This window comes from Micromonospora sediminimaris, from assembly GCF_016863575.1.
Taxonomy (GTDB): Bacteria; Actinomycetota; Actinomycetes; order Mycobacteriales; family Micromonosporaceae; genus Micromonospora; species Micromonospora sediminimaris.
In genome coordinates, this window is sequence record NZ_BOPD01000018.1 from 1 (window position 1) to 57,671 (window position 57,671).

50 protein-coding genes (1 of these 50 running past the window's edge) are annotated in these 57,671 nt (G+C 71.4%); 30 read left to right on the plus strand and 20 right to left on the minus strand.

Annotated features, from left to right (window positions below; genetic code table 11):
• Positions 1-128 precede the first annotated feature (128 nt).
• From Vse01_RS15385 to Vse01_RS15395, 3 genes are read right to left on the minus strand one after another with little or no spacing between them, the layout of a single operon-like run.
• Positions 129-1,349 carry a hypothetical protein gene (locus Vse01_RS15385; protein ID WP_093409105.1) on the minus strand — a complete coding sequence of 407 codons (1,221 nt, stop codon included), beginning with the start codon at positions 1,347-1,349 and terminating at the stop codon, positions 129-131.
• 51 nt (positions 1,350-1,400) lie between these two features.
• Complete coding sequence (locus tag Vse01_RS15390) at positions 1,401-3,077, minus strand: GTPase (protein WP_093409420.1); 1,677 nt, start codon at positions 3,075-3,077, stop codon at positions 1,401-1,403.
• Positions 3,078-3,082: 5 nt separating this feature from the next.
• Complete coding sequence (locus tag Vse01_RS15395; RefSeq protein WP_093409103.1) at positions 3,083-4,948, minus strand: GTPase domain-containing protein; 1,866 nt, start codon at positions 4,946-4,948, stop codon at positions 3,083-3,085.
• Positions 4,949-5,168: 220 nt separating this feature from the next.
• Here Vse01_RS15395 and dnaK point away from each other — a divergent pair, with 220 nt between their 5' ends.
• From dnaK to Vse01_RS15420, 5 genes are all read left to right on the plus strand, one after another.
• Positions 5,169-7,046 (plus strand): molecular chaperone DnaK, encoded by a 1,878-nt coding sequence (dnaK, locus tag Vse01_RS15400; RefSeq protein ID WP_204019248.1) that lies wholly within the window; start codon positions 5,169-5,171, stop codon positions 7,044-7,046.
• 46 nt (positions 7,047-7,092) lie between these two features.
• Positions 7,093-7,854, plus strand: coding sequence for a nucleotide exchange factor GrpE (gene grpE, locus Vse01_RS15405; protein WP_093403746.1), 762 nt, complete (start codon positions 7,093-7,095; stop codon positions 7,852-7,854).
• A gap of 85 nt (positions 7,855-7,939) precedes the next feature.
• Positions 7,940-9,115, plus strand: a complete 1,176-nt coding sequence (gene dnaJ / locus Vse01_RS15410) for a molecular chaperone DnaJ (protein WP_093403748.1) — start codon at positions 7,940-7,942, stop codon at positions 9,113-9,115.
• A gap of 28 nt (positions 9,116-9,143) precedes the next feature.
• The gene (locus tag Vse01_RS15415; protein WP_093403750.1) at positions 9,144-9,581 is read left to right on the plus strand and encodes a heat shock protein transcriptional repressor HspR; all 438 of its coding nucleotides are present in this window, start codon (positions 9,144-9,146) and stop codon (positions 9,579-9,581) included.
• Between the two features lie 180 nt (positions 9,582-9,761).
• Positions 9,762-9,998: a hypothetical protein gene (locus Vse01_RS15420; RefSeq protein WP_093403752.1), complete on the plus strand. Its 237-nt coding sequence runs from the start codon at positions 9,762-9,764 to the stop codon at positions 9,996-9,998.
• A gap of 54 nt (positions 9,999-10,052) precedes the next feature.
• On the opposite strand, the gene Vse01_RS15425 is transcribed toward Vse01_RS15420, so the two are convergent.
• The 3 genes from Vse01_RS15425 to Vse01_RS15435 all read right to left on the minus strand — a co-directional run bounded on the left by Vse01_RS15425 (position 10,053) and on the right by Vse01_RS15435 (position 12,371).
• Positions 10,053-10,481, minus strand: a complete 429-nt coding sequence (locus tag Vse01_RS15425) for a hypothetical protein (protein ID WP_093403754.1) — start codon at positions 10,479-10,481, stop codon at positions 10,053-10,055.
• Between the two features lie 171 nt (positions 10,482-10,652).
• Entirely contained in the window at positions 10,653-11,864 is a 1,212-nt protein-coding gene (locus tag Vse01_RS15430) for a cation:proton antiporter (RefSeq protein WP_093403755.1), read from the minus strand.
• A 6-nt stretch (positions 11,865-11,870) separates the two neighbouring features.
• Positions 11,871-12,371 carry a cation:proton antiporter regulatory subunit gene (locus Vse01_RS15435; RefSeq protein WP_093403757.1) on the minus strand — a complete coding sequence of 167 codons (501 nt, stop codon included), beginning with the start codon at positions 12,369-12,371 and terminating at the stop codon, positions 11,871-11,873.
• Positions 12,372-12,402: 31 nt separating this feature from the next.
• Between Vse01_RS15435 and Vse01_RS15440 the strand changes: the two genes are divergently transcribed.
• The 10 genes from Vse01_RS15440 (at position 12,403) to Vse01_RS15485 (ending at position 22,290) form a co-directional block, all read left to right on the plus strand.
• Complete coding sequence (locus Vse01_RS15440) at positions 12,403-13,536, plus strand: beta propeller repeat protein (protein WP_093403759.1); 1,134 nt, start codon at positions 12,403-12,405, stop codon at positions 13,534-13,536.
• A gap of 90 nt (positions 13,537-13,626) precedes the next feature.
• Positions 13,627-16,218 (plus strand): ATP-dependent chaperone ClpB, encoded by a 2,592-nt coding sequence (gene clpB, locus Vse01_RS15445; RefSeq protein WP_093403761.1) that lies wholly within the window; start codon positions 13,627-13,629, stop codon positions 16,216-16,218.
• Positions 16,219-16,280: 62 nt separating this feature from the next.
• Complete coding sequence (locus tag Vse01_RS15450; RefSeq protein WP_093403763.1) at positions 16,281-16,661, plus strand: hypothetical protein; 381 nt, start codon at positions 16,281-16,283, stop codon at positions 16,659-16,661.
• 70 nt (positions 16,662-16,731) lie between these two features.
• On the plus strand, positions 16,732-17,862 hold the full coding sequence (locus tag Vse01_RS15455; RefSeq protein ID WP_093403764.1) for a hypothetical protein: 1,131 nt from the start codon (positions 16,732-16,734) through the stop codon (positions 17,860-17,862).
• 73 nt (positions 17,863-17,935) lie between these two features.
• On the plus strand, positions 17,936-18,538 hold the full coding sequence (locus tag Vse01_RS15460) for a DUF4178 domain-containing protein (RefSeq protein ID WP_093403766.1): 603 nt from the start codon (positions 17,936-17,938) through the stop codon (positions 18,536-18,538).
• Positions 18,539-18,669: 131 nt separating this feature from the next.
• Complete coding sequence (locus Vse01_RS15465; protein WP_232511208.1) at positions 18,670-19,494, plus strand: hypothetical protein; 825 nt, start codon at positions 18,670-18,672, stop codon at positions 19,492-19,494.
• 155 nt (positions 19,495-19,649) lie between these two features.
• On the plus strand, positions 19,650-20,342 hold the full coding sequence (locus Vse01_RS15470) for a hypothetical protein (RefSeq protein ID WP_093403768.1): 693 nt from the start codon (positions 19,650-19,652) through the stop codon (positions 20,340-20,342).
• The gene (locus Vse01_RS15475) at positions 20,342-21,157 is read left to right on the plus strand and encodes an SDR family NAD(P)-dependent oxidoreductase (protein WP_093403769.1); all 816 of its coding nucleotides are present in this window, start codon (positions 20,342-20,344) and stop codon (positions 21,155-21,157) included. The genes Vse01_RS15470 and Vse01_RS15475 overlap by 1 nt, the downstream gene beginning before the upstream one ends.
• A 167-nt stretch (positions 21,158-21,324) precedes the next feature.
• Positions 21,325-21,855, plus strand: coding sequence for an orotate phosphoribosyltransferase (locus Vse01_RS15480; RefSeq protein WP_093403771.1), 531 nt, complete (start codon positions 21,325-21,327; stop codon positions 21,853-21,855).
• Between the two features lie 57 nt (positions 21,856-21,912).
• Positions 21,913-22,290: an ArsR/SmtB family transcription factor gene (locus Vse01_RS15485; protein WP_007073957.1), complete on the plus strand. Its 378-nt coding sequence runs from the start codon at positions 21,913-21,915 to the stop codon at positions 22,288-22,290.
• A 51-nt stretch (positions 22,291-22,341) separates the two neighbouring features.
• Here the strand turns inward: Vse01_RS15485 and Vse01_RS15490 are convergent, their stop codons facing one another.
• The 3 genes from Vse01_RS15490 to Vse01_RS15505 all read right to left on the minus strand — a co-directional run bounded on the left by Vse01_RS15490 (position 22,342) and on the right by Vse01_RS15505 (position 25,419).
• Positions 22,342-23,277, minus strand: a complete 936-nt coding sequence (locus Vse01_RS15490) for a DUF368 domain-containing protein (protein WP_170863412.1) — start codon at positions 23,275-23,277, stop codon at positions 22,342-22,344.
• Positions 23,278-23,515: 238 nt separating this feature from the next.
• Positions 23,516-25,093, minus strand: coding sequence for an LPXTG cell wall anchor domain-containing protein (locus Vse01_RS15500; protein WP_093403773.1), 1,578 nt, complete (start codon positions 25,091-25,093; stop codon positions 23,516-23,518).
• A gap of 113 nt (positions 25,094-25,206) precedes the next feature.
• Positions 25,207-25,419 (minus strand): hypothetical protein, encoded by a 213-nt coding sequence (locus tag Vse01_RS15505; RefSeq protein WP_093403775.1) that lies wholly within the window; start codon positions 25,417-25,419, stop codon positions 25,207-25,209.
• A 185-nt stretch (positions 25,420-25,604) separates the two neighbouring features.
• On the opposite strand from Vse01_RS15505, the gene Vse01_RS15510 reads away from it, so the two are divergent.
• Positions 25,605-25,988, plus strand: a complete 384-nt coding sequence (locus tag Vse01_RS15510) for a phage holin family protein (protein WP_093403776.1) — start codon at positions 25,605-25,607, stop codon at positions 25,986-25,988.
• Between the two features lie 190 nt (positions 25,989-26,178).
• On the plus strand, positions 26,179-27,204 hold the full coding sequence (fbaA, locus tag Vse01_RS15515) for a class II fructose-bisphosphate aldolase (protein ID WP_093403777.1): 1,026 nt from the start codon (positions 26,179-26,181) through the stop codon (positions 27,202-27,204).
• Positions 27,205-27,288: 84 nt separating this feature from the next.
• Here the strand turns inward: fbaA and Vse01_RS15520 are convergent, their stop codons facing one another.
• Positions 27,289-28,536, minus strand: coding sequence for an LOG family protein (locus Vse01_RS15520; RefSeq protein ID WP_093403778.1), 1,248 nt, complete (start codon positions 28,534-28,536; stop codon positions 27,289-27,291).
• Positions 28,537-28,787: 251 nt separating this feature from the next.
• Between Vse01_RS15520 and Vse01_RS15525 the strand changes: the two genes are divergently transcribed.
• Positions 28,788-29,216, plus strand: a complete 429-nt coding sequence (locus tag Vse01_RS15525; RefSeq protein WP_093403779.1) for a DUF3151 domain-containing protein — start codon at positions 28,788-28,790, stop codon at positions 29,214-29,216.
• Between the two features lie 57 nt (positions 29,217-29,273).
• Here Vse01_RS15525 and Vse01_RS15530 read toward each other — a convergent pair whose 3' ends face one another.
• Together Vse01_RS15530 and Vse01_RS15535 are read right to left on the minus strand one after the other, a co-directional pair.
• Positions 29,274-31,427, minus strand: a complete 2,154-nt coding sequence (locus tag Vse01_RS15530; RefSeq protein WP_093403781.1) for a MinD/ParA family ATP-binding protein — start codon at positions 31,425-31,427, stop codon at positions 29,274-29,276.
• Positions 31,428-31,503: 76 nt separating this feature from the next.
• Positions 31,504-32,502, minus strand: coding sequence for a hypothetical protein (locus Vse01_RS15535; protein WP_093403782.1), 999 nt, complete (start codon positions 32,500-32,502; stop codon positions 31,504-31,506).
• 125 nt (positions 32,503-32,627) lie between these two features.
• On the opposite strand from Vse01_RS15535, the gene Vse01_RS15540 reads away from it, so the two are divergent.
• From Vse01_RS15540 to Vse01_RS15575, 8 genes are all read left to right on the plus strand, one after another.
• Positions 32,628-33,917: an adenylosuccinate synthase gene (locus Vse01_RS15540; RefSeq protein ID WP_093403783.1), complete on the plus strand. Its 1,290-nt coding sequence runs from the start codon at positions 32,628-32,630 to the stop codon at positions 33,915-33,917.
• A gap of 188 nt (positions 33,918-34,105) precedes the next feature.
• Positions 34,106-35,023, plus strand: a complete 918-nt coding sequence (locus Vse01_RS15545) for a type IV toxin-antitoxin system AbiEi family antitoxin domain-containing protein (RefSeq protein ID WP_093403785.1) — start codon at positions 34,106-34,108, stop codon at positions 35,021-35,023.
• Positions 35,024-35,155: 132 nt separating this feature from the next.
• Positions 35,156-36,406 (plus strand): phosphoribosylamine--glycine ligase, encoded by a 1,251-nt coding sequence (gene purD, locus Vse01_RS15550; protein ID WP_093403786.1) that lies wholly within the window; start codon positions 35,156-35,158, stop codon positions 36,404-36,406.
• A gap of 364 nt (positions 36,407-36,770) precedes the next feature.
• Positions 36,771-37,256: an RNA polymerase sigma factor gene (locus tag Vse01_RS15555; protein WP_093403787.1), complete on the plus strand. Its 486-nt coding sequence runs from the start codon at positions 36,771-36,773 to the stop codon at positions 37,254-37,256.
• Positions 37,253-37,849: a hypothetical protein gene (locus Vse01_RS15560; protein WP_093403789.1), complete on the plus strand. Its 597-nt coding sequence runs from the start codon at positions 37,253-37,255 to the stop codon at positions 37,847-37,849. The genes Vse01_RS15555 and Vse01_RS15560 overlap by 4 nt, the downstream gene beginning before the upstream one ends.
• 132 nt (positions 37,850-37,981) lie before the next feature.
• The gene (locus Vse01_RS15565; protein WP_093403790.1) at positions 37,982-38,614 is read left to right on the plus strand and encodes a hypothetical protein; all 633 of its coding nucleotides are present in this window, start codon (positions 37,982-37,984) and stop codon (positions 38,612-38,614) included.
• 139 nt (positions 38,615-38,753) lie between these two features.
• Positions 38,754-40,775, plus strand: a complete 2,022-nt coding sequence (locus Vse01_RS15570) for a flotillin family protein (protein ID WP_093403792.1) — start codon at positions 38,754-38,756, stop codon at positions 40,773-40,775.
• Positions 40,768-45,849 (plus strand): DNA repair ATPase, encoded by a 5,082-nt coding sequence (locus tag Vse01_RS15575; protein WP_232511211.1) that lies wholly within the window; start codon positions 40,768-40,770, stop codon positions 45,847-45,849. Before Vse01_RS15570 ends, Vse01_RS15575 begins: the two co-directional genes overlap by 8 nt.
• An 84-nt stretch (positions 45,850-45,933) precedes the next feature.
• On the opposite strand, the gene Vse01_RS15580 is transcribed toward Vse01_RS15575, so the two are convergent.
• Positions 45,934-47,079, minus strand: a complete 1,146-nt coding sequence (locus tag Vse01_RS15580) for a serine hydrolase domain-containing protein (RefSeq protein WP_093403793.1) — start codon at positions 47,077-47,079, stop codon at positions 45,934-45,936.
• 366 nt (positions 47,080-47,445) lie between these two features.
• Here Vse01_RS15580 and Vse01_RS15585 point away from each other — a divergent pair, with 366 nt between their 5' ends.
• A complete protein-coding gene (locus tag Vse01_RS15585; RefSeq protein ID WP_093403795.1) occupies positions 47,446-47,910 on the plus strand; it encodes a hypothetical protein in 465 nt (154 codons plus the stop codon).
• A 142-nt stretch (positions 47,911-48,052) separates the two neighbouring features.
• Here the strand turns inward: Vse01_RS15585 and Vse01_RS15590 are convergent, their stop codons facing one another.
• The 3 genes from Vse01_RS15590 to Vse01_RS15600 are packed head-to-tail and all read right to left on the minus strand — an operon-like array spanning position 48,053 to position 51,285.
• On the minus strand, positions 48,053-49,615 hold the full coding sequence (locus Vse01_RS15590; RefSeq protein ID WP_093403796.1) for an AMP-binding protein: 1,563 nt from the start codon (positions 49,613-49,615) through the stop codon (positions 48,053-48,055).
• Between the two features lies 1 nt (position 49,616).
• Positions 49,617-50,831: an acyl-CoA dehydrogenase family protein gene (locus Vse01_RS15595; RefSeq protein WP_093403797.1), complete on the minus strand. Its 1,215-nt coding sequence runs from the start codon at positions 50,829-50,831 to the stop codon at positions 49,617-49,619.
• Position 50,832: 1 nt separating this feature from the next.
• A complete protein-coding gene (locus Vse01_RS15600; RefSeq protein ID WP_093403799.1) occupies positions 50,833-51,285 on the minus strand; it encodes an SCP2 sterol-binding domain-containing protein in 453 nt (150 codons plus the stop codon).
• Positions 51,286-51,352: 67 nt separating this feature from the next.
• Between Vse01_RS15600 and Vse01_RS15605 the strand changes: the two genes are divergently transcribed.
• Positions 51,353-51,991, plus strand: a complete 639-nt coding sequence (locus Vse01_RS15605; protein ID WP_170863413.1) for a TetR/AcrR family transcriptional regulator — start codon at positions 51,353-51,355, stop codon at positions 51,989-51,991.
• Between the two features lie 32 nt (positions 51,992-52,023).
• On the opposite strand, the gene Vse01_RS15610 is transcribed toward Vse01_RS15605, so the two are convergent.
• Positions 52,024-52,674 (minus strand): DedA family protein, encoded by a 651-nt coding sequence (locus Vse01_RS15610; protein ID WP_093404164.1) that lies wholly within the window; start codon positions 52,672-52,674, stop codon positions 52,024-52,026.
• A gap of 193 nt (positions 52,675-52,867) precedes the next feature.
• Here Vse01_RS15610 and Vse01_RS15615 point away from each other — a divergent pair, with 193 nt between their 5' ends.
• Both Vse01_RS15615 and Vse01_RS15620 read left to right on the plus strand, forming a co-directional pair.
• Entirely contained in the window at positions 52,868-54,013 is a 1,146-nt protein-coding gene (locus Vse01_RS15615) for a sensor histidine kinase (RefSeq protein ID WP_093403802.1), read from the plus strand.
• On the plus strand, positions 54,010-54,651 hold the full coding sequence (locus Vse01_RS15620) for a response regulator (protein ID WP_093403803.1): 642 nt from the start codon (positions 54,010-54,012) through the stop codon (positions 54,649-54,651). The genes Vse01_RS15615 and Vse01_RS15620 overlap by 4 nt, the downstream gene beginning before the upstream one ends.
• A 71-nt stretch (positions 54,652-54,722) precedes the next feature.
• Here the strand turns inward: Vse01_RS15620 and Vse01_RS15625 are convergent, their stop codons facing one another.
• The 3 genes from Vse01_RS15625 to Vse01_RS15635 all read right to left on the minus strand — a co-directional run.
• A complete protein-coding gene (locus Vse01_RS15625; protein ID WP_093403805.1) occupies positions 54,723-55,337 on the minus strand; it encodes a DedA family protein in 615 nt (204 codons plus the stop codon).
• Positions 55,338-55,391: 54 nt separating this feature from the next.
• Positions 55,392-56,681 (minus strand): adenylosuccinate synthetase, encoded by a 1,290-nt coding sequence (locus tag Vse01_RS15630; RefSeq protein WP_093404166.1) that lies wholly within the window; start codon positions 56,679-56,681, stop codon positions 55,392-55,394.
• 119 nt (positions 56,682-56,800) lie between these two features.
• Positions 56,801-57,671, minus strand: the 3' portion of a protein-coding gene (locus tag Vse01_RS15635; RefSeq protein WP_093403806.1) for a hypothetical protein. Its footprint extends 89 nt past the window's final position; 871 of the gene's 960 nt are visible here — the last part of the coding sequence; the start codon falls outside the window, past its right edge; the stop codon is at positions 56,801-56,803.

Sequence of the window (57,671 nt, forward strand, 5' to 3'; positions counted from 1 at the left end):
TGCCAGCCTGACCGGCGGTGCCAGCCTGACCGGCGGTGCCAGCCTGACCGGCGGTGCCAGCCTGACCGGCGGTGCCAGCCTGACCGGCGGTGCCGGACGCGGACGGTTCGATGAGCGTTGGGTGCAGGTCAGCCGTCGTCGGCGAGGCGGTGTCGGTTGGCCTCGATCCAGGCGTCCAGGGCCGCCGGGTCATCCGGGTCGATGCCGTCGGCCATCAACTGGGCCACTGCGGCAGTGGCCGGGCTGCGACGCTCGCCGGTCGCGTAGAGCCGGACGAACTCCGGCACCATCTCCTCGATCGCGGCGTCCGTGGCGGCGGCTGCCGAATCGGGCAGCCCACGCCGGTGCGCCGCGTATCCGGCCCAGGCGCGCAGCACCCGGGGCAGCATCGCCGCGTCGTCCATGTCGAGCACGGCCCGACGGTGCACCCAGTCGAGCAGAAAGAGACCGGCGACGGTCGGGCTCCACCGCAGCGGGTCGGCGTCGGGGAAGGTGGCCGCGTGGTCGAGCAGCAGCCCCAGGCAGAAGTGCAGTGAGGCCAGTTCGGCGTCGTCGACCGCGTCCAGTCCGGCCCGGGCGGCGTCCGGCGAGCCCAGGAACCGGCGGATCTCCGCGGCCCGCTCGGCATCGGGCAACGGGTCGTCGGCCTGCCGGGGCGGTGGTGCGGTCGTGGCCGGCAGGACCGCCAGCCGAGCCCCGACCAGCGCCCGGTCGGTGGCGAGCGAGGCGGCACCGGGCAGCTGACCCAGATGGTCGGTGACGGCCAGATGCCGGCTCACCTCGTCACGCATCCGGGTCGGGCTTTCCTCCCGGAACCAGGTCAACTCGTCTTCGGCGCACAACTGTCGGACCTGCTCCAGGATCCGGCCCGCCGGGCCGCCGACGAACACGTCCTTGGTGATGCCGATGTTGTGGTCGATCAGGGCGACCAGGGCGTGTTCCGGCCCCCCGGTCGCGTCGTCGTAGGCGAACGTCGCCAGGTAGGAGGTCTGGTCGCCGTACACGTCGCCGTACGACCAGGTGCCGGTGACGTGTACCTTGCCGAGCTGCCCGGACCAGGCCGGTGCCGTCGCGCCGGGACGGACCCGGTCCGCGCCGGCCGCGTCCGGCACCAGGGCCGCGAAGACGGCCCGGACCGTCGTCGCCGCGACCGCCCGTCGTCTGGAGGTGGCGGCGAGGAAGTCGCCCACGAAGTCGCGTACCGCCGCCTCCCGGTCCGTTTCGGCGACCTCGTACACGCTGCCGAGCAGGGCCGCACCGAGCATCTCCGCGTCGAGGGCCGAGTCGAGCTTGGTCACGTCGCGTGCGGCGTGCAGCACCGCGTCGTAGGGGGTCTGTGGCGTGGCCATGACCCGACCCTACGCCGATCGCGCGGTGTCCAGGAACGTTCAGCGGCCGGGTCAGCGGTGTCGGGCAACCTCGAGGACGGTGCGTGCGTCGGCGTGCGCGGCGATGACGGCCCGCACCGGGGCCAGCACCTGCTGTTCGCCGACGCTGGCGACGGCCCGGGTCAGCTGCGCCTCCGCCCGGTGACGGGCCTGCCGGGCGGCCCACCTGACCAGCGGGCGGGTCAGGGCCGCGACGAGCGCCCCGGTCAGCAACCCGCCGAGCAGCAGCAGGGTCGGCACCGGTACCTCACCGACCATCGGGTGCCGCAACTCCGGCAACCCGAGTGCCCGCACCGCGTAGCCGAGGACCAGCCAGCCCAGCCCGGCCACCGCGGCGAACGTCACCAGCCACTGCACCCCACCCACAAGTCGCCACCACGCACGAGGACGGTCGACGCCGAGGTCGGTGCTGGCGAGCGCGCCGTCCAGAGCGTCCGGCAGGTCGCCGAGGCGGGACCGGGCAGCTGCGGCCATCGCATCAGGCCAGGCGTTCGGCAGCCCGTCCCCGGCCCGCTCGGCCACCGTCCGCAGGGCCAGTGCCAGTGCGGACTTGTCGGCCGCGTTGGGCTCGGGTACGGAGGTGGCGGCCACCAGGCTCTCCGCCGGGTCACCACCGGCCCGCCGGTCGGGCAGGTGCAGCCGGCGCAGCGGGTCGGCCCGCAGTCGCCGCCAGAGCCGCAGCAACGGCCAGCCGGTGGCTGCTGCGGCGCGATGCCGGTACGCCTGCTCGACCGCCGCCACGACGGTCGGCACTCCGGCTGCCCGGCACAGGGCACGGTCCAGCGCGGTGACCGCGGGATCGTCGGCGGCGAGTGCGGTGCGGGGCGCGCCGACCATGTCGTCCAGCGCGGCGACGACGGTGTCCACGTCACCGGAGAGACGACGCAGCGCGGCCTGGCGTTCGGCGACGGTGCGCTCCAGCGCCGCCCGCAGCCGCTCCGGGCCCTCCGGGTCGGCGACGGTGGTGGCCAGCAGTGGTACCCCGTCCAGCCCGTCCGCGTCGAGCAGGCGGCGCAGGTCGGCCAGGACCCGGGGCACCTCGGCGGGCGGCAGCCGGTCGGTCTGGTTGAGCACGACCACTGTCACGTCCCGGTGCCGGTGGAACTCGCGGAGGTAGCTTCGGTGCATCACCCGGTCGGCGTACTTCTGCGGGTCGACCACCCAGACCACCAGGTCCACCAGGCCGAGCAGCCGGTCCACCTCAAGCCGGTGCGAGTGGTCGACGGAGTCGAAGTCCGGCAGGTCGAGCAGGATCAGCCCGTGCAACGTGGACTCGTCTTCGCCGTCGAGCAGGCTCTCCCGGACGAAGCGGTGGCGGGGCAGCACGCCGAGCCAGTCGAGCAGCCGGGTGCCCCCGTCGAGCGGGCCCCACACGCAGGCGTGCGTGACACCGGTGGTGGGCCGGCGTACCCCGACGGGTGAGAGGTCCATCCGGGCCATCGCGTTGAACAGGCTCGACTTGCCGCTGCCCGTGGCTCCGGCCAGTGCCACCACGGTGTGGTCGCGGGAGAGCGCCAGCCGGGTCCCCGCGCGTTCGACAAGGGTGCGGGCCGGCACCAACGGAGTGTCCGGCAGGTGGCCGTCGACGATGCCGAGGAACCGCCGTACCGCCTCCAGTCGGGCGACAAGTTGGTCGGCGTCCACCCGCCCGTCGGCGATTCGCAACGCCTCGCGGAGGCGTCCGCCCATGCCGGTCACGGCCGCTCCCCATCGGTCAGCTGGGCGTCGACGCCCGTCGTCTGGGCGCTGAGCACGGGTGCGGCGTCGGCGAAGCCGCTGCCCAACCGGGCCGCCTCCACCCGTTCGGCCGCCTGACGCAGCGCCGTCGCGTTCCGGGCCGGCGGTCGGGCCTGCCTGGTCCGGGCGAGATAGCGGGTGGCCTCGTCGTCCAGCAGCACCGTCACCCGCTCCAGCAGGTCCTCCCGGGCCTTTCTGGCCAGCGTACGCACGGCCTGATCACCGAAGATCGCCTGAAGGACCGCCTGACCGGCGAGGGTGGTGCCGGCGCCTGTGGCGACCTCCAGCCCGGTCGGGATGAAGGCGGTGGAGGCGAAGACAGCGATCATCACGGCCAGCCCGGTGGCGTTCACCGCGTACGCCGCGGTCCGCGCCACGAAGCGCCGGTCGCCACCTTCGGCCCGGACCAGTTCCAGCACGCCGCGCTGCCAGTCGCGGACCAGGCGCTCGGCGCGCTGCGGCAGGTCGGCGGCATGGTGGGCGAGGTCGGGTTCGAGCAGGGCCGCGCCGGCCGGGTGCGCCTTCCATCCGGTGTACGCGTGCTCGGCCGCCTCGGCGGCCACCCCACGTAGCAGGGTGACAAGTTGCGACTCGATCGCGTCCCGCAGCTCGACGACGGGGACCGGGCGTCGGGAGAAGGCGGCCATGACGCGGTCCCGCAGCCGGCCGATCCGTGCCTCAAGGGTGCGGAAGAGGTCGCTGGTGCCGATGAACTCCTGCCAACGGGCGAGCACCTCGCCACGGAGCAGTCGACCGTCGCGCAGCCCCTGGTCGACGGTCCGGTTCGCGGCCCGGTACGCCGCACGTACCCGGTCGTCCAGCGCGTCGGCGGCGGCGACCTGCTCGTCGACGGCGAGCGCCAGGCTCTCGACGGTCGGTTGCAGCAGGGCCAGCGCGCCGCCCAGCGTCTGCCGTACCACTGCCGAGCGAGCCTCCGCGTCGGCGGCGAGCCGGGCGAACCAGTCGGCCAGCGGCGCGGTGCTGCGGCCCGGTAGCAGCCCCTGCCCGTCGACCCAGGTCTCCGGGAGCACGAACAGCGGCGCGGCGTCGAGACCCTGCTCGGCGAGCATCTCGGCGAGATGGGCGGCCACCTCGTCGGTCGCCTCCGCCGGCACCCGGTTGAGTACCAGGGCGAGTACCGCGCCCCTGGCCCGGGCGTTGTGCAGCAGCTCCCAGGGGACGGCGTCGGCGTACCGGGCGGCGGTGGTGACGAAGAGCCAGAGGTCGGCGGCGGCGAGCAGCTGGTTGGCCAGGGCCCGGTTGGCGTCGACCACCGAGTCGATGTCGGGGGCGTCCAGGAACGCCAGCCCCGGCGGGAGCGCCGGGGCGGTGACCAGATGCAGGGTGCGGGGATCGTCGCTGGGCTGGTTGGTGCGGGTCAGCCCGGGCAGCAGCTCCCCCCGGCGGAACCAGGCCGAGTCGGCCGGGTTGCAGACCAGTACCGGAGACCGGGTGGTCGGCCGCAACACCCCGGCGGCGCTGACCCGGGCCTGCACCAGGCTGTTGACCAGGGTCGACTTGCCGGCGCCGGTGGATCCGCCGACCACCACGAGCAGCGGAGCGTCGAGGCGGGTCAGGCGGGGCAGCAGGTAGTCGTCGAGCTGGTCGGCGAGGGCGGCGACGGTGCGCGCGGCCAGCTCGGCCGAGGGCAGGGCCAGCGGGAACCGGGCCGCCCCGATCGCGGCGCGCAGGCTGGTCAGGGCGTCTGGCAGGGTGTCGTCCCCGGTGGGCGCGGGCCGGTCCTCGCCGGCGCCGGTGGACCCGGTGCGGGCTGCGACGGCGGGCGCGCCGGACGGTGAGGCGGAATCGCCATGCGTCGTCACCGCTAAAGCGTGCCCGACCGACACAAGGTAAGACAACCGGTCGGTAGGACTGCCGAGTTGCGCCGATCCGACTCAACCCTGACTTGACGATTTCCGGGGGCGTGGCACTATTGAGTCAAGTTCACTCAACTTGAGGTGGGGTCGCTGCGGACGGCAGGTGCCGCGCAGCGGGACGGGAGGGCCCGTCACCTGCTCAACGTAACGAAGCGAGGAAGCGAAGATGGCACGTGCGGTCGGTATCGACCTCGGCACGACGAACTCCTGCGTCAGCGTTCTGGAGGGCGGTGAGCCCACCGTCATCGCCAACGCTGAGGGCTCGCGGACGACCCCGTCGATCGTCGCGTTCGCCCGTAACGGCGAGGTGCTCGTCGGTGAGGTCGCCAAGCGCCAGGCGGTGACGAACCCGGACCGGACGATCCGCTCGGTCAAGCGGGAGATCGGCACCAACTGGTCCGTCGACATCGACGGCAAGAAGTACACCCCGCAGGAGATCTCGGCCCGGACGCTGATGAAGCTCAAGCGGGACGCCGAGGCCTACCTGGGCGAGCAGATCACCGACGCGGTGATCACCGTTCCGGCCTACTTCAACGACGGCCAGCGGCAGGCCACCAAGGAGGCTGGCGAGATCGCCGGCTTCAACGTGCTGCGGATCGTGAACGAGCCGACCGCGGCCGCCCTGGCGTACGGGCTGGACAAGGGCTCCAAGGAGCAGACCGTCCTGGTCTTCGACCTCGGTGGCGGCACCTTCGACGTGTCGCTGCTGGAGTTGGCCGAGGGCGTCATCGAGGTCAAGTCGACAAGCGGTGACAACCTCCTCGGTGGTGACGACTGGGACCAGCGGATCATGGACCACCTGGTGAAGACCTTCCGGGGTGAGCACGGCATCGACCTGTCGCAGGACAAGATGGCGATGCAGCGGCTCAAGGAGGCCGCCGAGAAGGCCAAGATCGAGCTGTCCGCCGCCACCACCACCAACATCAACCTGCCGTACATCACCGCCGGTGCCGCCGGCCCGCTGCACCTGGACGTGACCCTCAGCCGGGCCGAGTTCCAGCGGATGACGCAGGATCTGCTGGACCGCTGCAAGGGCCCGTTCGAGCAGGCCGTGAAGGACGCCGGGATCAAGGTCTCCGACGTCGACCACGTGATCCTCGTCGGTGGCTCGACCCGGATGCCGGCCGTGACCGACCTGGTCAAGCAGCTCACCGGCAAGGAGCCCAACAAGGGCGTCAACCCGGACGAGGTCGTCGCCGTGGGCGCCGCACTTCAGGCCGGCGTGCTCAAGGGCGAGGTCAAGGACGTCCTGCTGCTCGACGTGACGCCGCTGAGCCTGGGCATCGAGACCAAGGGTGGCATCTTCACCAAGCTCATCGAGCGCAACACCACCATCCCGACCAAGCGCTCCGAGGTGTTCACCACCGCCGACGACAACCAGCCGTCGGTGCTGATCCAGGTCTTCCAGGGTGAGCGTGAGATCGCCGCGTACAACAAGAAGCTCGGCACCTTCGAGCTGACCGGCCTTCCGCCGGCCCCGCGCGGCGTGCCGCAGATTGAGGTCACCTTCGACATCGACGCCAACGGCATCGTCAATGTCCACGCCAAGGACCTGGGCACCGGCAAGGAACAGAAGATGACGATCACCGGCGGCTCCTCGCTGCCGAAGGACGACATCGAGCGGATGCGCCGGGACGCCGAGGAGCACGCGGAGGAGGACAAGCGCCGCCGCGAGGAGGCCGAGACCCGCAACGTGGCCGAGGCCCTGCAGTGGCAGACCGAGAAGTTCCTCGCCGAGAACGGTGAGAAGCTCCCCGCCGAGAACCGCGAGAAGCTCAACGAGGCCCTCGGCGAGCTGCGTGGCGCTCTCGGTGGCAGCGACATCGAGAAGATCAAGTCGGCGCACGAGCGGCTCGCGCAGGTCTCCCAGGAGGCGGGCTCGCTGCTCTACGCCCAGCAGGCCGAGCAGTCCCAGGCGGGCGGCGAGGCCGGTCCCGGCGCGGCCGGTGGCGCCGACGCGACCGGTGGCGCGCAGGCCGGCGGCGCCCGGCCCGGTGCGGACGACGTGGTCGACGCGGAGATCGTGGACGAGGACAAGAAGTGACGGTCCTGGCCACCCGAACGCACGGGCAGAGGGATGAGGTAGTCGTATGACGGAGAAGCCACGAGCCGCCGACCCGGGTGACACCGGGTCGGCGCCGGGTGGCTCGGCGTCCGAGCCGGCCACCGGCGACGCGCCGCGGGTCGTCATCCGCAACAACCGCAAGATCAGTCAGATCCGCGAACCCGACGGTACGGCGGCGGACGCCGGACCGGACGTGCCAGCGGAGGGCCTGGTCGAGGAGGCCGAGGTCGTGGTCGACTCGATCGAGGTCGAGGCGAGCGCGCTCAGCGACGCCTCCACCGAGGGTCCGCCGGTCGTGGACGCGCCGGCACAGCCGGTCGGGGAGCCGACCGAGCCGACCGCCGGCGGGCTGGGCGCCGAGCTGGAGGCGCTCCGCGCCGAGCTGGACGAACGCACCCGCGACGTGCAGCGGGTGTCGGCCGAGTACGCCAACTACCGCAAGCGGGTCGAGCGCGACCGTGGCCTGGTCACCGAGCAGGCCACCGGGTCCGTGCTCGCCGCGCTGCTGCCGATCCTGGACGATCTCGACCGGGCCCGGGAGCATGGCGATCTGGTCGGCCCGTTCGGTTCGGTGGCCGAGCAGCTCATCACCGCGCTGGGCAAGTTCGGGCTGACCCCGTTCGGTGAGCAGGGCGATCCGTTCGACCCGACGCGGCACGAGGCGGTGGCCCACCAGACCTCGTCCGACGTCACCGAGCCGACCTGTGTGCAGGTGATGCGCCGGGGCTACCAGGTCGGCGAGCGACTGCTGCGGCCCGCGCTGGTCGCGGTCGCCGACCCGGAATAGTGCGCGACGGTGATCCGGCCGCCCCGCTCGCCGAAACCCGGTGGGCGGGGCGGACCGGGCCCGGAGGTGGGGAGGAGGTGAACGGGTGAGTTCGAAGGACTGGATCGAGAAGGACTACTACGCGGTCCTGGGCGTGGCGAAAACCGCTCCCTCTGATGAGATCAAGAAGGCGTACCGCAAGCTGGCCCGCGAGTCGCACCCGGACCACAACCCCGGCGACGCCAAGGCCGAGGAACGCTTCAAAGCGGTGTCCGAGGCGTACGCGGTGCTCGGCGACGACGCCAAGCGCCGCGAGTACGACGAGATGCGCTCGCTCTTCGGCTCTGGCGCATTCCGGCGTGGTGCCCGGCAGGGCGGCCAACCGGGCGGTGCGCCGTTCGACGTCTCCGACCTGTTCGGTGGCGCGCAGCCGGGTGGTGGCCGGTTCGCCGGTGGCAACATCTCCGACCTGTTCAGCTCGATCTTCTCCGGTGGTGGCGGGGGTGCGGGCGCGCCGGGTCCGGCCCGAGGGCGGGACATCGAGACCGAGGTGGCGCTCGACTTCAATGACGCGGTACGCGGCGTGACCCTGCCGCTGACGCTGCGCGCACCCGGTGTCTGCGACACCTGCCACGGCAACGGTGCCAAGCCTGGCACCGCGCCGCGCACCTGCCCGGTCTGCCACGGTGCCGGGGTCACCAACCGGAACCAGGGTGCGTTCAGTTTTTCCGAGCCCTGCCGCAACTGCCAGGGCGTGGGCACGGTGGTGGACGAGAAGTGCCCGGAGTGCCAGGGCACCGGCGGGGTCACCAAGACCCGTACGCTCAACGTCCGCTTTCCCACCGGGGTGGCCGACGGCCAGCGGATCCGGCTGGCCGGCCGAGGCGAGCCGGGTGAGCGCGGCGGTCCGGCGGGTGACCTGTTCGTGCACGTGAAGGTTCGCCCGGACGAGGTCTTCGGGCGTACCGGCGACGACCTCACCCTGACCGTGCCGATCACGTTCGCGGAGGCCGTCCTCGGCACCGACCTGCGGGTGCCGACGCTCGACGGTCCGGTGACCCTGCGGGTGCCGCCGGGCACGCCGAGCGGTCGCATCCTGCGGGCCAGGGGCAAGGGGGTCAGTCGCCGGGACGGCCAGCAGGGCGATCTGCTGGTCACCCTGGACGTCGTGGTGCCGGCGCGGATCTCGGACGAGGCGCGGGCCGCGTTGGAGACGTTCGCCGAGCAGACTCCGCCGGCGGCGCGGGAACATCTCGACGCGCGGGTGCGTCGGTTCGGTTGATCGGTGAAGCGGTGCGGAGGTGAGCGGGATGGACGGGTTCGTCGGCTCGGATGACCCGGCATACGAGGCCAAGGTGCTGATGATCTCGGTTGCGGCACGGATGGCGGGCATGCATCCGCAGACGCTGCGCCAGTACGACCGGCTCGGCCTGGTGCAGGCCGGCCGGGCGGCCGGTGGTGGGCGGCGGTACAGCGTCCGGGACGTGGTGCTGCTGCGCGAGGTGCAGCGGCTCAGCCAGGACGACGGCGTCAACCTCGCCGGGATCAAGCGGATCATCGGGCTGGAGCGACTGCTGGAGCAGGCCCAGCAGCGGGTCGCCCAGCTGGAGGCGGAACTCGACGCCGCGTACCGCCGGATGGCCGAGCTGGAGTCGCTGGCCCGCTTTCCCGGTCGGGATCTCGTTCCCACCAACCAGACCTCGACCGCCCTGGTGGTCTGGCGTCCCCGACGCAGCTCCGGGCGCTGACGCCCGCCACGGCGAAAGGGGGGTGTGGCTCCGAGTGGGCCACACCCCCTTTCGCTTGTCCGCGGGCGCTGCGCCGCTCGTGTTTCCGCGAACCCGAGCGAGAGACAGGTTGTCTCGACTAGTCTTCAGAAATCAGGTCCAAACCATCTCAATCCGGACTCCGATCTGGCGGGGGGAGCCATGACGGAATCGGCGAGGAAGGTGGCCGAGGAGACGGAGCAACGCCTCGACGACCTGGCTGAGAACGTCCAGCACCGGTTCGACCGGATCACCAAGGGACGCTTCTCCGACCAGATCCAGGCCGGCAGGTTCAGCGGCCGGGGCGATCGGGTCGCCGCGGACAGCGGCCGGGTCGGCCATGGCGCCGGCCAGGCACGCAGCGATCAGCACCGTCGCGAGCGGGGCGGGTCGCGCTGACGATCCGCCGACGTGCGGGCCGGGAGCCACGGGGGGTCCCGGCCCGTTCGGCGTTCAGAGTCGGCGGTTCTCCCGCACCAGCCCGCCCTCGCACCACTCCCGGTACACGAAAAGCTCCGGTCGGGTCAGCAGTACCCGACTGTTGTGCGCCCAGGTACGCATCATCTCGTCGCCGTTGCGCTCGGCCTGGTCGACCAGCTTCCGAAAGCGACGCTTCGGATGTGCCCGGAAGTTCGTCCGGATCCCGTCGGCGGCGTAGATGTAGAGACAGTGCAGCGCGAACCGACGCGCCGGACAGCGGGTGTCCATGGCGAGGTCGAACAGCGTCGTCACCAACCGGTCACCGGAGACCAGCAGGTCCCAGTCCGGCGGCATCGACGTCAACGGGACGGAATCGGGGTGGTAAGCCCACGCTCGCAACTCCGCCGGGGTTGGATCGACGGGGTTGGCGAAGCCGTGGAACGCTGACTCCTGCACGCTCACCGGCCAACCTTCCGCTCTCGCCCGCGGGGGCGTCCGCCCACCGCGAACCCTGGCTGCTGGGGCGACACGTTAACGCGGTACCGGTGAGTACCGGTAGCCCCTACGGGAAGCAATTCGGCATCTCTTGGTCGACACGGGCCCTCCGGACGGTGAAATCGGCTGGTCCGACGCTCACGCCCGGTTCGACGCGGTCGCAGCCCGGGCCGGCTGCGCCGCAGCCCGGGCCCGTAGCCAACCCTTGAACCAGGCGAGGTCGGGCAGCCGGGCCAGCACCGGCCCGGTGACGACCGTGATCAGCACGTACGTCGCCGCCAGTGCCGCCAGCTTCGGTGAGACGGTGCCGGAGGCCACCGCGATTCCGGCGATGACGATGGAGAACTCGCCCCGGGGTACCAGCGCCAGGCCGGCACGCCAGCGGCCCGGTTCGGCGATGCCCGCCCGCCGGGCGGCCAGGTAGCCGGTAAGCGTCTTGGTTCCCATGGTGGCCAGCGCGAGCAGCAGCGCCGGTAGCAGCACCGGTGGGATGTGCCGTGGATCGGTGGCGAGGCCGAAGAAGACGAAGAACACGGCGGCGAAGAGGTCCCGCAGCGGAGTCAGCAGCTCGGTGGCATGGTGGGCGACCGGCCCGGAGAGCGCGATGCCGACCAGGAACGCGCCCACCGCCGCCGACACCTGCAACTTCGCGGCTACTCCGGCCACCAGCAGGGTCAGTCCGAGTACCCCGAGCAGCAATGCCTCGGCGCTGCCGGCCGACAACGCCCGGGAGAGGACGTTGCCATAACGAAGGGCCACCACCAGCACCGCGATCACGGTCAGCACCGCGACGGCGAGGGAGACACCCCCCTTGACGAACCCGACTCCGGCCAGCAGAGCGGTCAGCAGCGGCAGGTAGAAGGCCATCGCGAGGTCCTCGACCACCAGCACGGACAGGATCACGGGGGTCTCCCGGTTACCGAGTCGGCCCAGGTCGGCCAGCACCCTGGCGATCACCCCCGAGGACGAGACCCAGGTGATCCCGCCGAGCACCACCGCAGCCACCCAACCCCAACCGAGCAGCAGCGCGAATGCCGCACCGGGCAGCGCGTTCAACAGCGCGTCGAGCAGTCCTGCCGGCGCGGCCGACCGCAGGCTGCCGACGAGTTCGTCGGCGGAGTACTCCAGGCCGAGCATCACCAGCAGCAGGATCACACCGATCTCGGCGCCGATCGCGAAGAACTCCTCGCTGGCGCTCAACTCCAGCACGCCGCCGTGACCGAAGGCCAGCCCCGCCAGCAGATAGAGCGGAATCGGCGAGAGCCCGACCCGGCGGCCCAGCCGGCCGAGCAGCCCGAGCAGGAACAGCAGCCCGCCGACCTCGATGAGCAGGGTGCTGAAGTCGTGCATCGGGGCTCAGCCGGCGGGATCGTCGGCGGCGAAGATCGCGCTCGCCCCGTCCAGGCCCTGCCGGTTGCCGACGATGACGAGCACGTCGCCGGCGGCGAGGCGGAAGGTCGGACTCGGCGAAACGATCACCTCGCCGGCGCGCAGGATCGCCACGATCGAGGCTCCCGTGCGGGTGCGCACCTTCGCGTCACCGAGGGGCCGGTTGACATAGGTGGAGGAGGCCGGGACGGCGATCTGCTCGGTGAGCAGGCCAGCGGCCTGTTCGCGCAGCCCGGAGAGCTGCCCGAGGATCAGCGACGCACCCAGGATGTCGGCCAGCGCCCCCGCCTCGTCGTCGGTGAGTGGGATGTCCGCCGAGCAACCGTCCGGGTCGTCCGGGTCGTACAGGACGAGGTCGCGGCGACCGCTGCGGTGAGAGACGACCCCCAACCGTCGGCCGGATTCCGTCATCATGTCATGACGTACGCCGATCCCCGGTAAGGCAGTCTGTTCGACACGTACTCGCACGCGCCCAGGCTACTCTCGCGTCGGAGGCCGAATGACCTCGCGGCAGGCCCGCCTACTGCTCCTGTCCGTGCTGGTGACGACACTTGCCGGCTGTTCGATCGGTGACGTGCGTCGTACCGCTCCAGCACCCGAGCCGACGCTGTCGGACAGCGCCTCCGCGCCGCCGGCACCGAGGCCCGTCGCGGAGACCCGCACCACCCGCCTCGCGGTCTCCGAGCGGTACGACCAGCCGTACGTCGAATTTGTCGACGCCCAGCGCGGGTACGCCCTCTTCGCCGCCTGCGACGGCCGCCCGCCCGGTGGCCCGGAGTGCCCCGCCCTGCTCTGGTCGACCCGCGACGGCGGCCGGTCCTGGCAGTCGCTGCGCCACCCGAGACCGGTGGCAGGCAACCAACAGATGTACGCCACCGTCGAGGTGCTCGCCCTCTGGGCCGAGCCGCACGGTTGGTGGACCTCGACCGACGGCGGCGAGACCTTCCGACACAGCCCGGGAGAGGCGGCCCCGGCCAGTTGGCAGGGGACCCAGGGTCGTTTCCAGGTCATCGAGGAATCGGGCAAGGTGGGTCGGTGGGACGGTCGCCGGCTGCGCCCGCTGCCCGCCCAGCCGCCGCTGTCCGCGATACACACGGTCGCCGTCGCCGACACGCTGTTCAGGAAGTCGGACGGGACCGAGTTCCACGCGCCGCTGGTGGTGACCGGGCTGTCCGGTGACGGCAGGCCGCGCGTCGCGAAGTCCTGGGACGAGGGGCGGAGTTGGCGTTCGGGGGAACCGCTGCCGGCCCAAGGCGAGGTGAGCGTGCTCCGATTGCTGCTGGGCTCCGACGGGTGGTGGTTGGTCGGCGAGCGGCCCGACCGGACGGGCTTCCCGGCACTGTGGCGCAGCACCGGCGGCAACAACTGGTTCAGGGTGTACGCCGAGGGGCATCCGGAAGCCGGGCGGGTGGTGCCGCTGGGTGGCAGCACGGCGGCGGTGATCAGCCCACGCGGCGCGGGTGCCGTCGTCGGCGGTCGGTACCTGGACCTGCCCTGGCCGGTCACGGCCGAGCACTCCATCCGACTGCTGCCCGACGGCACGCTCTTCGCGGCGGGGCCGCAGGGTGTCCTGCTCGGCGCCGGCCAGTACGCCGAACGAAGCTGGGTCGCGATCAACCTGGTGAGCGACTGATGTGACTCAGGTCACGTCCCCTGGGTTGAGCGGAATAGACTCAACTCTGGTTCTGTCGGTACCAGTGGACACGCCGATCCAGGGGAGCCCATGAACACCGAACGCCTCACCACCAAGAGCCGCGAGACCATCACCGGTGCCGTCGCCCTGGCCAACCAGCGCGGGCACGCCACGGTGGAGCCGTGGCACCTGTTGTTGTCGCTGCTGGACACCGAGGGCTCGACCGCTGCCGGCCTGCTGCGCGCCGTCGGGGCCGACCCGACCGAGCTGCGCCGGGCCACCCAGCGGGCCGTCGACGCGCTGCCCGCCGCCCGCGGCTCCAGCATCGCCGAGCCGACCCTGGCCCGCGAGTTCGTCAACGCCATCGGCGCCGCCGAGCAGATCGCCCGCCCGCTGGGCGACGAGTACACCTCCACCGAGCACCTGCTCGCCGGGCTGTCCCGGGTCGGCGGGGCCGTGTCCGCCGCGCTGAAGGCCGCCGGTGCCACCGAGGAGAGCCTGGTGGCCGCCTTCCCGACGGTGCGCGGCGGGGACCGCCGGGTGACCACCGCCGATCCGGAGCAGACCTACCAGGCGCTTACCAAGTACGGCGTGGACCTGACCGCGAGCGCACGGGACGGCAAGATCGACCCGGTGATCGGCCGGGACTCCGAGATCCGCCGGGTGATCCAGGTGCTGTCCCGGCGTACCAAGAACAACCCGGTGCTGATCGGCGAGCCCGGTGTCGGCAAGACCGCGATCGTCGAGGGCCTGGCACAGCGGATTGTGGCCGGCGACGTGCCGGAGTCGCTGCGCGACAAGAAACTCGTCTCGCTCGACCTCGGCGCCATGGTGGCGGGCGCACAGTACCGGGGCCAGTTCGAGGAGCGGCTGAAGTCCGTCCTGGAGGAGATCAAGAACTCTGACGGGCAGGTGATCACCTTCCTCGACGAGCTGCACACCGTCGTGGGTGCCGGCAAGGGCGAGGGCTCGATGGACGCCGGCAACATGCTCAAGCCGATGCTGGCCCGTGGTGAGCTGCGTATGGTCGGCGCGACCACGCTCGACGAGTACCGCGAGCACATCGAGAAGGATCCGGCCCTGGAGCGCCGCTTCCAGCCGGTGCTGGTCGGTGAGCCCACAGTGGAGGACACCATCGGCATCCTGCGCGGGCTCAAGGAGCGCTACGAGGTGCACCACGGCGTACGCATCACCGACGCCGCCCTGGTCGCCGCCGCCGCCCTCTCCGACCGGTACATCACCGACCGGTTCCTGCCGGACAAGGCGATCGACCTGGTCGACGAGTCCGCGTCCCGGCTCCGGATGGAGATCGACTCGCGTCCGGTCGAGGTGGACGAGATCGAGCGAGCGGTGCGCCGGCTGGAAATCGAGGAGATGGCGCTGGCCAAGGAGCCGGACGCGGCGTCCGCCGAGCGGCTGGAGCGGCTACGCAAGGAGTTGGCCGACAAGCGCGAGCAGCTCACCGCCCTCTCCGAGCGGTGGCAACTGGAGAAGAGTCACATCACCAAGCTCTCCACCGCCAAGGAGGAGCTGGAGCGGCTCGGTGGCGAGGCCGAACGGGCCGAGCGCGACGGCGAGCTGGAACGCGCCGCCGAGCTGCGGTACGGCCGGATCCCCGCCCTTCAGGCCGAACTGGCCACCGCCGAGGAGGAGTTGGCGCGACTCCAGTCCGCCGGTGCGATGCTCAAGGAGGAGGTCGGCGCGGACGACATCGCCGCGGTCGTCGCCTCCTGGACCGGCATTCCCGCCGGCCGGCTGCTGGAGGGTGAGACCGCCAAGCTGCTGCGGATGGAGGAGTCGCTGCGCGGGCGCGTGGTCGGCCAGACCGAGGCGGTCGCCGCGGTCTCCGATGCCGTCCGACGCGCGCGGGCCGGAGTCGCCGACCCGGACCGCCCGACCGGCAGCTTCCTCTTCCTCGGCCCGACCGGTGTCGGAAAGACCGAGTTGGCCAAGGCGCTCGCCGAGTTCCTCTTCGACGACGAGCGGGCCATGGTCCGCATCGACATGAGCGAGTACGGCGAGAAGCACTCCGTGGCCCGCCTGGTCGGCGCGCCGCCCGGCTACGTCGGCTACGAGGAGGGCGGCCAGCTCACCGAGGCGGTGCGCCGCCGGCCGTACTCGGTGATCCTGCTGGACGAGGTGGAGAAGGCCCACCCGGACGTCTTCGACATCCTGCTCCAGGTGCTCGACGACGGTCGGCTCACCGACGGCCAGGGGCGTACGGTCGACTTCCGCAACGCCATCCTGATCCTCACCTCCAACCTCGGCTCGGCGGTGATCAGCGACCTGACGTTGGCCGAGGAGCAGCGCCGCGAGGGCGTCCTGGCGACGGTCCGGTCGCATTTCAAGCCGGAGTTCCTCAACCGACTCGACGACATCGTGGTCTTCGCCGCCCTGCACGGTGACGACCTCCGGGCCATCGTGGACATCCAACTGGCGCGACTGGGTCGGCGTCTCGCCGACCGCCGGTTGACGTTGGACGTCACCGACGACGCCCGCGGCTGGCTCGCCGAGCACGGGTACGACCCGATCTACGGTGCCCGGCCGCTGCGTCGGCTGGTCCAGTCGGCGATCGGCGACCAGCTCGCCAGAGCCCTGCTCGCCGGTGAGGTCCGCGACGGCGACGCGGTGCGGGTCGACCTCCGGGACAGCAAGGACGGCCTGTCGGTCACGTCCAGCTGAACCCGTCGCACCGGGCCCGCCTCCGACGGGCGGAGGCGGGCTCCCGGGGCGAGGATGGAGACATGTTCGGGATGCGGCGCAAAAAGGAATCGGAGTTGGCGAGGGCCGTCGCGGAACTCGGCCACGCCAGCACGTTGGCGTTCGGCGGGGTCGGCATCGCGGGCACGCTGCTGCCCGAGACCGAGGCGTACCAGCGCGTCGCGGTGGCGATGACCGACCACCCGGAGGAGGTACGCGACCTGCTCGACCGGCTGCTCACCGGGGGCACCTCCGCGGGCCGCGTGTACGCCGCCACCCTGCTGGAACGGCTCGACCCGGCGGCCGGGCGGGCGGCCTGGACGGCGCTGCGCGGAGACCCGGCGGAGCTGAACACCATGACCGGCTGCGTGATGGGAAGCACCACGGTCGGCGAGTACGCGGTCGAGCGACTCAACGGAGCATGATCCGTCGGCCGGGACGAGTCCGCCCGAACGGCGCTGCCGAGGCTTGCGATCGGGCCGTACCGTCCGCGACATGACCGCGACCGCCGAAGCTCCGGCAGGCGTACCCCCACCCCGTCCGCCGCGTCCCGGCACCGTCACGGTGGCCTTCTGGCTGCAACTCGCCACCGTGGTGATCCTGCTCGGCCTCGTCACGCTGCTGGTGTTGGCGGCGATCGACTGGAACCAGGCAGTTGACCAGGCGGTGCGGCAGGTGCCGAACGCGGACCCGGACCAGGTACGCGCGGAGCGCTGGAACAGCGTCATGATGGCGGCGGTGTTCGGCGTCCCCGCCCTGCTGCTGGCGCTCTGGCTGGGCCTGACCGCGCCCCGGGTACGCGCGGGCAGCAACACCGCCCGGGTCATGGTCTTTGTCGCCGGTGGCGTGCAACTGCTGCTCTGCGTCGCCCAGGGCTGTGCCGGCGCGTTCCTGATTCCGTTCGGTCTGGCGTTCGCGATGGCCGAGGGGCCTTATATCGATGAGTCGTACCCGGAGGACGTGCCGCCGCCGGACGACGAATTCTGGCAGGAGTCGGACTTCATCGAGGCGCTGTACGACCAGCCGAATCCGTTCGAGATGTTCTTCCCGCTGGCGGGCCTCGGGGTGCTGCTGGTCTTCCTGCTCACGGCGGCGGTAGTGCTGCTGCTGGCGCTGCCGCCGGCCCATCGCTGGTTCGTGCCCCGCGCCGAACCGGCCGCCGCCTGGCCATCCGCCGGGCGCGACATCCCGAACGCCCACCTGGTCGGCTATGCCTTGCCGACGGGCTATCCCGCCTTTCCCGCGCCGCCGGGCTATCCGCCCCCGCCCGGTTACCCACCGCAGCCCGGTTTCCCGCTGGGCTACCCACCGCAGCCGGGGTATCCGCCGGGCTATCCGCCGCCGCCCGGGTATCCGATGCCACCGGGGTATGGGGTGCCCGGTGCGGGGTATGCGGTGCCCGGATATCCCGGGTACGCCGTACCCGGTGCGGAGGGCGGCCCGGGTCCGGCCGGGCATCCCCCGCACCACGCGGCCTCGCCGACCGTCCCGGAGACACCTCCGGTGCCGGCCGCGCCACCCGCGTCGGGCGGACCGACCTTCCCGGGCGGTGCCACCGCCTCCTCCGGCGATGGTGGGCAGGGGGATGCCGCCGCCCCCGGCGGAACGGATCCCGCCGACCGGTAGCCGGTTGGCGGGAGGCAGCGGCTGCCCGGATCATGGTCGACGTCCCCGCCGAACTGTCTCGGGAGGTGACCGGATGGACGGGACGACGGCGTACCTGGCGGCCGGTTGCCTGGTCGGGGTGGTCGTTGCCGGGCTGACGCTGCGCTGGTGGCGCGACCGGTCGGCAGCGGCACGTCGGAAGCAGGAGCGGTACGGCGACGGGCACCGACGTGACCCGAGGCGAATCGAGGTCGGGGACATCGTCGAGATCGGTGACGCCACCTATTCGGTGCGGGGCTCGATTCGCCTGGTCGAGGGCGAGTGGAGGTGGGCCGAGCACCTCCTCGACGACCGCGATGAGCACGGCGGCCGGCGTCGGCTCTCGGTGGCGGAGAGTCCCGGGTTCGAACTGGTGCTGTGGGAGTCGGTGCCGCGCGACGCCACAGTCACGCCGGGCGCGCCCGAGGTGGAGTCCGGCGGCCGGCGCTACAGCTGGCACGAGTCCGGTCAGGCCCGGTACACCGCCTCCGGGGCCACCGACCTGACGCCGAGCGGCACCATGCGCTACCACGACTACCGTGCACCGGGCGGAGCGCGGCTCACCTTCGAGGCGTACGGGGAGGCGGGCTGGGCGATGGCCCGTGGCGAACGGTTGGGCAGCGACGGGGTGACCGTGCACCCGCAGAACGGGTCCTGAGCCGAGAAACCAGCCCGTCCGATCGATCCCGGTCGACCGGGTGGCCGGTTACGTGCCCACCGCTCGGCGTCGCACCGTGCCGGAATGGCCTGTTGCCGATACGGTGAAGCGCGTTCCAGGAAGGGAGAAAGATGGTCGATCCTCAGAACACGCCGGCCCGGACGCGGCCGGGCGTGGTGACGATATCCACCTACCTGCTGTTGCTGTTCGCGATCTGTCAGCTGATCAGCGTGATCATCTCGCTGGCCACCATCGGCACCGTCCGCGAGGTCATGGAGGAGGCGTACCGCGACTCCACCGTCGAGGGGGCGGAGAACGTCGCCGACATCACCGTCGTGATCGGCGTCGGCACCGCCATCTTCCTGCTGGTGGTGGCGTTCGCGCTGTTCGGCCTTGGGCTGATGAACCTGCGCGGCAAGAACGGCTCCCGGATCGCCACCTGGATCGTCGGTGGCATCCTTTTCTGCTGCACCGGCTTCAACCTGCTCAGCGGTTTCGTCGGTAACTTCAGCGCGCCCGGCGAGAGCAGCGGCGACATGCCCAGCGGCGAGGAGATCCAGCGTCGACTGGAGGAGGCGCTGCCGGGCTGGATCACCCCGGTCAACATCCTGCTCGGCGTGATCAGCCTGATCTCGCTGTTGACGGCGCTGATCCTGCTGGCGCTGCCGAAGGCGAACGAGTTCTTCCGTAAGCCGACCCAGCAGTGGGAGCCGCCCACGCCCGGCGGTGCCTACCCGAGCCAGCCCGGCTACCCGCAGGCCCCCGGTTACCCGGGCACCAGCCCGGCCGAGCCGGGTTACCCGGGCACCCCGCAGCAGCCGGGCGAGCCCGGCTACCCGGCCACCGGCGGCCAGCCACCGGCCGGCGACCAGGGTGGCCAGCCGAGCGGGCAGACCCCGCCGTCGGATGGCCCGGAGCAGCCCGGTACCCAGCCGCCCACCGATCGTCCCGGCTGACCTTCGGTGGGTTGGCGCGGGTGTCGACGTCTCTGCCCGGCCGGTGCCTGAACTCTGCCTCGGCCTGCCCCAGGTCTTCGACACACGCGTAACACACGACCGCGACGGTCCCTCCGAGTAGGTTGCTTTCCGAACGCCTACCGGAGGGACTCGTCGTGTCGTACCCCGAACAGGCACCGGCTCGCCGGCCGGCCACGGTCGTGCTGGCCGTGTCGACACTGATGGTGATGGCGCTCGGCGCGCTCGTGTACGCGGTGATCGGGCTCGCGTCGGTAAGCGGCACGGTGGACCGGTTCCGCGCTACGGCCGACGCCGACCCCGGTCAGGTCGACGCGGCGGTGGCTCTGTTGCGCGCCTCGGTCGTGGTGTCGGCGGTGCTGAGCGTTCTCGCCGCTCTGCTCCTCGTCGGCCTGGCCCTGGGGCTGGCCGCCCGCCGGCCGGCGGCCCGGGTGGCGACCTGGGTGGTCGCCGGGTTGGGCATGTGCTGCGGGTGTGGTGGGCTCGCCACCCTGATCGTGCAGCGCGCTGTGCCCCTGGACTTCGGTGACGACCGGGCGACCGCCGAGTTGCTCGCCCGGACGCCGGACGCCTATCCGTCCTGGTGGATTCCGCTCACCGCCACCCTTTCGATCGCTCAGGTGCTCGGTTACCTTGTGGTAGCCGTGCTGCTGGCACTGCCTGCGGCCAACGCCTGGTTCCGGCGTCGGCCCGCACCCCAGCGAACGGTCTCCCCTGACCAGCCACCCACACCACCATTCGGACAGCCACCGGCGGCACCGCCGTACCAGCCGCCGTACCAGCCCTACCCGCCGCCCGGGGCGCCGCCGCCCCCGAACCCACCGAGGTGATGACGCCCGTGACGCCCGACCGGACGACCGAACGATGGGCGTTGATCACCGGGGCGACGGCGGGCATCGGGGCGGCGTTCGCCGCCCGGCTCGCCTCCGACGGATGGCACTTGGTGCTGGTCGCCCGCGACGCGACCCGGCTGGCGGCCCAGGCCGCCGAGTTGACCGGTCGGCACGGCGTGGAGACCGAGACCCTCACCGCCGATCTGTCCACCGACGACGGTTGCGCCGCGGTCGAACGACGGTTGGCCGACGGGCCGCCCGTCGAGCTTCTGATCAACAACGCCGGCATCAGCCTGAACAAGCCCTTCCTCCGGTCGTCCGTCCAGGACGAGACCCGACTGCTGCGGCTGAACGTCCATGCGGTGCTTCGGCTGACCCTCGCCGCGCTGGCCACGATGACCGAGCGGCACAGCGGGGCAGTGATTAATGTCTCTTCGGTGGCAGGTTTCGGCGCGGTGATGCCCGGGTCCACCTACTCGGCCAGCAAGGCGTGGGTAACCAACTTCAGCGAGTCCGTCGGGCAGTCCGCCCGCCCCTTCGGCGTACGCGTTATGGCGCTCTGCCCGGGCTACACCCGCACGGAGTTTCACCAACGAGCCGGCATCGACATGTCGAAAACCCCCGAATGGATGTGGCTCGAAGCCGCCGATGTGGTCGACGAGGCCCTGCGTGACCTGCGCAAAGGCAAGTTGGTGAGCGTCCCGTCGTGGAAGTACAAAGTGGCCGTGGCGGGGCTGCGGCACGCCCCGCGTCGCCTGCTCGACGTGGTTTCCCGGGACACCCGTGGGCGCATCGGCCGCGACCGCGGCTGACCGGCGGCCGAGCGGCCGACCGCGTGGCGGGGAGGAAGGCATGTCTCGATCCGCCCATGATGATCGACGTAGCGTAACCGGACATCGCCAGTCATCGGTCCCCCGGTGGGTTGACCAGGGTGGCCCGCACACGCGGCACACAGACTCGCGCAGTACCCTCTATCGCCATGGGGGACCACGACGACCTGCGTAAATTCATCTCCGACCTGGCTGTGGTCCATGGCCGGGTGGTGCTCTCCTCCGGGCGGGAGGCCGACTGGTATGTAGACCTGCGTCGCGTCACGCTGCATAACCAGGCGGCACCGTTGGTGGGACGGGTGATGCGGGAGCTGACCGCCGACTGGTCGTACGACGCGGTAGGCGGTCTGACCTTGGGGGCCGACCCGATCGGCTTCGCGATGCTGCACGCTGCCGGGCGTCCGTTGGACGCGTTCGTGGTCCGCAAGGCGGGCAAGGCGCATGGGCTGCAACGTCGGATCGAGGGGCCCGATGTGGCGGGTCGCCGGGTGTTGGCGGTGGAGGACACCTCCACCACCGGGGGAAGTGTGTTGACCGCCGTCGAAGCGCTTCGCGAGGCCGGGGCCGAGGTCGTGGGGGTGGCGGTTATCGTTGATCGTGGTGCCGGCGACGCGGTGCGAGCCGCCGGATTGCCCTATCGGGCGGCCTATACGTTGGCTGACCTCGGCCTTGTGGCGTAAAAGTCTGCCGATTCGGATCTGCTGATATGCAGGCGGATCGATGCTGCTGGTGGAAGGATGGAATACGTGGGAACTGCGTTGGCCGAAATGACTATGCCTCAGATCTCGCCGCTTGCCGGCGAGCCGATCGAACGCGCCGACGCCGAGCGGCTGGCGGGGGTCCTCAAGGCCCTTGCCGACCCCGCTCGGCTGCGGCTGCTCAGCCTGATCCAGTCGGCACCCGAGGGAGAAGCGTGCGTGTGTGACCTCACCGCGCCGCTCGGTCTCTCCCAGCCGACGGTCAGCCACCACCTCCGAATCCTCACCGAGGCCGGCTTGCTGGAGCGGGAGAAGCGCGGTGTTTGGGCCTACTACCGGTTGGTCCCGACCGCGATCGCCACGATCGCCGACCTGCTGACCCCGCCGCGTAAGCGGGCCACCAAAAAGGCTCGCTGAACCGGAACCGCTTGGTGGCGGCCCGGCTGGGCCGCCACCAAGCGGTGGTCGTCAGTGGACGCGCGGCGTCTCGTACGTCTCCTCGGTGAGGTCCCGGGCGGCCCGGCGCAGCCGGCGACGCTCGGCGATGATCATTGCCGTGACCACGGCGACTCCGATCAGGAACAGCGCCACAATGGACGGAACGTGGTCGCCCGGGGCGTACAGGGCACGGTCCTCGGACTGCCACGGCCACAGTGCGCGCAGGCTGCCCAGGATGACGCCGGCCATCACCGCCAGGGTCATCCGGCGGTGCTGCTCAAGCAGCCACTGGAGCAGCTTGACGAAGAGCGCCAAGCCGATGACCATGCCGGTGGCGAAGATCGCCAGATAGCCGAAGTCGCGGTCGTTGACGGCGCTGATGGTCGGCTCGTACAGGCCGACGGTGAGCAGCAGGAACGACCCGGAGACCCCGGGTAGCACCAGGGCACAGACCGCGACCGCCGCCGCGACCAGTACGACCAACGGGTGCGGCTCGATGGTGGCCTGTGGCAGGCCGGTCAATACGAACGCCGCCACCGCAGCGACGATCAGGGCGAGCACCTCCAGCCCTCGCCACGGCTTGCCGACCATCGAGATCGGCACCAGCACCGAGGCGAGTACCAGCCCGAGGAAGAGTCCTCTGGTCTGCTCCGGATGGTCGACCAGCAGCGGTTCGAGCAGCTTCGCCGCGATCAGCAGGCCGGGCAGCATGCCGATCAGCAGCGGGATCACCACCTCCCAGTGCACCTGCCGTAGCTGGTGCCCCGCCCGCGTCCACCCGCGCCCGCGCGGCACGTCGGTCACCGCGTACCGCACCGTGTTCACCAGATGCCCGGCGGACGCGATGACCCGCTCGTACACGCCGGTCACCAGCGCGATCGTCCCGCCGCTGACCCCTGGCACGGCCTCGGCCACACCGATGGCCGCGCCGCGCAGGACATGGCCTACCCGTTCGCCCAATGCCATGAAGATTCCGTTCCGTGAATCGCTCGATCACTGGCCCCGTGTGGCGTCCGCCACGGTCAATCAGGCTACCGGGGCCCGCGTCACCTGCCCGGCCAGGTCAGAGCCGCGGGTCGACCGGCTCCGATTCGCAGGCCAGGATCGCGACGAACAACTCGTGGCCAGCGGGAGGTGGGGGAAAGGGCGGTGCCCCGCCGAGGGGTGGTCGGCGGGGCACCGGTGGTGCTGTCGTCCGGGCGGGCTACGCCGTGAAGTGGGTACGGCGGCGGCGGGCCAGCACGAAGCCGGCCACACCGGCGGCGAGCAGCACGCCACCGACGCCCGCGATCAGCGCGGTGTTGGCACCGGTGATCGGCAGCTCACCGCCGTCACCGCCGCCGTCGCCACCCTGGCCGCCGCTCGGGTTGACGACGAGCTTGGCGGCGTCGTTCGCCGGCTTCAAGTCGGCGTAGAAGCCACCGTCGCACTGGCAGGCGACGTTGACCTTGACCTCGCCGGTGGCGTTCGGCACGACCTTGTCGATCCGGAGCCCGAACTCCATGGTCTCCGCGTCACCGGCCTTGATGAACCAGCTGGTGTAGCAGCGGTACAGGCTGGCACCCGGCTCGCCCGGCTCGCCCCACTCGTTCTCGCCGCGCACCGGGGAGCAGTTGTCGGGCACCTTGACCGCGCTGGTGCCGGTCGGAATTTCGACCTGCATGTTGGTGACCGAGGATCCGGAACGGCCGTAGTCCAGGGTGGCCGGGCCGTTGTTGCGGAAGCCGACGGTGGCGACGACCTCGTCGCCCTTCGCACCGGAGACCTCGTCGCCGACCGCCTCAAGGTCGGTGCTGTTCTTGCCGGTGACCGTCACCCCGAGGCTCGACCAGTTGTTGTCCGGCTGGGTGTCCGCCTGGAAGCTACGCGCTGCGATGCTCGGACCGGCCTCGTCCAGCAGCAGTTCGCCGCCGGTGCCCGGCTTGCCGATGGTGGCGCCGCGGCTCTTCACGTACGCCTCGTAGTCCTCGAACTCGGCAGGAGTCAGCCACAGGATCTCGCCGTAGTCGAAGCCCGGCGCGAACGCGTCCTTGGCGATCCGGTACGGCAGGGTGGCGACGTAGCTGGTACGCGGCTCCAGCGCGCGGTCGAAGTGGCAGGTACGCAGCCAACTTCCCTCGTACGTGCAGTTGGCGTACTGCTTGTCGGCCTGGATCCCGTAGTCGTTGTAGAAGACGGCGACGGCGCCCTTGGCGACCGTCTCTCCCGGGTTGCCGACCCGCAGCGGCACGGTGAACGACGTGCCCGGCTTGCCGGAGTGTTCCGTCTCGGGACCGGCGGCCAGATCGACGCCCTCGCCGATCCGCACCCGCGCCTCGTGGGTCACGGCCGTGTAGCCGGTGGCACTGAGGCTCACCTTGACGGTGCCCTCGTCGCCGTCCTTGGCGTCCTTGGTGGGTGCGATGACCACCGAGTAGAGGCCACCGAAACCGCCCTCGTACAGCTCGACCTCGAACGGGTCCGTGCAGACGAGGACGTTCGGTTCGGGCGTCGAGCAGTAGTCGGCGTCGTACTCCGGCGTCACGGTCGCCTTGCCCGCGAGGCCGGTGAAGTCGTAGCGCACGGTGAGGTCGTGTACCACCACCGTGGAGGAAGCGAACAGGATCGGGCTGTCGATCTTGCCGGGGGAGCCGGCGGCGATGGTGGTGTCGCCGAAGTAGACGCCCAGCGAGATCTCGGACTCCTCGGCCGAGGCGGGAGTGGCAGGGGTGGCGACGGCCGCGATCAGCGCGCCGGCCACGCCCAACCCGGCCAGCCGGCGCCGGGTGGAGTGGGTGAGCATGAAGGGGGGTCCTCCCGTGAGGGGTGCAGGTGAAGCCCCCGGATGCTAAGGAATCTCTAAGGTTCCCGCTGTCCGTATCGACTGTCCTGAGCGAGGTCTGACCGAAAGGTTGATCAGCGGTAGTCGTCCTCGTCGGCACCGACCACGCGGGCCTGTTCCATGGCGTCCCAGTCGTCGACCTCCAGGCCGCGATGCGGCTCGACGTCGACCTGGCTCGGGTCGACCACGGCGGCCTGCTCGACAGCGTCGGCCGGCTCGGCCTCCAGGTCGCGCTCCTCCGGGCTCAGGTGGTCGCCGGGGGCGAAGTCCTCGTCGGGCTGGCCCATTCGATGCCTCCGGGATGTCGGCGGTCTGGTACCCACCCACCGTACGGGGTGTGCCGGCGGCACGCTGGGAACCACCGAGCCGCCGAGTCGTACGCCGGTGCCGAGCCGCCGAGCGTACGCCGTCGTCGCAGCCGAGTCGGCCGAATCGGCCCACCGGTGACTCCCGCCGGTGCCAGGATGGTGCCGTGGGCTTCCTCATCCGACTGGCGGCGACCGCCATCGCACTGTGGATCACCACGCTGATCGTGCCCGGTGTCGAAGTGACCGGGCGGACCGGTTACGACACGGCGTTCACCCTGCTCATCGTGGCGCTGATCTTCGGCCTGGTCAACGCGGTGCTCAAGCCGGTCATCAAGGTGGTGGGCTGCGTCTTCTACCTGCTGACCCTCGGCCTGTTCGCGCTTGTGGTCAACGCCCTGTTGTTCCTGCTGACCGACCGGATCGCCCGGGCGCTCGAACTGCCGTTTCAGGTGGACGGCTTCTGGGCGGCCTTCTGGGGGGCCATCGTGATGGCGGTGGTCACCTGGCTGATCAGCGTCGCCGTACCGGATCCAGCGGACCGGCGGTGAACCGGCCCGGTTGTGCCGGTCCGGTGCCGCTACGGGATACTGCCCGCGGAGGACAGCGCGGTCCGGCGCAGCACGGTAGGACTGGCGGCCGCACGGCCGGCCCCCAAGGTAGAAGAGGCGGCCGCACGGCCGGGCCGCTACGGAGAACAGCGGCCGTACGGCCGACAGCGGCAAGTAAGGAGCGTTCGACATGCCCATCGCTTCCCCCGAGGCTTACGCCGAGATGCTGGACCGCGCCAAGGCCGGCCGGTACGCGTACCCGGCGATCAACGTGACGTCCTCGCAGACGCTGAACGCGGCGCTCAAGGGCTTCGCCGACGCGGAGAGCGACGGCATCATCCAGGTCTCCACCGGTGGCGCGGAGTACCTTTCCGGCCCCTCGGTCAAGGACATGGTCACCGGTGCGGTGGCGTTCGCCGCGTACGCGCACGAGGTGGCCAAGAAGTACCCGGTCAACATCGCCCTGCACACCGACCACTGCCCGAAGGACAAGCTGGACAAGTTCGTCCGGCCGCTGATGGCCATCTCCCAGGAGCGGGTGAAGGCCGGCCAGGAGCCGCTGTACCAGTCGCACATGTGGGACGGTTCGGCCGTGCCGGTGGCGGAGAACCTGGAGATCGCGGCCCAGCTGCTCGACGAGGCGGCCAAGGGCAAGATCGTCCTGGAGATCGAGGTCGGCGTCGTCGGCGGCGAGGAGGATGGCGTCGAGAACGCCATCAACGACAAGCTCTACACCACCGTCGAGGACGGCCTGGCCATGGTCGAGGCGCTCGGCCTGGGCGAGAAGGGCCGCTACATGGCGGCGCTGACCTTCGGCAACGTGCATGGCGTCTACAAGCCGGGCAACGTCAAGCTCCGCCCGGAGATCCTCAACCAGATCCAGGAGGCGGTCGGCGCCAAGTACGGCAAGGACAAGCCGCTCAGCCTGGTCTTCCACGGCGGCTCCGGGTCGCTGCTCTCGGAGATCCGCGAAGCGCTCGACTACGGCGTGGTGAAGATGAACATCGACACCGACACCCAGTACGCCTTCACCCGTCCGGCGGCGGACCACATGCTCCGCAACTACGACGGCGTGCTCAAGGTCGACGGCGAGGTCGGCAACAAGAAGATGTACGACCCGCGGGTGTGGGGCAAGGCCGCCGAGGCGGGCATGGCCACCCGCGTGGCGGAGGCCTGCGAGCACCTGCGCTCCACCGGCACCACGATGACCAAGTGACGAACTGACGTCGCCCGGACGGCGGCCGGCTCCGACTCGGGGCCGGCCGCCGTGCCGTTGTTGCACCCGCACGAGCGTCCGTCCTCACCTTGTCAGCAGGCGGGCGGCCTCGTGGACGTCGTCGGTCAGGTGCACCGTGTTCGAGAGGTCACCGAAGGGGGAGGCGGCCAGCAGCGGTCGCAGCAAGGACTCGACCGGCAGTTCCGTCGTCCAGTACGCGCGATCCAGGAAGACGTACGCGCCACTGGCTCCGTCGGTGCCGTAGTAGGTTTTGGTGGCCGCCTGGAACACCTCCTGCACGGTGCCCGCCCGGCCGGGGGCGAAGACGATGCCACCCCGGGCCAGCCGCAGGATGGTGTCCTCCCGGATGGCGTTGGAGAAGTACTTGGCGATCCGGCCCGCGAACAGGTTCGCCGGCTCGTGCCCGTACAGCCAGGTCGGCACGGCGAGGCCGCCGCAGCCCGCCCAGTCCAGATCACCGGTGGTCAGCGCGGCCGAGTCCGCCTGATAGGCGGTCATCGGCTCGGTGCCGTTCACCGGCGGCGTGACCGACCGGCCGAAGAGTTCCCGTACCCGCAGCGCCGCCGCCGTGTAGCGGTCGTGGTCGGTGTAGTCCGGCGCGGTGGCGAGCAGGTCGATTGCCGCCCTGAGGTCCTCCGCCGGCCGGGTCGACAGGTACGCACCCAGGTTGGCCGCCTCCATCACGCCCGGCCCACCACCGGTGACCACCAACCGGTGTGCCCGTGCGAGCTCCCGGCCGAGCACCGCGGCCATCCGGTACGGCTCACTGCCGCGGCGGACCGCGTGCCCGCCCATCACCCCGACCACCGACTGCGGCCCGTGGGTGGTCAGCCAGGCACGGGTGGCGTCGGCGAGCGCGTTGTCCACCCCGTGGTCGTGCAGCCGCTGGCCGAGCGCCTCCCGGACATCGGGTAACGCGCCGCCGTGCGCGCGGAAGTGCGCGTACACCCGGGTGTCGTACATCGCCGCGAAGCCGCCCTCGGCGAAGCCGGCGGCGAGTTCCTCCGGGGTGTAGAGGTGGGACGGCTGGGTCGGGTACGGCAGCCCGGAGAACGGCGGCACCACGTTCGCGCCCCGCCGGACCAGGTCGGCTCCGACCTGCCGAGAGGCGAAGCGGCAGCCGACGAAGAGCGTGCCGGCCACCTCGACCCCGGCCAGGTCGGGGACCGGCTCCAGGTCCAGCCGGAGGCCCTGCACGGTGAGCCCGACCAGGCTGCCGGTGGCCAGGCGCCGGTCGAACTCCGCCCGGGTCTGGATCTCGTCCGTCCAGGTGTGCGGCTCGATGACGTCCGCGGGAGGTGGAGTCGGCATCGGGTCATCCTGCCGGGCCGGCGCAACGCCGTGAACGTGACCCCGGGACGACCCGCTGACGAGACGGGAGCCCGGCGGCCTGGCCGGGCTCCCGCACTTCCGGTTCCTGGGGAGGCTCCGGATCCATAGTTGTAGTGGATCCGACCCGACGGCGGCATGGGCCGCAGGCGTGACCGACCTCTCGGCCGTTCAGCCGACCGGCTGACCGGACCCCCTCGCGGGCCGCCGTGCGAAGCGGGTTGAATGGGGCGATGCAGAACCTCCTACCTGAGCCGCCCGCCACGCTCCTGCCCGCGCACGTCGAGGCCGACTCCGCGCTGGCCGCGGCCGAGCAGGCCGGCAGCGACGAGGCGTTCGCCGAGGTGGCGGCCCGGTACCCGACGCACAGCGCAGCGTGGGCGGCGCTCGCCGCCCGGGCGTTCGCGCAGGGCCAGGTCGTGCCGGCGTACGCGTACGCCCGTACCGGCTACCACCGGGGTCTGGACCAGCTGCGACGCAGCGGCTGGAAGGGGCACGGGCCGGTGCCGTGGTCGCACGAGCCGAACCGTGGCTTCCTGCGCTGCCTCTACGTGCTGTCCCGGGCGGCCGACGCGATCGCCGAGGCGGACGAGGCGGCCCGCTGCGCCCAGTTCCTTCGCGACTGCGATCCGGCCGCCGCCGACGCGCTGGCCAGCAACTGACCCGGTGCGGTGTCGCCGGCCCGGGTACGCCCGGGTCGGCAGCGCGTCGGCAGGGGCCTACAGGCCCTCGGCCACCGAGGCGGCGATCTTGAGCCAGGCGTCCCGAGTGGCCGTCGAGAGCTGCGCGTATCGCAGCGGTTCGCCGGTGTCGATGAGTCGCTCGTACGGGGCCAGCAGCACCGCCCGGGTACGGGCGGCGAAATGTTCCTGGATGGCGGGCAGGTCGATCTCCTTGCGGGACGGTGGCATGGAGACCACGGTGACCGCCTGCCGGACCAGCCGTTGCCGCCCGCTCTGTTCCAGGTGGTCGAGCATCCGGGCGGCTGTCTCGGCGGAGTCGTTCCGGGCGGACATGGTGACCACCAGCTGGTCGGTGGCATCCATGGCGGCCTGCCAGTTCTGCGCCCGGACATTGTTCCCGGTGTCCACGAAGATCAACTTGTAGAACCGGCTGACCACCTCGCGGATCTCGCCGAAGGCGGCGGCGGTGAGCATCTCACCGCCGGTGGCCGACTCGTCGGAGGCGAGCACGTCGAACATCCCCTCGCCCTGCGAGCGGACGTACTGGGACAGGTCGCCGACCCGACCCTGCGCGCCGTGGAACTGGCCGAGATCCCGCAGCAGGTCCCGCACCGTACGCGAATGGAAATCCTGCTGGGCCCGCATGCCGAGGGTGCCCTGGGTCTCGTTGTTGTCCCAGGCCAGCACGTATCCACCGCGATTCTGACCAAAGGTCATCGCGAGCAGCAGGATGGCGACGGTCTTGCCGGCGCCGCCCTTCGGGTTGACCACGGTGACCTGCCGCAGCCCGCCGAAGTTGCGGCGCACCATCTCGATGTCCCGCTTGCGTTCCAGCTCGTGCCGCCCCGGCGGGAGCTTCACCAGGCCCGTCTTGTTGACCACGGCGCGGAGCCCGGTCGTCGCGACCGGGTCGGCGGGACGCACCTGCCGACGGCGGGCGAAGTCCTCGGCGGTGGGCGCGGCACCGACCTCCGGGTTCCAGGCCGGCTCCGAGTACGCCGACGGCACCCGCGATGCGGTGTTCGTCTGCGGGTAGGGCTGCTGGGGTGCCGGCGGTGCCATCGGCGGCGTCCCACCCTGCTGCCAGGGCGCGGGGCTCCACGCCGGCTGCGGCGGAAACGGACCGGGTGGTGCCGGCGCGTACGACGGCGGGGTCAATGGCTCGGGAGGCGGCAGCGCGTCGGGCCCGACGTCGGCCGGTTGCGGACCGGGGGGCGGCGGCGCGGCCGGCACACCGGCATCGGAGGGCACCGGCGGCAGGGGAGCACCGGGTTGCGGCACCGGGGCGCTGCCGTGCTGGGCGGTCGGCGGCGCGACGAAAGGGTACGGGCCGGGTTGCTGAGGCGTCGCCGGCAGCGGCTGCGGAATCGGTGGCAGCGGCTGGGCCGGTCCGGCCCAGGTGGGGCGGGGCGCGCCGGCAGAGGTCTCGGCGGACGCGACCGAATCGGATCCGGACCGCTGTGGTGGATGTGCCCACGGCGATTCCGTCTGCGGTCGGGCCACCGGCTCCGTCTGCGGTCGGCCCACGGGCTCCGCTTGCGGTCGGGCCGGCTCCGCTTGCGGTAGGCCCACCGGCTCCGCTTGCGGTAGGCCCACGGGCTCCGCTTGCGGTCGGGCCACTTGCGGAGCCGCGTCGTCGTCGACACCGGTGTCGGCCACGGTCATCGCGTCGGCTGACGGATCCTGGGCACCCGATTCGGTCGGCCCACCGTCGCGGGTGGGTGTGACGGCAGTGGGTCGGTCCAGGGTGAAGGGCAGGTCCAGGTCGACCTGGCCGGGCCCGGGTTGGGGTGCCGGCTCCCAGCCGGTGGCGGTCGGCGCGCCGTTTGTCAACGACGGATAGTCCGCAGGTGAGGGAGGTGCACCGGGTGCGTGCGTCGGCCGTCCGGACACGTGCTGCGGCCCCGCCGTCGTGGGCGGATAGGCCGGTCCCGCGTCCTGGGGCGGATAGGCCGGTCCGGCGACCTGGGGCGGATCGGTCGGTTGCGCGACCGGAGGCCGGCTGGTCGGTTGCGCGGGCGACGGCTGCCCGGGCGGAGGCGGCACGGTGGGCGGCACCGGCGGCGGGGCACCCCACGTGGGTGCGCCGAAGCCGTCGATCTGCTCCGGCGGCCAGAGTGGTTCGATGTCCCGTTCCGGCATGCCATGCTGGCCGGGCACGTGCACCCGGTCGGCGTTGTCGTCCACCACGGTGTCCTCCCCATTCCTCCTGACGAGGATAGGCCCAGCGGCCGACCCCGGCCTCCGCTACGCCGGCCGGGTCAGGTCAGGCCGTCCAGACCGCCCAGGCGCCCGGCTCGGTCCACCAGGACCGCTTGCGCGTCAGCTGCCCCGCCACGCCATCGTCCAGGTACGGCAGCGCCGCATCGTTCCGGGGCAGCACCGACGCGGCCCGGCCCCGGGCCCGCCGGACCTCCAGGCGTACCCGGCGGCGACCCCACCGCGACCGGGTGACCACCGGTACGGCCACCGCCACCTCCACCAGCCCGTCGGTCGGGTCGGGCCCGGCCAGCAGCGTCACGTCGTCGAGCCGGGCGTACCCGCCCGCGTTGCCGATCGCGCAGGCGAGCAGCGGTTCTTCGCCGTTCGACAGCACGGTGTCGTCCACCTCCACCCGGCCGCGCCAGGGCAGTGGGGTGCCATCCTCACCGGCGGCACCGAGCAGTGCGCCGTCCAACGTCACCGAGCCACCGTCATGCCGCAGCAGGTCGAGCCGGCGCGGCGAACCGTCCAGCACCGCGGCAGCCACCGCCGCCGGATCGCGGGCCAACCCGAGCTGCGCGGCGAGGTCGCGGTGCGTGGTGCTGCGCGCCGGGTCGAGCGGCAGTACGCCGACCGCTGGCAGATCCGGCACGGTCCGGTTGCCGGCCAGGTCGGTCGGGCGGCGACTCGGCGGCGGCGCGTACCGCCGGACCATGCGGCGGAGCACGGCGCGCAACTGTGCGTCACCGGCCACCGCGACCACCAGCCGCGTCTTGGCATCGTCATCCGGCCAGGTGAGGCCGTCCGCTCGCGGTGGCCCGTCCAGTCGGGCCAGTACTTCGTCGATCTCCGCGTCCGAGCGGGCGGTCACCGTCTCGACCCGGGCACCTCGGGCCGTCAACGCATCGGAGCAGGCCAGCACCGGTACGCGCGGCGTCTCGCAGCGTTCCTCGCGACCCTCGGCGGCGTCGGTGCCACCGCCGCAGCAGGCTCCGCCGCTGCCACACCCGGCTCCTGGAGCATCCCGCTCCGAGCCCAGGGTGAGCAGCACCACGTCGTACACGGGTAGCTCCTCCTGCTGTCCCCGACGCGACCCCTGCCGGTCGTGCCGTCACTACTTGTTAGCCTGACACCCCGGGCTCGCTGACCGGTCGCCATCTGGCACCCGAGCCTTCTGGAGGCGAGAAGATGCCAGCGATCGTGCTCCTCGGCGCCCAGTGGGGCGACGAGGGCAAGGGCAAGGTTACCGACCAGCTGGGTGAGCGGGTCGACTACGTCGTCCGCTTCTCGGGCGGCAACAACGCCGGTCACACGGTGATCACCCCGGACGGGCAGAAGTACGCGCTGCACCTGATGCCGTCGGGTGCGCTCTCCCCGAACGCCGTGATCGTCATCGGCAACGGTGTGGTGGTCGATCCGAAGGTGCTGCTCAGCGAGATCGACGGCTTGGCCGAGCGGGGCGTGGACGTGTCCCGCCTGCGGATCTCCGGCGACGCGCACCTGATCATGCCGCACCACCGGGCGCTGGACCGAGTGGTCGAGCGATACCTGGGCAGCTCGCGGATCGGCACCACCGGCCGGGGCATCGGTCCCGCGTACGGCGACAAGGTGGCCCGGATGGGCATCCGGGTGCAGGACCTGCTCGACCCGGGCATCCTGCGCAAGAAGCTGGAACTCGCGTTGCGCGAGAAGAACCAGGTGCTGTTCAAGGTCTACAACCGCAAGGCGATCGACGTCGACGGCACCATCGAGGAATACCTCGAGTACGCGGAGCGGCTGCGGCCGTACATCGCCGAGACCCGGGCGATGCTCTGGGACGCGCTGGACCGTGGGGACACCGTCCTGCTGGAGGGTGCCCAGGCCACCATGCTCGACATGGACCACGGCACGTACCCCTTCGTCACCTCGTCGAACCCGACCGCCGGCGGAGCGTGCGTCGGTGCCGGCATCCCGCCGACCGCGATCACGAAGGTGATCGCGGTGAGCAAGGCGTACACCACGCGGGTCGGTTCCGGACCGTTCCCTACCGAGCTGTTCGACGACAACGGTCAGCACCTGCGCAAGGTCGGCCACGAGTACGGCACCACCACCGGTCGGGAACGTCGGTGCGGCTGGTTCGACGCGGTCGTCGCCCGGTACGCCTGCCGCCTCAACGGCGTAACGGACCTGGTGATCACCAAGCTGGACGTGCTCACCGGCCTGCCCACGGTTCCGATCTGCGTCGGCTACGAGATCAACGGCAAGCGGGTCGACGACATGCCGATGACCCAGACCGACTTCCACCACGCCGTGCCGATCTACGAGGAGCACCCCGGCTGGTGGGAAGACATCACCAAGGCGCGTACGGAGGACGACCTCCCTGAGAACGCCCGCCGCTACATCGCCCGCATCGAGGAACTCACCGGAACCCGGGTGAGCGTCGTAGGCGTAGGCCCCGGCCGCGAAGAAAACGTAACCCGCCACCCCCTCCTCCCCTAAACCCCCACCCCCACCCCCGCGTACCCCCGCGTACCCCCGCGTACCCCCGCGTTGATCAAGAAGTTTTGGTCTGGGATCGAGCGCTGGCCCGACGCAAACTTCTTGATCAACGCGGCAAAGGGGTTCGTTGTCCACAGGGTTTTCCACAGGGGCTGCGGGGGTCGGGTGGGGGTGGACAGGGTGGGTGGGTGGAGGCGTTCGAGGTATTGACACGAGTAGCTGCCGAGCAGGGTGGTGTCGTGACGGCGACGCAGGCGTTGGCCGCCGGCTACACCCGTAACCAGATCCGACATCTGGTCAGGTCGGGGCGCTGGACGAGGGTGGCTCGCGGGCGGTTCCTGCCCGACCCCGCGCTGGACGTGCTCCGCCACCGTCGGGCGCGGATCGGCGCCGCCGTGGACAGCCTGGGGCCGGGGGCGGTGGCAGTCCTCGACACGGCTGTCGAGCTGCACGGCGTCGCCGGACTCCGGGCCACCTCCACGATCCACGTGTCGGTACCGCCGGACAGCCCTCGTCCGCAGCGTCGGAACGATCCCGATCTCGTGGTGCACCAACTCACGCTGGGGTCGGCTGACGTGGGCGTGGTCGCCGGGATCCCGGTCACGAGTGCCGTGCGAACCGTTGCCGACGTCATCCTCCGGGTGGGCCGCTACCCAGCGGTCTGCGTACTGGACTCGGCACTCAACCGGCAACTTGTCAGCGAGGCTGACTTTGCGGCTATCCCGGCGCTCATCGCTGGCCGGCGGGGAGCAAGGGTGGCGCGGCAATGCCTGGCCGAGGCGGATGGCCGTGCGCAGTCCCCGCTGGAGACCCGCACCCGTCTGAGGTGCGTCGACGGGGGCGTCCCGCCCGATGTTCTTCAGTTGGAGGTGCGCGATGACGACGGGTACCTGCTCGGCATCGGCGATCTGGGCTGGCGTCGATCCAGGGTGATCGCCGAGGCGGACGGTGCGGCTCCGCATCGCACACCACAGGCGGTCTACGAGGACCGGATCAGGCAGAACCGCCTCACCAACGCCGGCTGGAGGATCCTCCGGTTCACCTGGCCCGACACCCTCCGCCCGGACTACATACCCGAGACGGTGCGCCGCGCCTTGGATAGATGACCAAGAGCGTTTGGTCGCGCGCACGCCAGATCCGAGACGAAAACTTCTTGATCGACGGGGCCGGTGGGGGCGGCCGGTGGGGGTGGTCGGGGGTGGGGTGGGGTAGGGGTGGGGTGGGTAGGATTACTCGGCGTGCGGGTTCTTCTTCTTGGTGGCGGTGGGCGGGAGCATGCGCTCGCGCTGAGGTTGGCCGATGATCCGTCCGTCGAGGCGCTGTTCGCGGCACCCGGTAACCCGGGGATCGCGGGGGTGGCGGAGTTGCGGGCCGTCGATCCGGTCGATCCGGTGGCGGTGGCGGGGCTCGCCGTCGAGGTGAGCGCGGACCTGGTCGTGATCGGGCCGGAGGCGCCACTGGTCGCCGGGGTGGCCGACGCGGTCCGGGCCAAGGGCATCGCGGTCTTCGGGCCGTCGGCCGAGGCGGCCCGGCTGGAGGGCTCCAAGACCTTCGCCAAAGAGGTGATGACCGCCGCAGGTGTCCCTACCGCACGGGCGTACACCTGCACCGACGAGGCAAGCACGGCCGCCGCCCTGGACCGGTTCGACCCACCGTACGTGGTCAAGAACGACGGGCTCGCCGCCGGTAAGGGCGTGGTGGTCACCGACGACCGCGCCGTTGCCGAGGCGCACGCGCGTGAGTGCGGCCGGGTGGTGATCGAGGAGTACCTCTCCGGTCCCGAGGTGTCGCTGTTCGTGGTGACCGACGGCGAGACGGCGGTGCCGCTGCTGCCGGCACAGGACTTCAAGCGGGTCGGTGACGACGACAGCGGCCCGAACACCGGCGGCATGGGGGCGTACGCGCCGCTCTCGTGGGCGCCGGCCGACCTCGTGGACGACGTCATGCGGGATGTGGTGCACCCGACGCTTACCGAGATGCGTCGCCGGGGCACGCCCTTCGCCGGCCTGCTCTACGTCGGGTTGGCGATCACCGCCGATGGCCCCCGGGTGATCGAGTTCAACGCCCGCTTCGGTGACCCCGAGACGCAGGTGGTGCTGGCGCTGCTGGAGACGCCGCTGGGTGGGCTGCTGCACGCCGCCGCCAGCGGTTCGCTGGTCGACCATCCGCCGCTGCGCTGGCGTGCCGGCGCCGCGGTGACGGTGGTGGTCGCCGCCGAGGGCTATCCGGCGGGGCCGCGTACCGGCGATGTCATCACCGGCGGAGAACAGCCCGGTGTGATCCACGCGGGCACCGCCCGCCGGGCCACCGACGGCGCCCTGCTCTCCGCCGGCGGTCGGGTCCTTTGTGGTACGGCCACCGGCCCGGACCTGGCCGCCGCCCGTGATGCCGCTTACCAGGTGGTACGCGGCGTCACGCTCTCCGGCTCGCACTACCGCCGGGACATCGCCGCCGCCGCGGTCGACGGACGGATCGCCCTACCAGGGTGACCGGCGGCTCGGCCGATCGGTCGCTGCGTACGTAGTTGTCTGTCGTGGCCGCACGAGGCCATGGTCGGCGCTCCTGCCGTCCGTTTCGTGCCGCTTCACCGCCAATCGACCTGGTGGCCGTGCTGTGCGCCATAGGGGGCGCATGCCGACATTGACTTGTATGCCTCTCGGGGCGACCGACCCGCCCCGGTCGTTGTTACTGTCTGCCCAGGTCGAGAAGGGACACTGCTGCTCCGTCTTCTCGGTGCTGATGGTGCTCGTCCCCGCATTGTCGTGAGGCGTCCCGCCGGTCGGTGAAAACCGCCGGACGACACTGCAACTCGACGCACCGGTGGTGGCGTTTCTTACCGGTGAGGGAGGTGGGATGGACGCCGACGAGTTCGAGACATTCGTGCGCGACTCCGCACCGGCGCTACGTCGGTACGCACGCGCCGTCACCGCCGACCCGGACCAGGCCGAGGAACTCCTCCAGCAGACCTACGTGCGGATGGCCACCGCATGGCATCGCCTCGTGGCCGAGGGCGGACCGCTGACGTACGCGAAGCTCACCATGGTGCGCCTGCACGTGAGTCGGCTGCGGACGATCGTCCGGCGGGCCCGGTCGACCCCGGCCGCCTCGCCGTCGGCGGCTACCGACGACGTCGACAGACTGCGTCGGCTGCTCGCCGGGCTTTCTCCGTTGCAGCGGGTCGTACTTGTCATGACCTATCTAAACGACCTGGACGACGAGTCCATCGCGGCGGCGATCGGGCGTCGACCGGCGACCGTCCGCTCGCTGCGCCATCGCGCCCTGCTGGGGGCAGGGCTGCCGATCGTCCGGGTACGCGCGGAACGCGAGGTGGCGGGATGACCGATGTCCGGGACGCGCTCCGCGAGGTCTGGAGCAGCGATTCCGGGCCGCCTGCCCGGGATCCACTGCCGGCGGTGCGGGCCCGCCTGCGTCGTCGCCGCAAGCTTCGGGCCGCTGCCGCCGCGCTCGCCTCGTGCGCGGTCGTCGGAACGGCGGTGTTCATGGCCGCGACCACACGACACGACGACTCTTCGCCCTCCGTGGCCGGGCCACCTGCCAGCCCGGCCGTGCCCGAGTTGCGGGGCCTGCCGCCCTATCTGCGGCCCGTCGATGCCACGGACGCGGTGCTGCGGATGGCTCGGCCGGAGGTGGTGCCGACCGGCAACCGGTCGGCGTACGAGGGGGCCGGGCCGGTGTCCCGGGTGGTGGTGGTGTTCGACTTCGAGGCGCCGCGTGGCCTGCCCGGCACGCCACGCGAGGTGGCCGTGCCGACCCGCGCCGAGGTCATGGCCACGGACGAGCCGGCGACGTCCACGGCGTACCTGTCGGCGTGGGCACCGGACGGGCGCTGCTGGTTCATCGCCGTGACGGCGGTCGAGGCCGAGATCCGGTCGTCGACGCTGGACGCCCTCATCGAGGCCAATCTCGGTTGAGACGTCGTCTCGACCCTGACCGGTCAGGCCGGTGGGATCAGCCGATCGGCCACCGTGAGGCGTTGACAACCCGTGTCACGATCATCGTGCCGGTGGCTGGCCAGGACCCATCGGAACGGGGAGGAGGACGCGGTGACCGGATTTCTCGGCGCGGCGCTCAGCTTTCCCACAGTGCTGTTCAGCTTCCTCCTGGTGGTGGTCGTCGGCTACTGGCTGCTGGTGCTGACCGGCGTGCTGGATCTCGGCGACGATCTCGAAGTCGACGGCGTACCCGGCACTGTACTGGCCGGTCTCGGCCTGGGCGGCGTGCCCAGTGCCGTCATCTTCTCCCTGCTCGTGGCGGTGGCCTGGTTCGTCAGCCTCGCCGGCACCGCCCTGCTCGACGGCCTCGGGCTCGGCTCCGGCACCCGGATCGCGGTCTCGGTCGGTGTGCTGCTGGCCGCCGCGGCCTGCGCGTGGCTGGTGACCCGCCTGATCGCGGTGCCGTTGAGCCGGCTCTTTCCCACCGAGACGGACGCCACCCGGCACGCCTTCGTCGGTCGCCTGTGCGTCGTGCGCACCGGTACGGTCACCGCCGACTTCGGTCAGGCCGAAGTGACCGCGGCCGACGGTTCGTCGGCGGTGGTGCAGATCCGGCAACCGGGCGACGAGCGGATGACGGCCGGCAGCTCCGCGTTGATCTACGACTACGACACCGACGGCGAGTTCTTCTGGGTGATGCCCGCCGGACCCGCCTTCGACCCGATGAGACACGTTCCCGAATAGCCCACCAACCTGTCGAGCGCGGCCGGTCAACCCCCTTCGGCTGGCCCGCCCCACGCTGCCCCTGAGCCGCCCCCGAAAGGAGGATGCGCGGCGTCCCGCCCGGCCCGTCGGCCGGTCGCCACCGCACGCGCGCCCAGTCATGGATGTCATCACCACCGGTATAGGCGTACTCCTCGCCGTCGTCCTGCTCGTCGCGCTCGGCGTGGTGTTCATGGTCAGCCGGCTGTTCCGCAAGGTCGAGCAGGGCAAGGCTCTGATCGTCTCCAAGGTCCGGCGGGTCGACGTGACCTTCACCGGCGCGGTCGTGCTGCCCGTCCTACACAAAGCCGAGATCATGGACATCTCGGTCAAGACGATCGACATCGAACGGACCGGCAACGAGGGTCTGATCTGCCGCGACAACATCCGGGCCGACATCCGGATCACCTTCTTCGTCCGGGTCAACAAGACCGTCGAGGACGTCATCAAGGTGGCGCAGGCGATCGGCACCGCTCGGGCCAGCGACCGGGAGACCCTCCAGGAGCTGTTCAACGCGAAGTTCTCCGAGGCGCTCAAGACGGTCGGCAAGCAGCTCGACTTCGTCGACCTCTACACCAAGCGCGACGAGTTCCGGGACCAGATCATCCGGGTGATCGGCACCGACCTCAATGGCTACAGCCTGGAGGACGCGGCGATCGACTTCCTGGAGCAGACGCCGATGGCGCAGCTCGACCCGAAGAACATCCTCGACGCCCAGGGCATCCGGAAGATCACCGAGCTGACCGCGCTGGAGCACGTGCGGACCAACGAGTTCCGCCGCAGCGAGGAGAAGGAGATCACCCGGCAGAACGTCGACGCCCGGGAAGCCATCCTGGAGCTGGAGCGCCGGCAGGCGGACGCCGAGGCCAAGCAGCGCCGCGAGATCGAGACGGTACGGGCCCGCGAAGAGGCCGAGGTCACCCGGGTACGCGCGGAGGAGCGCCTGCGGGCGGAGACCGCGAACATCCGTACCGACGAGCAGTTGGGCGTCCAGCACGAGAACCGGGCCCGGGAGATCGCGGTCGCGGAGAAGAACCGCGAGCGGGTCATCGCCATCGAGACCGAGCGGATCGAGAAGGACCGCCTGCTGGAGGTGATCGGCCGGGACCGGGAGACCGAGTTGACCACGATCGCCAAGGACAAGGAGGTAGAGGCCGAGAAGCGGGCCATCGCCGAGGTGATCCGGGAGCGGATCGCGGTGGAGAAGACCGTGGCCGAGCAGGAGGAGAACATCAAGCGGCTGCGGGTGGTCGAGGAGGCCGAGCGGACCCGGCAGGCAGTTGTCATCCAGGCCGAGGCCGAGGCGCAGGAGAACCTGGTCAAGGACATCAAGGCGGCGGAGGCCGCCGAGGCGGCAGCGAAGCACAAGGCCCGCGAGGAACTGGTGCTGGCCGAGGCCCGGCAGCAGGCCGCCGAGCTGGACACCCGGGCGAAGATCCGGCTGGCCGAAGGCGTCCAGGCCGAGGCGGCAGCGGCCGGCCTGGCCGAGGTGCAGGTCCAGGAGCGCAGCGCCGAGGCGATCGAGAAGGTCGGGCGGGCCGAGGCCGCCGTCGAGCGGGAGAAGGCCGTGGCCGCCGCCGAGGCGGTGCGCGAGAAGCTGAAGGGCGAGGCCGAGGGTCTCACCGAGAAGGCCGCCGCGATGGCCGCGCTTGACGACGCGACCCGCGAGCACGAGGAGTACCGGCTGCGCCTGGAACTGGAGAAGGAGGTCCGGCTGGCCGGGCTGGACACCCAGCGTCAGGTCGCCGAGGCACAGGCCAAGCTGGTCGCCACCGGTCTGGAGAAGGCGAACATCGACATCGTCGGCGGGGACAGCATCTTCTTCGACCGGCTGCTCAGCTCGATCTCGTACGGCAAGAGCGTGGACGGTTTCGTGGCCCACTCGGACGTGGCGAAGAACCTGGCCCAGCCGTGGCTGGACGGCACCGCCAGCTTCACCGACGACCTGGCCCGCATGATCGGCTCGATCGACAGCGCCGACGTGCAGAACCTCACGTTGTCGGCGTTCCTGATGCAGCAGATGCGCTCCGGCGGCGCCGACAAGGGCAAGCTCCAGGAGCTGCTGAAGGCCGCGCAGCGCCTCGGCGTGGCGGAGACCCCGGTAGCCGCCCTCACCGGCCCACGGCAGCGCGCCGGTGAGTGAGCCGACCGCCGGTCCGGCCGCTGCCGGGCGTACGCCTGGCGACGCCGGACCGGCTCCGGCCGCCCCGGACCCGACCGGGCCGGGTGCGGCGGACGCCGGTACCGGGCCGGGACTGGACGACGGCAGCTACGAGGTGCTGCGTCGGCGACTCGCCACGCAGGCGGCCGAACTGGCCCGGCGAGCGGAGGCGCTCAACGCCCGGCGACTGGAGGTCTTCGGCAGCACCGAGCTGCGACTGCTGAGCACCGAGCGGATCCGTACGGAGCACAACTGCGTACCCCGGGACATCGTCTCGGTGGGCGGGCTGATGCTGTTCGGCTACAACGTCTTCATCGGCTTGAAGCCGGAGACCTCCGTCGACGACGTCTTCTCGCTCCACCGGTTCAGCCAGGAGCCCGGGAAACCGGGCGCGGGCAAGGGCGCCGGCCCGGAGGTGGCCGGGTTCCGGTTCGACGAGGCGGGTCACGACGAACTGCCCGGGCTGCTCCGCGACCCGCAGTTCGTCCGCGACTTCGGTGAGCTGTACCGCTACTACCGGCAGGCCCGCCTGCTGCAACTGCGCCGGGTCGACGGCCGGCTGCTGGCGGTGTTCCAGACCGGGCCGCGCACCGAGGACATCCGGGTGCTGCGGTGGCGGGTCGGCGTCGACGGGGTGCCCGAGTACCTGGACAGCCGGGGCGAGCGGGACCACGTCTTCCCGCCGTCGCACGACTTCGAGTGGACCGAGACGACCCGCGAGGACCACGTCCTCGGCCGGCACCCGCACATCTCCATCGACGGCCAGGTCTTCGTGGAGACGGTCGGTGGCACGCTGACCGTGAAGGTGGAGAACAACACCGAGGTCGGCGAGGGCATCTACAGCGAGCCGGTGGACGAGCCGTTGCAGAGCCTCGCCGACGCCGACGTGCACTGGGCCCGGGTGGGGCCGCTGATCCTGTTGCGGCTGCGGCCGTACAAGGAGACGCAGTGGCGGCACCTGGTGTTCAACACGCTCACCCGGGAGGTGATCCGGCTCGACGGCATCGGCGTCGCCTGTCAACGGCTGCCGGAGGACCACGGCATCATCTTTCCCGGCGGGTACCACCTGGTCACCGGAGTCACCAGGACGTTCGACACCGACGTGTCGGACCTGGAGTTCGAGCGGGTGGTGCGCTCGCCCAACGGCGAGGACGTGCTCTACGTCTTCCACGCCCGCGCCGATGGCCGAAGCCTGCTGCTGCCGTACAACGCGATCCGCAAGGAGGTGGCCGCGCCGATCCCGTGCCACGGGTTCTCGCTGTTCGACGACGGCACGCTCGTGGTGTTCCGGGCCGTGTCCGAGGAACCGACCCGGGTCCATCCGATGCAGGTCTGGCAGACGCCGTACGTCTCGGACGCGTACGCGGCGGCGCAGCCGGCCGGCACCGGGCCGCTGGAGCGGATCGGCAACGCAGACCTGGTACGCGGCATCTCGGACTGCCTCTCGGCGGCCGGGATGGTCGACGACACCGCCACCGCCGGGCTCTACGAGGCGCTGATCGCCGCCTGCGCCCGGATCGCCGACCACTACCACTGGCTCGGCGAGGACGAACTCGGTGACCTGGCCACGCCGCTGGCCGGGCTGCGCCGCACCGCCGCCGCCGTGCTGGAGGAACACGAGAAGGTCCGGACGCTCACCGAGCGGGCCCGCGCCGAACTGGACGACAGCGCCGAGCAGATCGCCTCGCTGGCCCGCCGGGCGCGCGGCGAGGCGCCGCTGACCGCCGACGACTGGGTCACCCAGTTGGGCGGCCTGCGCCGCGCCCGGGGCCACCTGGAAACGCTGCGGGAACTGCGGTACGTCGACCACGCCCGGATCGACGAGCTGGCCGGGCGGCTGGACGAGGAACTGGCGGCGGCCGGCCGTCGGGCTGTCGAGTTCCTGCGCCGCGACGAGGCGTTCAGCGGCTACCAGCAGGAGGTGGAACGGCTCGCCACGAAGGCCGCCGAGATCGGCACCGTGGCGGAGGCGGGCACCGTCCGCGACGAGTTGGCCGCCCGTACCGATGGACTTCAGACCATCACCGACGTGGTCGGCGGGCTGGACATCGCCGACGCGACGGTCCGCACCGGCATCCTGGGACGCGTCGGTGAGGTGCTGGGCGCGGTCAACCGGGCCCGCGCGGTGCTGGACAAGCGCCGTCAGGAACTGGCCGCGGCGGAGGGCCGGGCCGGCTTCGCCGCCGAGTTCGCCCTGCTCGGGCAGGCGGTCACCGGCGCGCTGGCGGCGGCGGACACCGCCGAGCGCTGCGACGAGCAGCTGGGCCGGCTGCTGCTGCGGGTGGAGGAACTGGAGTCCCGGTTCGGCGAGTTCGACGACTTCCTCGCCGAGCTGGCCACCCGGCGTACCGACATCTACGAGGCGTTCTCCTCGCGCAAGCAGGCGCTGCTGGACGAGCGGGCCCGCCGGGCCGACCGGCTCGTCACCTCCGCCGAACGGATCCTGGTGAGCGTGCACCGGCGAGCCGGCAGTCTCGGCTCGCTCGACGACATCAACACCTACTTCGCGGCCGATCCGATGGTGGACAAGCTGCGCGCGGTGGTCGAGGAGCTGCGTACGCTCGGCGACGCGGTGCGGGCCGAGGAGCTGGACGGCCGGGTCCGGGCCGCCCGCCAGGAGGCCGGGCGTGGCCTGCGTGACCGTCTCGACCTGTACGCCGACGGCGGCGAGACGATCCGGCTGGGCCGGCACCGCTTCGCGGTGAACACCCAACCGATCGACGTGGCGGTGGTGCCGGCCGAGGGTCGGATGGTGGTGGCGGTGACCGGCACCGACTATCGCGCCCTGGTACGCGACGAGGAGTTCCAGCAGACCCGGCGGTTCTGGGACCAGCTACTGGTCTCCGAGTCGGCGCAGGTGTACCGGGCCGAGTACCTGGCGACCTCGATTCTGGCCGCCGCCGAGGCCGGCCGCGACGGCCCCGGCCTGGACGAGTTGCACACGGTGGCGGTGGATCCCGACGGGCTGCGGGAACTGGTCCGGCGGATCGCCGAGAACCGCTACGACGAGGGATACGAGCGCGGCGTGCACGACCACGACGCGGCCGAGATCCTGCGGGTGCTGCTGCGCCTGCACGCCGGGGCGGGGCTGTTGCGCTACCCGCCGGCCGACCGCGCCGCCGCCCAGCTTTTCTGGCGGTACGCCACGGACGAGGCGGCCCGGTCGACCTGGACGGCGCGTGCCGCCTCGCTGGCCCGGGCTCGGGCGCGGTTCGGTCGCCCGGACGGCGAGGACGCCGCCGACCTGCTCTGCGACCAGTTGGCCGAGGCGATCGAGGTGTTCCTGTGTGGGGCAGGACTGCCGGTGCCGCCCGGTGGCACCGCGCTCGCCGGCGAGTACCTGTTCGCCGAACTCGCCGCACCGCCGGTGCGCTTCGTCACCGGGGGCGGGGCGCGTACCCTGCTGGACCGGTTCCGCCGGGCGCTCGGTGGCCCGCAGTCCCGTTCCTCCCGCGAGTTCGACGACGACCTGCGGGCGCTCGGTGACGATCTGGCCGGCAGGTACCAGCTGATCGACGCGTGGCTGACCGCCTTCCTGGCCACCGACGACGGTGGCCTGTCCGGTTACGACCTGCCGGAGGCGGTCGCCGTCGAGTTGTGCGGCCCCGACCTGGCCCGCGAGGACAGCGCGGCGACGATGACGGAGACGGTCGTCGGCCTGCTCGGCGCGCACCCGCGCATCGACGGCTCCACCCTCGACGTCCGGTTGGACGAGACGCTGGCCCGGACCCGCACGTTCCGCACCGAACTGGTCCCGGCGTACCGGGACTACCAGCGGCGCCGCAACGCGCTGGTGGAGGTCGAGCGGGAGCGACTGCGGCTGGAGGAGTACCGGCCGAAGGTGATGAACGCCTTCGTCCGCAACCGGCTGCTCGACGAGGTGTACCTGCCGCTGATCGGCGACAACCTGGCCCGGCAGCTCGGCGCTACCGGCGACGGCAAGCGGGTCGACCAGTCCGGCCTGCTGTTGCTGATCTCACCGCCCGGCTACGGCAAGACCACCCTGATGGAGTACGTGGCGAGCCGGCTCGGCCTGGTCTTCGTCAAGGTCAACGGCCCGGCGCTGGGCTCGAAGGTCACCTCGCTGGACCCGGCGGAGGCGCCCGACGCCACCGCCCGGCAGGAGGTCGAGAAGATCTCCTTCGCCCTGGAACTGGGCAACAACGTGCTGCTCTACCTGGACGACATCCAGCACACCAACCCGGAGCTGTTGCAGAAGTTCATCTCGCTCTGCGACGGGCAACGCCGGATGGAGGGCGTCTGGGAGGGCCGCACCCGCACCTACGACCTGCGCGGCAAGCGGTTCGCGGTGTGCATGGCGGGCAACCCGTACACCGAGTCGGGGAAGCGGTTCCGGATCCCGGACATGCTCGCCAACCGGGCCGACGTGTGGAACCTCGGTGACGTGCTCTCCGGCCGGGAGGAGGTCTTCGCCCTCAGCTACGTCGAGAACGCGCTCACCGCGAACCCGGTGCTGGCACCGCTCTCCGGGCGTGATCGCGCCGACCTGGAACTACTGGTGCGGATGGCCCGGGGCGACGACACGGTCCGCCCCGACCAGCTGTCGCACCCGTACCAGCCGGTGGAGCTGGAGCAGGTCGTCTCGGTGCTGCGCAAGCTGCTGCGGGTGCAGCAGGTGGTGCTGGCCAACAACCAGGCGTACATCGCCTCGGCGGCGCAGTCCGACGACGCCCGTACCGAACCGCCGTTCCAGCTCCAGGGGTCCTACCGGAACATGAACAAGCTGGCCGAACGGATCGTCCCGGTGCTCACCGACGAGGAGTTGGAGGCGGTGATCGACGATCACTACTTGGGTGAGGCACAGACCCTGGCGGCCGGCGCGGAGGCGAACCTGCTGAAGCTCGCCGAGTTGCGCGGTCGGCTCACACCGGGGCAGGCCGCCCGCTGGGCCGAGGTGAAGGCCGCCTTCCAGCGTTCGCGGGCGCTCGGCGGAGCCGGCGACGACCCGGTCGACCGGGCGGTGGGCGCGCTCGGCCTGCTCGCCGACCGGGTCAGCGGCGTCGCCGCCGCCATCGGCCGGGCCACGGACCGCTGAACCCCGACGTCAGGCAGGGCCCCTTGCCGACGGCCTCCAGTACAACAGGGGCCCTTCCTGACACTGCGGGCGTTGCGGCTGGCCTCAGGTGAGCGCCAGCACAGCCCCCAGTACCCGCTGGACCAGCGCGGTCTGCCCCTCGGCCTTGGCATCGGTCGGGCTGGCGGCGAACACGAACCGCAGGCCGCCGTCGTCGAGGGCACCGACGGCCGCCTGGTAGCCGTATCGGGCGCCGGACTTGCCCCAGAGCACCCGGCCGTCGGGCAGTCGGATCGAGGAGAGGCCGCCGTTGCTGTACTCCGCACCCGTCCACGGAAGGGTGAACAGTTCACGTTGCTGCGCGGGGGCGAGCAGCCGGCCGTCGAACAGGGCCGCGGCGAACCGGTCCAGGTCGGCGACGGTCGAGATCAGGTCACCCGAGGCGGGGGTGAAGCTCTGACTCCAGCGCGTCGCGTCCACCAGTTCGGTCCGGCCGTCGCGGTCCACCTGCTGGTAGCCCCGCACGTGCGGGCCACGGATCCCGATGGCGTAGCCCGGGGCGTACGTGTCGCGTAAGCCGAGCGGCCGGAAGATCCGGTGCCGCATCTGCTCGGCGTACGACCGGCCGGTCACCCGCTCGATCAGGATGCCGGCGACGATGTAGCCCATGTTGGTGTAGCGCTGGGCGGTGCCCGGGACGTACTCCGGTGGGTTCGTCAGCGCCGTCCGGACGATCTGCTCGGGGGTCCAGCGGTCGAAGCGGTGCTGGAGTTGCCAGTCCAGCCCGTCGGGCAGGACAGGGCTGGGCAGACCACTTGTGTGGGCGAGCAGCTGCCGTACGGTCACCGTCGGCCAGTCGGCCGGGATCAGGTCCGGCAGGTACGGGCGTACCGGCTCGTCGAGGTCCAACTGGCCCTCCGCCACCAGTTGGTAGACCACGACGGCGGTGAAGACCTTGGTCACGCTGCCGATCCGGATCCGGGCGTCACGCGGGACCGGTGCCGAGGAGCGCAGGTCGCGTACGCCGAAGGTGTCCTCGAAACAGCCGGTCGGGGTGGTGACCCGCAGTTGAACGCTGGTGGTGGTGAGTTCGGGGTCGGGGATCTCGCCGACCGCCGTGATCAGGCTCGTGGGGTCGAACGATCCGATCGGGCAGTCGCGGTTGGTCGCGCCGGCGGGTACCGCCAGGGTGCCGGCCAGCAGCGCGCCGGCGGTGACTCCGGCGAGGAGATTACGCCTGGTGAGTTTCATGGGGAGAGCCTGCCGAGCCCGGCGGAGCGGGAGGTATCCGGAATCCACCCCACCGTCCCCTGAGGACTCTCCCGTAGGGGCGTGTCCCGATTCCCCTCCCACCGGGTCGCCGCCGCTGCCTCGGTCCGGTCGGCGGGCACCTCGCACAAAATCGCTGTCGAGTCAAGTGGCGGATTGTCGGATCTCAATCGAAAACACCGTCCGATTTTGGCCCGCTTTCCGAATCTCAGCATTTCCCTATTTCTTCCTCAGACTTCCCACAAGAAAACGCTGACGCCGATAACGACACTTACATGTGTCGGCTGCGGCGTGCCGTACCGCCAGCAGCGGGCATCCGTCGAATCACGAGAGAAGTGGGGTAACGACATGCGATCCAACAACTCCGGTGTGACCGCCGCCATCCTCGGCCGGCGTGGACTGGCGCTGGTCGCCGCCGCCGGGACGGTCGCCGGCTCCGTGCTGCTCGGAGCCGTTCCGGCGTACGCCAACGCGACCACCAAGACGGTGGCGTCCGACGGCGACACCGTCACCTTCAACACCAGCGACAGCAGCCGGAAGGTAAGCGGGAACGTTTCCTTCACGATCAGCCGGGACGGGAACTGGGAGATCGACGCGGACGCCCGAAACGGGAACCTGATCGGCCGCAACGCGCACTGGATCTGCGACCTGACGTTGGGTTCGTCGGACCTGCGGAAGTCGACCGGCACCAAGTGGGTGCCGGGTAAGAAGACCCGCAGCCTCAACGCCGCCGCGTACGAGCCGTTCATCCAGGTCAGCTTCGACGCGCTGGTGGCGACCGGGCAGGCCGACTGCGACATCGTCGTCGGCTGACCCGGACGTCGCCCCGGTTCGGGGGGTGTACGGCCAGGGCCGGTGCGACGCTGGGGGATCCGGTCGAGGGCGTTGGTGTGGCGGTAGGTTGCGCCCACCGCGCCCTTCGGCGTTGCCGCAGGTCGCGGCAGCACCGTTGGCGTCAGCCGTAGTAGCGGCGTAGTTCGCGGGTGAGCACCTTGCCGGTGGCGTTGCGGGGCAGGTACTTGACGAAGACGACGTCGCGGGGGACGGAGAAGCGGGCCAGGTAGTGCCGGACGTACTCGCGGACCGCCTCGGCGTCGAGGGTTTCGCCGGGGTACAGGGCGAGGAAGGCGGCGAGCCGCTGGCCGTAGTCAGGGTCGGGTACCCCGATGACGGCGGCCTCGCGCACCTGGGGGAGTTGGGCGAGCAGCTGTTCCACCTCGGCGGGGAAGACGTTCTCCCCACCGGAGACGATCATGTCGTCGGCGCGGCCGTCCACGAAGAGCAGTCCGTCGGCGTTGACCCGGCCCAGGTCGCCGGTGTCCAGCAGGCCGTCGTGCCGGTCCCGGTCGGGGCCGGACGTGTAGCCCTCGAAAAGCATCTCGTTGCCGACCAGGATCCGCCCGACCCGGCCACCCGGCATCGGCTGGCCGTCGTCGTCGACGATCTCCAGCCGGGTCCCGTGCGGCGGCCTGCCCGCGGTGGTGGGTGCCCGGCGCAGGTCGGCGGGAGTGGCGATGGAGGCCCAGGACGCCTCGGTCGAGCCGTACAGGTTGTAGAGCACGTCGCCGTAGGTGTCCATGAACGCCGCCGGGAGGCCGCCGGGCAGCGCCGAGCCGCTCACCGCGACCACCTTCAGCGGCGGCCGGTGCTCCGGCGCCGGCAGCTCCATCAGTCGTTGCAGCATCACCGGCACCGCGAACAGGGCCTGGCAGCGGTGCCGCACCAGGTCGTCCAGGGTGGCGGCCGGGTCGAAGCGGCGGTGCAGCACGATGGTGGCCCGCAGGGCGAAACAGACCTGTAGGGCCGCGTACCCCCAGGTGTGGAAGATCGGGGCGGCGATCAGCACCCGGTCCCGGACGTGCAGCGGAATCCGGTCGATGATGGACACCAGCGGGCCGAAGCCGTTCGGGATGGGCCGGCGGGCACCTTTCGGCGCACCTGTGGTGCCGGAGGTGAGCACGATGATCCGACCGTCCCGTTCGGGCGGTTGAAGTTCACCGGGTAGGGCGGTGTCGATCAGTTCGCAGCGGGCCTGTTCGTCGAGGCGGTGCAGGTCCGCCGGCAGCCCGAGGGTCCGTTCGGTGAACTCGTCGTCGTGCACCAGGACCCGCAGCCGCTGCTCCTGCGCCACGGTGGCCAGCTGCGCCGGGGAGAGGCCGGTGTTGACCAGCACGGCGTCGGCGCCCAGCAGCGTGGCGGCGACGACGGTCTCGATCAACCCCGGGTGGTTGCGGCAGAGCACGCCGACCCGGTCGCCGGCCTGGACGCCGAGTGCGGCGCGCAGCGCGCGGGCGAGCCGCATGGACCGGTCGAGCAGTTCGGCGTACGTGAGCTCGGTGCCCTGCTCGTCGATGACCGCGACCCGGCCCGGGTCCCGGGCCGCCGCCTGGCGCAGTTCACCGGCGAGGCTCCAACCCCACTTGCGCAGCGCGCTGAGCTGGGATGCGACGCGGATCGGACGACCCGGGGCGAGCAGGCCCCGCCGAGTCAGCGTGCTGACGATGAACGGCAGATCCATGTCAGCGGATCTGCATCCCGGAGATCGCCCGGGAGATGACCAGCCGCTGGATCTCCGAGGTGCCTTCGAAGATGGTGTAGATCTTGGCGTCGCGGTACCAGCGCTCGACCGGGTGGTCCCGCAGGAAACCGGCACCACCGAGCAGCTGGACCGCCCTCTCGGTCACCGAGACGGCCACCTCGCCGGCCTTGAGCTTGGACATCGAGCCCTCACCGGCGGTGAACGGCCGGTTGTTGCGCCCCATCCAGGAGGCCCGCCAGACCAGCAGTCGAGCGGCGTCGATCTCCATGCGCATGTCGGCCAGCGTGAACGCGACCGCCTGGTTGGTGATGATCGGCCGGCCGAACTGGACGCGCTCCTTCGCGTAGTCCAGGGCGTACTCGTACGCGGCCCGGGCCACGCCGAGCGCCTGCGCGCCGACGGTGGGTCGGGACAGCTCGAACGTACGCATCGCGGCCTGGCCGGAGGCGCGTTGCCCGGAGCGGGCGCGGGCCAGGCGTTCGTCGAGCGCTTCCTTGCCGCCGAGCAGGCACCGGCCCGGTACCCGGACGTCGTCGAGGAAGACGTCGGCGGTGTGTGAGGCGCGCAGGCCGAGTTTGCGCAGTTTGCGGGTGGCGCTCAGCCCAGCGGTGCCGGGCGGTACGACGAACGCGGCCTGTCCCCGTGAGCCCAGTTCCGGCTCGACCGAGGCGGTAACCACGTGCACGCCGGCGATCCCGCCATTGGTGGCGTACGCCTTCTGCCCGCGCAGCACCCACTCATCGGTGGCTTCGTCGTAGCTGGCCCGGGTACGCATCGCGGCGACGTCCGAACCGGCTTCCGGCTCGGAGCTGCAGAAGGCCGCGACGGCCGGGGAGTCGGCGTCGCCGAAGCACTGCGGCACCCACTCGACGAGCTGGTCCGGGGTGCCCGCGCCGTAGATGGCGGCGACCGCGAGCGAGGTGCCGAAGATGCTCAGCCCGATGCCGGCATCGCCCCAGAACAGTTCCTCACTGGCGATCGGCAGCGACAGCCCGGTGGGATCGGCCCAGCAGGTGGCGAGGAACTCGAAGCCGTAGAGCCCGACCTTCGCCGCCTCCTGGATGATCGGCCAGGGGGTCTCCTCGCGGGTGTCCCACTCGGCCGCGGCTGGGCGCACGACCTCGCTGGCGAAGCCGTGCACCCAGTCCCGTAGATCCCGCTGTTCCTCGTTCAGGTCGAGCGAGAACTCGGCCATGTCAGGCCTTGGGGATGTCGAAGAGGTTCGCGATGTTGGCGGCCAGGCCCAGGTCGCCCTTGGCCTTGAGCTTGCCGGTCATGAACATCATGACCGGGTTGGCGCCGCCGGAGACGATCTTCAGGAACTCGACCGGGCCCATGGTCAGGCTCAGCCGGGGGTCGTGCTGCGGGGTCTCGTTGACCGTGCAGGTGCCGTCGGCGATGACCACCTCGTAGGTGTCGGTGCCGCCGTCCGGGGCGCCGGTGATGTTCCAGTGGATGACTGCGTTGGTGGAGCCGGCCCGGTCGGCGCGGAACAGCTGCGGCATCCGTCCGAAGACCTCGCCGAGGATCTTGCCGCGCAGGTCACCGGACATCACCTCGGCCAGCTTGCTCTCCGGGGTGTTCTTGACGAGCTGGGCGAACTCCTTCGGGCCGACGTTTGCGAAGTTGGCCGGGTCGAAGTCAGTCATGGAAAAGCACCTCTCGGACAGTGGCTACTCGTGCGTAACCTTACGCACGAGTAGGTATGCTTGCAAGGTGTCCACCGGTCCCGCCTTCAAGCGCCTCCCACGCGCCGTACGGCAGCAGCAGATGCTCGACTCCGCGGTGCGAATCTTCTCCCGGCGTGGGTACCACGGCGCCAGCATGGACGAGATCGCCGAGGTGGCGGGCATTTCCAAGCCCATGGTGTACGCGTACCTGGGCACCAAGGAGGAACTCTTCGTCGCCTGCCTGCACCGCGAGGGCACCCGGATGATGGAGGCCATCGCCGGTGCCGCCGACCCCGACCTGCCCGCCGACGAGCGGCTCTGGCGCGGGCTGCGGGCGTTCTTCGGCTTTGTCGGCGCGCATCGGGACGGCTGGGCGGTGCTCTACCGGCAGGCCCGCGCCGAGCAACCCTTCGCGCGTGAGTTGACCGTGATGCGGGCGCGGCTGGTGGAGGTGGCCGCCGGGATGCTCGACCACGCGCTGCGCGCCGAGGGGCGAGAGGTGGCCCACACCGAGTTGGAGGTGGTCGCGTACGCGCTTGTCGGCGCGAGCGAGTCACTGGCCGACTGGTTGGCCGACCATCCGGAAGCCGACCCGGAGAAGACCGCCACCCAGATGATGAACGTCGCCTGGCTCGGCGCCGGGCAACTGCTGCGCGGCGTCACCTGGCACCCGCCTCAGGGGTAGGCAGCGGTCCAGCGCCGGGAACGCGCTCGCAATCACGCATCGCCGATGGAACCTCTGGCACCGGCCTCCGTAGCTGCCGGCAGCGAGCGTGCTCGTCGTCGGTACGCCCAGCGGGCCGTCTCCACCGTCACTGTGACGCTGAACGCGAGGCCGAGCCCAAGTAGCAGCCCGCGCAGCGGGTCCTGTTCGAAGGCGAGCCCGCCCAGATAGCCGACCAGCGCCGAATAGATCCCCCAGGTGCCGGCGGCCAGTGCATCGAACATCAGGAACCGCGACCGGGGAAACCGGGTCGCCCCCATGGTCATGGTGACAGCCGTCCGACCACCCGGTACGTATCGCGCCACGGTCAGGATCAGACCGCCGCGTACGGCGATGCCCCGGCTGGCCCAGGCGTACACCGCACGCCGTCGCCCCTGTTCCGGTAGGCGGGTGAGCAGGCGTCCGCCGCCGCGTCGGCCGATGGCGTACGAAATGTGGTCACCGACCAGGGCGCCGGCCGCCGCCACCACGATCACCACCGACAGCGCCGGCTGTCCGGTCGCCGCGAAGACCCCGGCGGTAATGACCGCGGTTTCGCTGGGCACCACCGGGAAGAACCCGTCAACCACCGCGACTGCGAACAGGGCCAGGTAAACCCAGGGCGAGGACATCGTCTCGTGGAGCAGGTCGAGCACCAATTGCATGCTTCCGATGCTGGTCCCCGCGTGGTTTCCGGCCATCGACCGATCGTCATTGCCGTCCCGCTACCTAAGTTGTGGTCAGCCCTGACTCCGGCTCCGGGCCAACCCCGAGAAGGGCGGGCCAGCCGCCCGGAAGTGTCCCCCCTCTGGCCGTCGGCGGCGGCCCGACCGGCCCGGACGCCACTAGCCTGCAACGATGGCCATCGTCGAAGTCCGGAACCTTCTCCGGCGGTACGCGTTGCCGGTGCTGGCCGTACTGGTATCGGTCGGGGTCTGGATGTCCGCAAACGGCGCGGCCGGGGTGGCGTCACCTCTCCCCCGGGCGGTGGTCCTCGCCGTCGTCGTCGCCTCCGGAACTGCGGTGGCGGTGGCGCGGGTACGCCGCTGGCCGCTGTTCGCCGCGGCTGCCGTCGCTTGGCCGCTGCTTGCCGCCTGGCCGGTCCCGGCGGCGGCGTCCCTCCTGGCCGGGCTGTGGCTGCGGGGTCGTCGCCGGATCGTCGCCTACCTGGCCGGTGCGGTGCTGGTGACGGCGATCGGTGTGATGGTGGGGTGGGCCGCTGGTGGGCACCGGCAGATCACCATGGCCACGCCGGGCAATGTGCTGACGCTCTTCGCCTGGTTGGTGCTGCTGCCACTGGTGATCGGGCTCTGGACGCGGGCCCGGCGGGACACCGTCGGCGCGTTGCGCGACCGGGCCGAGCGGCTGGAACGCGAACAGGTGGCCCGCATGGAGCAGGCCCGCGCCGAGGAACGGGCCCGGATCGCCCGGGAGATGCATGACGTGGTCGCCCACCGGGTGTCGCTGATGGTGGTGCATGCGGGCGCGTTGGAGGTGACATCCGCCGACTCGGCGGCGGTGGAGACCGCGTCGCTGATCCGATCGACCGGTCGGCAGGCCCTTGCCGACCTCCGCGAGGTACTCGGCGTGCTGCGTGGAGCGGCCGGGCCCGTACCGCCGCCGGGGTTGTCGGAGGTGGATGTCCTGATCCAGGAGTCGCGTACCGCCGGCCTGCGGGTCGACCGGCAGGACGAGGGGATCCCTCGACCCCTGCCGGCGACGGTCGGGCGGACGGTGCACCGGGTGGTCCGGGAGGCGCTGACGAACGTACGGAAGCACGCCCTCGATGCGGAGACGACGGTCAGCCTGCGGTATTTGTCCAGCGGGGTCGAGGTCGGGGTGCGCAACGGGCCGGCGATCGGCGGAGCGGCTCTGCCCGGCGCGGGGTTGGGCCTGATTGGTCTGCGGGAACGTGTGGAACTGCTCGGCGGGCGGCTCACGGCCGGACCGTATGACGAGGGCTTCCTGGTCCGAGCGCTGCTTCCGACGGGGGAGCCGGAGTGATTCGAGTTCTGATCGTCGACGACGAGCAGTTGATCCGGTCCGGCCTGCGGTTGATCCTCGAAGCGGCCGGCGACATCACGGTGGTGGGCGAGGCCGCGGACGGCGCTGCGGCCCGAGCCGAGGTGCGGCGGCTCCGACCGGACGTGGTCCTGTTGGACGTTCGTATGCCGGGCATGGACGGCCTCGCCGCAGCGCCGGACATTGTCGCCGCCGGGGCAAGAGTGATCATGCTGACGACCTTCGACCGGGACGCGTACGTGCACCACGCCCTGCGTGCCGGTGCGGTCGGCTTCCTGCTCAAGGACACCGCCCCGGCCGACCTGACCGCCGCAGTACGCGCCGTGGCCAGCGGTGACGCCATGCTCGCGCCCGCCGTGACCCGGCGCTTGATCGATTCCTTCGCGGAACGCGGCCCGTCCCGACGCCACACTGCCCGGCGTCAACTCCAGTGCCTGACCGCACGGGAGCTGGAGATTGCGCGTGCGGTGGGGCGGGGATGCGCGAACGCCCAGATTGCTCGTCAACTACTGATGAGCGAGGCCACGGTGAAAGGGCACGTGAGTCGGGCGATGACGAAGGTCGGCGCCGGGAACCGGGTGCAGTTGGCGATCCTGGTCCACGACGCCGAACTGCCCTGATCGGTGCGGAACGCTCGGTGTCGGAGAGCGGGTTCAACGGCGGACAGCGGCTCTGCGACCGTGAGCGGAGTTCAGCGTCGTGCGGCCCGGCGATGGGCGCGGCGGCGCAGCCCGCGTGCCAGCTGCACCAGCAGGGTTACCGCGATCGACAGGCCGATTCCGGCGAGGATCCCGTAGATCGGCTCACGTTCGAAGGCCAGCCCGCCGAAGAGGCCGAGCAGCACGCAGTAGAGCGCCCAGGTGCCGGCACCGATCAGGTCGTAGAGCAGGAACGGGCGCAGTGGGTAGCGCACCGCCCCCATGGTCAGGGTGACCGCCGTCCGCCCGCCGGGCAGGTATCGGGCGGAGGTCAGGATGACGCCGCCGTGCCGGCACACCGCCCGCCGCGCCCACTGCGATCCGGCCCGGCGTCGGCTGTCCTCCGGCGAACGATCCAGACGACCTGAGCCGCCGCCGCGCCCGATGGCGTAGGAGACGTGGTCGCCGAGCATGGCACCGAGCATGGTCACCACGATCACCACCACCAGATTCGGCTCGCCGCCGGTGGCGAGAACGGTGACCGTGATGACCGCCGCCTCGGCCGGCACCAACGGGAAGATCGCGTCGATCGCGGTGAGTCCGAACAGCAGCAGATACACCCACGGTGAGGTGAGCGTGTGCCGGAGCAGGTCGAGCGCGGCCTCCATGGCTACATGCTCGCCGCCGGACGGAGGCATCGGGGCGGGACGGACGGATCACCGCTAATGGGGCCTTCCACCCGTTGCCACCGTGGACCGGGTGACCGTGCCGCGTTCGGAACGGCTGGCGTCGAGCCGAACCGCCTTGTCCTCGGCTGTGGGGCCGTGGGAGGTGAGCACGACGGGTACGCCCAGCGCCTGCTCCACCGCCGTGGGCCAGTCGACCGGCGCCGGGTCGTCGTACACCGGTCGGGTCCGCAGCAGGCGGGCGGTGAGCGCCGCCTGCCGGTCGAGGTCTCCGGGTGGACCCGGCCGCAGTCCGTCCAGGTCGGCGTATCGGTGGCAGATCCGCAGATCGAGACCTTGCCCGACGAGATCCAGGTGGGTCAGCGCCAGGCCGTCGACCCCACCGGCGACCGCCAGGGCGTACGCGTGGGCGACGGCGTCGAAGTGGCCGAACCGGAACCGGCCCTGCCACGGGTTCGTCCCATTGTGCGGCTCGGTCAGCCCGAGCGCCGGATCCTCGGTCACCAGCGGACCCGGCCCGTGTCTGGTGGTGACCGTGCGCAGCACGCCGAGCCGGGTCGCGGATCCGGCCAGCCCGGCCTCGGTCAGCAGCGCCTCGGCGTTGGCGGCGGTGGTGGTGCTCCACGTCGTGTACGGGTGGAAGCCGTGCCACTCGTCCAGCAGCACCCCCTGCGCGCCCTCGAACACGCACGTGCCGGCGCGCAACTCAGTGGCGAGCCAACTCCGGTCCACGATCGCCACCCGCTCGGCGAAGGCCCGGTACGCCGGCAGACAGTCGGCGACCGGCGGGGCGCCCAGCGGGCCGAGTTCGGCGGTGAGCCGGTCCCGCAGCGCGGTCAGCCGGCGGCGCAGCAGCTCCGGGCTGCGGCAGTCCGCCACCCGGGGTGCCTGGTCGGGGTGGGCGAGACCGTACGCGACGGCCTCGCCCACCCCCAGCCCGCAGGAACCGTGCCGGTCGGCTCCGCGGGCCAGCTCCCGGGCCCGGTTGGCGGCCCGGTGGTACGGGGTGGCCAGCAGCGCCTCCCCGTCCACGGTCAGCCGGTCGAGCGCGTCGGGTACCCCGACGGCGGCGAGGTGGTCCGCCTCGGCGGCCAACGCCAGCGGATCCACCACCACGTGGCGGGACAGGTGGGTGCCCACCCCGGCGCGGAAGGTGCCGGCCCCGAACTGGGCGAACGTGTGGTGCCGGCCGTCGCGCAGGACGACGTTGTGTGCCGCCTGCGCACCCCCGTTGAACCGCACCACCGTCCGCACCGGCCGGGTCGCGCAGAGCCAGTCCACGACGGTGCCCTTCCCCGCGTCGCCGTATCCGAGGTCGACCACGATCACGTGCTGGCCGCGCGGCCCCCTCGCCGCCGGTCCGCCCGTCGATCGCCGGCCCGCCACGGCGTCCGCCGGCCCGCCGGTCACCGCGCCGCCCGGAACCACGCCCGCCACCGGCCGGGTCACAGCCGGACCACTCCGCGGCCGGTGGTACGGCTGGCCGGCAGCTCCGACACCTCGGCCCGGGCTCTCCCGTCCAACCGGGCGAGGGCCTTCGACACCGTGCCGGTGGCGGACGAGCCGGCGCGGTCCAGGTCCCGTAGGCCCTGGTCGAGGTCGATCGCCTGCTCACCGAGGCCGACGGTGAGCGCGATGGTCTCGCAGACCGCAGCGAGATCGTCCAACTCCAGGGCGTTCTGGCCGAGCAGGTCGCGCCAGAAGTCGAGCACCCGGCGGTTGCCCGAGTAGTGGCTGCCGGCGGGTAGTAGGTAGTAGGTGTCCCAGCGGCGGGTGACCTCGTCGACGATCTGCCGCAACGGCACGTCCTCGCGCAGGTCGTCCTCGACGAGCCGGCTCACCTCGCCGGCCTTCACCTGCGGGTACGCCAACTCGTCGCCGATGACGAACAGGTAGCCGCGCCGGCCGCGCTTCTCCCAGCTGTCGGTGATCGTGCGCCGGGCCATGAAGTACAGCGCCAGCTCGTACGACTCCCGCATCTGGCCGCCACCGCCGCCCTCCAGCACGATTCGGCCGAGGTCGTCGTCCATCCGGTTGTCGGACTCGAACTGCCCCACCTGCAACGGCACCCGGTCACAGGTGGCGTCCCCGATCGCGCCGAACATGATCTGCGGGTCGCGGGCGTAGCCCTGGCGCAGCAGCAGACCCAGCAACTGCGGCAGCTTGGCCTGGAGGACGCGGGGCACGTGCCCCATCGAGCCGGTCACGTCGAACAGGACCGCGACGGGGGTCGACTGGGGGTGCTCCGCGCTGTCCCGGCTCTCCCGTACCGCGCCGCGCGGGTCCAGCGCCGGGTGCACCACCCGGGCTCCGCTG

Coding starts and splice junctions, on each gene's coding strand:
- Vse01_RS15540 (WP_093403783.1), top strand. CDS start 32,628: ATGCCAGCGATCGTGCTCCTCGGCGCCCAGTGGGGCGACGAGGGCAAG.
- fbaA (WP_093403777.1), top strand. CDS start 26,179: ATGCCCATCGCTTCCCCCGAGGCTTACGCCGAGATGCTGGACCGCGCC.
- Vse01_RS15480 (WP_093403771.1), top strand. CDS start 21,325: ATGGGGGACCACGACGACCTGCGTAAATTCATCTCCGACCTGGCTGTG.
- Vse01_RS15585 (WP_093403795.1), top strand. CDS start 47,446: ATGCGATCCAACAACTCCGGTGTGACCGCCGCCATCCTCGGCCGGCGT.
- Vse01_RS15560 (WP_093403789.1), top strand. CDS start 37,253: ATGACCGATGTCCGGGACGCGCTCCGCGAGGTCTGGAGCAGCGATTCC.
- Vse01_RS15610 (WP_093404164.1), bottom strand. CDS start 52,674: ATGCAATTGGTGCTCGACCTGCTCCACGAGACGATGTCCTCGCCCTGG.
- Vse01_RS15570 (WP_093403792.1), top strand. CDS start 38,754: ATGGATGTCATCACCACCGGTATAGGCGTACTCCTCGCCGTCGTCCTG.
- Vse01_RS15490 (WP_170863412.1), bottom strand. CDS start 23,277: ATGGCATTGGGCGAACGGGTAGGCCATGTCCTGCGCGGCGCGGCCATC.
- Vse01_RS15595 (WP_093403797.1), bottom strand. CDS start 50,831: ATGGCCGAGTTCTCGCTCGACCTGAACGAGGAACAGCGGGATCTACGG.
- grpE (WP_093403746.1), top strand. CDS start 7,093: ATGACGGAGAAGCCACGAGCCGCCGACCCGGGTGACACCGGGTCGGCG.
- Vse01_RS15465 (WP_232511208.1), top strand. CDS start 18,670: ATGGTCGATCCTCAGAACACGCCGGCCCGGACGCGGCCGGGCGTGGTG.
- Vse01_RS15625 (WP_093403805.1), bottom strand. CDS start 55,337: ATGGAGGCCGCGCTCGACCTGCTCCGGCACACGCTCACCTCACCGTGG.
- Vse01_RS15415 (WP_093403750.1), top strand. CDS start 9,144: ATGGACGGGTTCGTCGGCTCGGATGACCCGGCATACGAGGCCAAGGTG.
- Vse01_RS15440 (WP_093403759.1), top strand. CDS start 12,403: ATGACCTCGCGGCAGGCCCGCCTACTGCTCCTGTCCGTGCTGGTGACG.
- Vse01_RS15500 (WP_093403773.1), bottom strand. CDS start 25,093: ATGCTCACCCACTCCACCCGGCGCCGGCTGGCCGGGTTGGGCGTGGCC.
- Vse01_RS15485 (WP_007073957.1), top strand. CDS start 21,913: ATGGAATACGTGGGAACTGCGTTGGCCGAAATGACTATGCCTCAGATC.
- Vse01_RS15420 (WP_093403752.1), top strand. CDS start 9,762: ATGACGGAATCGGCGAGGAAGGTGGCCGAGGAGACGGAGCAACGCCTC.
- Vse01_RS15580 (WP_093403793.1), bottom strand. CDS start 47,079: ATGAAACTCACCAGGCGTAATCTCCTCGCCGGAGTCACCGCCGGCGCG.
- dnaK (WP_204019248.1), top strand. CDS start 5,169: ATGGCACGTGCGGTCGGTATCGACCTCGGCACGACGAACTCCTGCGTC.
- Vse01_RS15525 (WP_093403779.1), top strand. CDS start 28,788: ATGCAGAACCTCCTACCTGAGCCGCCCGCCACGCTCCTGCCCGCGCAC.
- Vse01_RS15390 (WP_093409420.1), bottom strand. CDS start 3,077: ATGGGCGGACGCCTCCGCGAGGCGTTGCGAATCGCCGACGGGCGGGTG.
- Vse01_RS15555 (WP_093403787.1), top strand. CDS start 36,771: ATGGACGCCGACGAGTTCGAGACATTCGTGCGCGACTCCGCACCGGCG.
- Vse01_RS15615 (WP_093403802.1), top strand. CDS start 52,868: ATGGCCATCGTCGAAGTCCGGAACCTTCTCCGGCGGTACGCGTTGCCG.
- Vse01_RS15385 (WP_093409105.1), bottom strand. CDS start 1,349: ATGGCCACGCCACAGACCCCCTACGACGCGGTGCTGCACGCCGCACGC.
- Vse01_RS15600 (WP_093403799.1), bottom strand. CDS start 51,285: ATGACTGACTTCGACCCGGCCAACTTCGCAAACGTCGGCCCGAAGGAG.
- Vse01_RS15455 (WP_093403764.1), top strand. CDS start 16,732: ATGACCGCGACCGCCGAAGCTCCGGCAGGCGTACCCCCACCCCGTCCG.
- Vse01_RS15450 (WP_093403763.1), top strand. CDS start 16,281: ATGTTCGGGATGCGGCGCAAAAAGGAATCGGAGTTGGCGAGGGCCGTC.
- Vse01_RS15505 (WP_093403775.1), bottom strand. CDS start 25,419: ATGGGCCAGCCCGACGAGGACTTCGCCCCCGGCGACCACCTGAGCCCG.
- Vse01_RS15590 (WP_093403796.1), bottom strand. CDS start 49,615: ATGGATCTGCCGTTCATCGTCAGCACGCTGACTCGGCGGGGCCTGCTC.
- Vse01_RS15475 (WP_093403769.1), top strand. CDS start 20,342: ATGACGCCCGTGACGCCCGACCGGACGACCGAACGATGGGCGTTGATC.
- clpB (WP_093403761.1), top strand. CDS start 13,627: ATGAACACCGAACGCCTCACCACCAAGAGCCGCGAGACCATCACCGGT.
- Vse01_RS15520 (WP_093403778.1), bottom strand. CDS start 28,536: ATGCCGACTCCACCTCCCGCGGACGTCATCGAGCCGCACACCTGGACG.
- Vse01_RS15430 (WP_093403755.1), bottom strand. CDS start 11,864: ATGCACGACTTCAGCACCCTGCTCATCGAGGTCGGCGGGCTGCTGTTC.
- Vse01_RS15460 (WP_093403766.1), top strand. CDS start 17,936: ATGGACGGGACGACGGCGTACCTGGCGGCCGGTTGCCTGGTCGGGGTG.